50 protein-coding genes, 1 rRNA gene and 1 pseudogene (1 of these 52 running past the window's edge) are annotated in these 57,671 nt (G+C 42.7%); 19 read left to right on the top strand and 33 right to left on the bottom strand.

Annotation, left to right across the window (positions count from 1 at the left end; genetic code table 11):
- On the bottom strand, positions 1-162 hold the start of the coding sequence (phoB, locus tag IPZ60_RS13485; protein ID WP_194198244.1) for a phosphate regulon transcriptional regulator PhoB. The gene continues 543 nt to the left of window position 1, outside the view; the window shows 162 of its 705 coding nt (coding positions 1-162); it begins with the start codon at positions 160-162; its stop codon lies off the left edge, out of view.
- Between the two features lie 146 nt (positions 163-308).
- The gene (gene dtd / locus IPZ60_RS13480) at positions 309-764 is read right to left on the bottom strand and encodes a D-aminoacyl-tRNA deacylase (protein ID WP_194198243.1); all 456 of its coding nucleotides are present in this window, start codon (positions 762-764) and stop codon (positions 309-311) included.
- Between the two features lie 112 nt (positions 765-876).
- Between dtd and asd the strand changes: the two genes are divergently transcribed.
- The gene (asd, locus tag IPZ60_RS13475; protein ID WP_194198242.1) at positions 877-1,713 is read left to right on the top strand and encodes an archaetidylserine decarboxylase; all 837 of its coding nucleotides are present in this window, start codon (positions 877-879) and stop codon (positions 1,711-1,713) included.
- A 162-nt stretch (positions 1,714-1,875) separates the two neighbouring features.
- Here the strand turns inward: asd and IPZ60_RS13470 are convergent, their stop codons facing one another.
- From IPZ60_RS13470 to fadB, 5 genes are all read right to left on the bottom strand, one after another.
- Positions 1,876-2,481, bottom strand: coding sequence for a DUF1287 domain-containing protein (locus tag IPZ60_RS13470; RefSeq protein ID WP_265087468.1), 606 nt, complete (start codon positions 2,479-2,481; stop codon positions 1,876-1,878).
- Between the two features lie 95 nt (positions 2,482-2,576).
- Positions 2,577-3,224 (bottom strand): HD family hydrolase, encoded by a 648-nt coding sequence (locus IPZ60_RS13465; RefSeq protein WP_194198241.1) that lies wholly within the window; start codon positions 3,222-3,224, stop codon positions 2,577-2,579.
- A 160-nt stretch (positions 3,225-3,384) separates the two neighbouring features.
- Positions 3,385-3,960 carry an isochorismatase family protein gene (locus IPZ60_RS13460; RefSeq protein WP_110924173.1) on the bottom strand — a complete coding sequence of 192 codons (576 nt, stop codon included), beginning with the start codon at positions 3,958-3,960 and terminating at the stop codon, positions 3,385-3,387.
- A 279-nt stretch (positions 3,961-4,239) separates the two neighbouring features.
- Positions 4,240-5,412: an acetyl-CoA C-acyltransferase FadA gene (gene fadA / locus IPZ60_RS13455; RefSeq protein WP_194198240.1), complete on the bottom strand. Its 1,173-nt coding sequence runs from the start codon at positions 5,410-5,412 to the stop codon at positions 4,240-4,242.
- Positions 5,413-5,561: 149 nt separating this feature from the next.
- Positions 5,562-7,721: a fatty acid oxidation complex subunit alpha FadB gene (fadB, locus tag IPZ60_RS13450; protein WP_194198239.1), complete on the bottom strand. Its 2,160-nt coding sequence runs from the start codon at positions 7,719-7,721 to the stop codon at positions 5,562-5,564.
- Between the two features lie 811 nt (positions 7,722-8,532).
- Here fadB and IPZ60_RS13445 point away from each other — a divergent pair.
- The 5 genes from IPZ60_RS13445 to IPZ60_RS13425 all read left to right on the top strand — a co-directional run bounded on the left by IPZ60_RS13445 (position 8,533) and on the right by IPZ60_RS13425 (position 13,931).
- On the top strand, positions 8,533-9,630 hold the full coding sequence (locus tag IPZ60_RS13445; RefSeq protein WP_194198238.1) for a polyprenyl synthetase family protein: 1,098 nt from the start codon (positions 8,533-8,535) through the stop codon (positions 9,628-9,630).
- Between the two features lie 71 nt (positions 9,631-9,701).
- Positions 9,702-10,520, top strand: a complete 819-nt coding sequence (locus tag IPZ60_RS13440) for a DUF72 domain-containing protein (protein WP_194198237.1) — start codon at positions 9,702-9,704, stop codon at positions 10,518-10,520.
- A 95-nt stretch (positions 10,521-10,615) separates the two neighbouring features.
- On the top strand, positions 10,616-11,785 hold the full coding sequence (locus IPZ60_RS13435) for a metal-dependent hydrolase (protein WP_194198236.1): 1,170 nt from the start codon (positions 10,616-10,618) through the stop codon (positions 11,783-11,785).
- A 195-nt stretch (positions 11,786-11,980) separates the two neighbouring features.
- Complete coding sequence (locus IPZ60_RS13430) at positions 11,981-12,946, top strand: hypothetical protein (protein ID WP_194198235.1); 966 nt, start codon at positions 11,981-11,983, stop codon at positions 12,944-12,946.
- Between the two features lie 244 nt (positions 12,947-13,190).
- Positions 13,191-13,931, top strand: coding sequence for an SDR family oxidoreductase (locus IPZ60_RS13425; protein ID WP_194198234.1), 741 nt, complete (start codon positions 13,191-13,193; stop codon positions 13,929-13,931).
- Between the two features lie 88 nt (positions 13,932-14,019).
- Here IPZ60_RS13425 and IPZ60_RS13420 read toward each other — a convergent pair whose 3' ends face one another.
- Positions 14,020-14,649 (bottom strand): superoxide dismutase, encoded by a 630-nt coding sequence (locus IPZ60_RS13420; RefSeq protein ID WP_194198233.1) that lies wholly within the window; start codon positions 14,647-14,649, stop codon positions 14,020-14,022.
- Positions 14,650-15,199: 550 nt separating this feature from the next.
- Between IPZ60_RS13420 and rdgB the strand changes: the two genes are divergently transcribed.
- Positions 15,200-15,862 carry an RdgB/HAM1 family non-canonical purine NTP pyrophosphatase gene (rdgB, locus tag IPZ60_RS13415; RefSeq protein WP_227669372.1) on the top strand — a complete coding sequence of 221 codons (663 nt, stop codon included), beginning with the start codon at positions 15,200-15,202 and terminating at the stop codon, positions 15,860-15,862.
- A 519-nt stretch (positions 15,863-16,381) separates the two neighbouring features.
- Positions 16,382-17,725 (top strand): trigger factor, encoded by a 1,344-nt coding sequence (tig, locus tag IPZ60_RS13410; RefSeq protein WP_194198232.1) that lies wholly within the window; start codon positions 16,382-16,384, stop codon positions 17,723-17,725.
- A gap of 140 nt (positions 17,726-17,865) precedes the next feature.
- Here the strand turns inward: tig and IPZ60_RS13405 are convergent, their stop codons facing one another.
- From IPZ60_RS13405 to IPZ60_RS13375, 7 genes and pseudogenes are all read right to left on the bottom strand, one after another.
- Entirely contained in the window at positions 17,866-18,621 is a 756-nt protein-coding gene (locus tag IPZ60_RS13405) for a HupE/UreJ family protein (RefSeq protein WP_194198231.1), read from the bottom strand.
- Between the two features lie 71 nt (positions 18,622-18,692).
- Positions 18,693-19,382: an urease accessory protein UreG gene (gene ureG / locus IPZ60_RS13400; RefSeq protein ID WP_110924160.1), complete on the bottom strand. Its 690-nt coding sequence runs from the start codon at positions 19,380-19,382 to the stop codon at positions 18,693-18,695.
- A gap of 57 nt (positions 19,383-19,439) precedes the next feature.
- Positions 19,440-20,213 carry an urease accessory protein UreF gene (locus IPZ60_RS13395; RefSeq protein ID WP_370463047.1) on the bottom strand — a complete coding sequence of 258 codons (774 nt, stop codon included), beginning with the start codon at positions 20,211-20,213 and terminating at the stop codon, positions 19,440-19,442.
- Positions 20,214-20,323: 110 nt separating this feature from the next.
- Positions 20,324-20,875: pseudogene (ureE, locus tag IPZ60_RS13390) on the bottom strand (urease accessory protein UreE); the annotation flags it as partial.
- Between the two features lie 105 nt (positions 20,876-20,980).
- A complete protein-coding gene (ureC, locus tag IPZ60_RS13385; RefSeq protein WP_194198229.1) occupies positions 20,981-23,170 on the bottom strand; it encodes an urease subunit alpha in 2,190 nt (729 codons plus the stop codon).
- 46 nt (positions 23,171-23,216) lie between these two features.
- Entirely contained in the window at positions 23,217-23,519 is a 303-nt protein-coding gene (ureA, locus tag IPZ60_RS13380) for an urease subunit gamma (RefSeq protein WP_194198228.1), read from the bottom strand.
- A gap of 139 nt (positions 23,520-23,658) precedes the next feature.
- Positions 23,659-24,750, bottom strand: coding sequence for an urease accessory protein UreD (locus IPZ60_RS13375; RefSeq protein ID WP_194198227.1), 1,092 nt, complete (start codon positions 24,748-24,750; stop codon positions 23,659-23,661).
- Positions 24,751-25,656: 906 nt separating this feature from the next.
- Between IPZ60_RS13375 and clpP the strand changes: the two genes are divergently transcribed.
- On the top strand, positions 25,657-26,343 hold the full coding sequence (clpP, locus tag IPZ60_RS13370) for an ATP-dependent Clp endopeptidase proteolytic subunit ClpP (protein WP_370463046.1): 687 nt from the start codon (positions 25,657-25,659) through the stop codon (positions 26,341-26,343).
- 110 nt (positions 26,344-26,453) lie between these two features.
- Entirely contained in the window at positions 26,454-27,728 is a 1,275-nt protein-coding gene (gene clpX / locus IPZ60_RS13365; RefSeq protein ID WP_194198226.1) for an ATP-dependent protease ATP-binding subunit ClpX, read from the top strand.
- Between the two features lie 210 nt (positions 27,729-27,938).
- Here clpX and IPZ60_RS13360 read toward each other — a convergent pair whose 3' ends face one another.
- From IPZ60_RS13360 to argS, 3 genes are all read right to left on the bottom strand, one after another.
- Positions 27,939-29,033 (bottom strand): PTS transporter subunit IIC, encoded by a 1,095-nt coding sequence (locus tag IPZ60_RS13360; protein ID WP_194198225.1) that lies wholly within the window; start codon positions 29,031-29,033, stop codon positions 27,939-27,941.
- 142 nt (positions 29,034-29,175) lie between these two features.
- A complete protein-coding gene (locus IPZ60_RS13355; RefSeq protein ID WP_194198224.1) occupies positions 29,176-29,979 on the bottom strand; it encodes an SPOR domain-containing protein in 804 nt (267 codons plus the stop codon).
- Between the two features lie 126 nt (positions 29,980-30,105).
- Positions 30,106-31,935 (bottom strand): arginine--tRNA ligase, encoded by a 1,830-nt coding sequence (gene argS / locus IPZ60_RS13350; protein WP_194198223.1) that lies wholly within the window; start codon positions 31,933-31,935, stop codon positions 30,106-30,108.
- A gap of 449 nt (positions 31,936-32,384) precedes the next feature.
- Here argS and IPZ60_RS13345 point away from each other — a divergent pair, with 449 nt between their 5' ends.
- Positions 32,385-32,603, top strand: a complete 219-nt coding sequence (locus IPZ60_RS13345) for a DUF2788 domain-containing protein (protein WP_194198222.1) — start codon at positions 32,385-32,387, stop codon at positions 32,601-32,603.
- Between the two features lie 6 nt (positions 32,604-32,609).
- Here IPZ60_RS13345 and IPZ60_RS13340 read toward each other — a convergent pair whose 3' ends face one another.
- The 4 genes from IPZ60_RS13340 to cmoA all read right to left on the bottom strand — a co-directional run bounded on the left by IPZ60_RS13340 (position 32,610) and on the right by cmoA (position 36,334).
- Positions 32,610-33,722 carry a DUF1176 domain-containing protein gene (locus tag IPZ60_RS13340; RefSeq protein WP_194198221.1) on the bottom strand — a complete coding sequence of 371 codons (1,113 nt, stop codon included), beginning with the start codon at positions 33,720-33,722 and terminating at the stop codon, positions 32,610-32,612.
- Between the two features lie 77 nt (positions 33,723-33,799).
- Complete coding sequence (gene cmoB / locus IPZ60_RS13335) at positions 33,800-34,876, bottom strand: tRNA 5-methoxyuridine(34)/uridine 5-oxyacetic acid(34) synthase CmoB (protein WP_194198220.1); 1,077 nt, start codon at positions 34,874-34,876, stop codon at positions 33,800-33,802.
- Between the two features lie 101 nt (positions 34,877-34,977).
- Complete coding sequence (locus IPZ60_RS13330; RefSeq protein ID WP_194198219.1) at positions 34,978-35,529, bottom strand: hypothetical protein; 552 nt, start codon at positions 35,527-35,529, stop codon at positions 34,978-34,980.
- Between the two features lie 31 nt (positions 35,530-35,560).
- Positions 35,561-36,334 (bottom strand): carboxy-S-adenosyl-L-methionine synthase CmoA, encoded by a 774-nt coding sequence (gene cmoA, locus IPZ60_RS13325; RefSeq protein WP_194198218.1) that lies wholly within the window; start codon positions 36,332-36,334, stop codon positions 35,561-35,563.
- Positions 36,335-36,696: 362 nt separating this feature from the next.
- Here cmoA and msrA point away from each other — a divergent pair, with 362 nt between their 5' ends.
- The 4 genes from msrA (at position 36,697) to IPZ60_RS13305 (ending at position 40,482) form a co-directional block, all read left to right on the top strand.
- On the top strand, positions 36,697-37,218 hold the full coding sequence (msrA, locus tag IPZ60_RS13320; RefSeq protein ID WP_194198217.1) for a peptide-methionine (S)-S-oxide reductase MsrA: 522 nt from the start codon (positions 36,697-36,699) through the stop codon (positions 37,216-37,218).
- Positions 37,219-37,339: 121 nt separating this feature from the next.
- Positions 37,340-38,014 (top strand): thiopurine S-methyltransferase, encoded by a 675-nt coding sequence (gene tmpT, locus IPZ60_RS13315; protein ID WP_194198216.1) that lies wholly within the window; start codon positions 37,340-37,342, stop codon positions 38,012-38,014.
- A 50-nt stretch (positions 38,015-38,064) separates the two neighbouring features.
- Positions 38,065-38,778 (top strand): DUF1499 domain-containing protein, encoded by a 714-nt coding sequence (locus tag IPZ60_RS13310; RefSeq protein ID WP_194198215.1) that lies wholly within the window; start codon positions 38,065-38,067, stop codon positions 38,776-38,778.
- Between the two features lie 243 nt (positions 38,779-39,021).
- Positions 39,022-40,482: a lytic murein transglycosylase gene (locus IPZ60_RS13305; protein WP_194198214.1), complete on the top strand. Its 1,461-nt coding sequence runs from the start codon at positions 39,022-39,024 to the stop codon at positions 40,480-40,482.
- Between the two features lie 106 nt (positions 40,483-40,588).
- Here the strand turns inward: IPZ60_RS13305 and IPZ60_RS13300 are convergent, their stop codons facing one another.
- The 4 genes from IPZ60_RS13300 to IPZ60_RS13285 form a co-directional block, all read right to left on the bottom strand.
- Positions 40,589-40,888: a hypothetical protein gene (locus tag IPZ60_RS13300; RefSeq protein ID WP_194198213.1), complete on the bottom strand. Its 300-nt coding sequence runs from the start codon at positions 40,886-40,888 to the stop codon at positions 40,589-40,591.
- A gap of 277 nt (positions 40,889-41,165) precedes the next feature.
- On the bottom strand, positions 41,166-42,164 hold the full coding sequence (locus IPZ60_RS13295) for a DUF4062 domain-containing protein (protein WP_194198212.1): 999 nt from the start codon (positions 42,162-42,164) through the stop codon (positions 41,166-41,168).
- A 178-nt stretch (positions 42,165-42,342) separates the two neighbouring features.
- Entirely contained in the window at positions 42,343-43,329 is a 987-nt protein-coding gene (murI, locus tag IPZ60_RS13290; RefSeq protein WP_194198211.1) for a glutamate racemase, read from the bottom strand.
- A 253-nt stretch (positions 43,330-43,582) separates the two neighbouring features.
- Positions 43,583-44,311 (bottom strand): DUF1285 domain-containing protein, encoded by a 729-nt coding sequence (locus IPZ60_RS13285; RefSeq protein ID WP_194198210.1) that lies wholly within the window; start codon positions 44,309-44,311, stop codon positions 43,583-43,585.
- Positions 44,312-44,966: 655 nt separating this feature from the next.
- Between IPZ60_RS13285 and IPZ60_RS13280 the strand changes: the two genes are divergently transcribed.
- Positions 44,967-46,604 (top strand): electron transfer flavoprotein-ubiquinone oxidoreductase, encoded by a 1,638-nt coding sequence (locus IPZ60_RS13280; protein WP_194198272.1) that lies wholly within the window; start codon positions 44,967-44,969, stop codon positions 46,602-46,604.
- Positions 46,605-46,826: 222 nt separating this feature from the next.
- Here the strand turns inward: IPZ60_RS13280 and IPZ60_RS13275 are convergent, their stop codons facing one another.
- Positions 46,827-48,323, bottom strand: a complete 1,497-nt coding sequence (locus IPZ60_RS13275) for a sodium:alanine symporter family protein (protein WP_194198209.1) — start codon at positions 48,321-48,323, stop codon at positions 46,827-46,829.
- Positions 48,324-49,208: 885 nt separating this feature from the next.
- Here IPZ60_RS13275 and IPZ60_RS13270 point away from each other — a divergent pair.
- From IPZ60_RS13270 to IPZ60_RS13260, 3 genes are all read left to right on the top strand, one after another.
- Positions 49,209-49,469 carry a DUF4212 domain-containing protein gene (locus IPZ60_RS13270; protein ID WP_110924137.1) on the top strand — a complete coding sequence of 87 codons (261 nt, stop codon included), beginning with the start codon at positions 49,209-49,211 and terminating at the stop codon, positions 49,467-49,469.
- Positions 49,470-49,473: 4 nt separating this feature from the next.
- Positions 49,474-51,342 (top strand): sodium:solute symporter family protein, encoded by a 1,869-nt coding sequence (locus IPZ60_RS13265; protein ID WP_194198208.1) that lies wholly within the window; start codon positions 49,474-49,476, stop codon positions 51,340-51,342.
- 154 nt (positions 51,343-51,496) lie between these two features.
- On the top strand, positions 51,497-52,039 hold the full coding sequence (locus IPZ60_RS13260; RefSeq protein WP_194198207.1) for a hypothetical protein: 543 nt from the start codon (positions 51,497-51,499) through the stop codon (positions 52,037-52,039).
- A gap of 130 nt (positions 52,040-52,169) precedes the next feature.
- Here IPZ60_RS13260 and IPZ60_RS13255 read toward each other — a convergent pair whose 3' ends face one another.
- The 6 genes from IPZ60_RS13255 to rrf form a co-directional block, all read right to left on the bottom strand.
- Positions 52,170-52,772 (bottom strand): rhomboid family intramembrane serine protease, encoded by a 603-nt coding sequence (locus IPZ60_RS13255; RefSeq protein WP_194198206.1) that lies wholly within the window; start codon positions 52,770-52,772, stop codon positions 52,170-52,172.
- 40 nt (positions 52,773-52,812) lie between these two features.
- On the bottom strand, positions 52,813-53,862 hold the full coding sequence (locus IPZ60_RS13250) for a 5'-nucleotidase (RefSeq protein ID WP_194198205.1): 1,050 nt from the start codon (positions 53,860-53,862) through the stop codon (positions 52,813-52,815).
- Between the two features lie 322 nt (positions 53,863-54,184).
- Positions 54,185-55,474 (bottom strand): TRAP transporter large permease, encoded by a 1,290-nt coding sequence (locus IPZ60_RS13245; protein ID WP_110924132.1) that lies wholly within the window; start codon positions 55,472-55,474, stop codon positions 54,185-54,187.
- The gene (locus IPZ60_RS13240; RefSeq protein ID WP_194198204.1) at positions 55,471-55,998 is read right to left on the bottom strand and encodes a TRAP transporter small permease; all 528 of its coding nucleotides are present in this window, start codon (positions 55,996-55,998) and stop codon (positions 55,471-55,473) included. The genes IPZ60_RS13245 and IPZ60_RS13240 overlap by 4 nt, the downstream gene beginning before the upstream one ends.
- Before the next feature lie 17 nt (positions 55,999-56,015).
- The gene (locus IPZ60_RS13235; RefSeq protein WP_194198203.1) at positions 56,016-57,074 is read right to left on the bottom strand and encodes a TRAP transporter substrate-binding protein; all 1,059 of its coding nucleotides are present in this window, start codon (positions 57,072-57,074) and stop codon (positions 56,016-56,018) included.
- Between the two features lie 487 nt (positions 57,075-57,561).
- A 5S ribosomal RNA gene (gene rrf / locus IPZ60_RS13230) occupies positions 57,562-57,671 on the bottom strand; the annotation flags it as partial.

Raw genomic sequence — 57,671 nt, 5'->3', positions numbered from 1 at the left:
ATCTAACAAAATAAGCGCAGGCCTATGGTCGACGACTTGCTGATGCGCCTCTGATACATCAGCTGCCTGCAAGCTATCAAACCCAGCCATTTCTAGTGTCATTACGATCATCTCACGAATCGCAGGTTCATCTTCAACAATCAAAATTTGCTCACTATACATACGGTATTCTCAGCGTTAGATGACGAAACTCAACTTATAAACAAGGCGATAGGCGCTCGCTATATTTTATCTATTAAACGGATTAATTATGACAGCTTAATGACATTTGTTTGAAATGCCTTATCTCTAATATTGAATCCGATTGTTTACTTTACCTCTAATAAAAAATTCAGCGGCCCATCATTGATGCTCGATACCTGCATATCAGCGCCAAACTGTCCAGTGGCCACATTTGTATGCTGAGTTTTGGCATAATCAACCAATTGTGCGAACAACGCCTGTGCCATATCGGGTGCCATTGCACCACCAAAGTCAGGGCGACGACCTTTATCAGTTTTTGCCATTAAAGTAAATTGTGATACCAATAGCAATCCACCGGCTACTTGCTGGACGTTTTTATCTAATTTACCATATTTGGCAGGGTCATCATCATTTTCAAAGATGCGATAAGTCAGAATTTTATCGACCATTCTCTGCGCGCTGTGTAGCGTATCATCGTGGCCTAAGCCAATATATGCCAACACACCTTGCTCGATGGTACCGACACAATGTTCATCGATGGTAACACTCGCACCCTTCACTCGTTGTATAAGTGCTTTCATTTACTGACTCCTTACAGATTATGCTCATACAATAACATGCTGTCCATGATAAAATACTGCCACTAACTTGCCCATTAATTATTACATCAAACTCTATTTTGGTAACCTCATTATGAATTTATTCACCACTTTGCAACAGCTTGTCCCACAACAACAGCTAAGTAAAGTTGCTGGACGTTTGGCCGCCAGCCGACATCCTTACGTCAAACGTACTTTTATCCGTAGTTTTGCTAAGGCTTACAATGTTAGCTTGGACGAATATGAGCGCCAAAGTCTCAATGCTTATGAAAGCTTCAATGACTTTTTTACTCGTGAGCTCAGAGAAGATGCTCGCCCTATCGATACCACTGCTGACGGCATCGTCAGTCCTGCGGATGGTATTATCTCTCAACTCGGTCAGATTGACGACCATAAATTACTCCAAGCTAAAGGCCGCTACTACGATGTCGGGCAGCTACTTGCCAACAGCGAAGATGGCAGCTACTTCGCTGATGGTAGCTTTGCGACGGTCTATCTAGCACCAAGTAACTATCATCGTGTCCATATGCCATTCGCGGGAACTTTGACCAAAACCCGTTACGTACCTGGCACGCTGTTTTCAGTCAATACGACCACTGCAGCTAACATACCTGATTTGTTTGCACGCAATGAGCGTTTGGTTTGTATGTTTGATACTAAGTATGGCAAAGCAGCTGTCGTGATGGTCGGAGCGATGATTGTCGCTGGCATCGAAACGGTAGCGACAGGTAAGATTTCTCGTACTGATGATATCCAAGAAGCCAACCATGACATGAGCTTTGAGAAAGGCGATGAGCTGGGCCGTTTTTACTTAGGCTCAACCGCCATTGTAGTGCTACCAAAAGCCGCAAAAGCTGCTTGGCAAGACAGTATGGAGGCCAATAGTGTTGTACAAATGGGACAACTATTGGGCAGTACCGATACCAAATAAATGTAATACCGACTCACAAAATAAGAGCCGCGAAAAATAAAAGCCCCGTTAAGCGTTATGATTTACGCTTAACGGGGCTTTTTATTGATTACTTTTTACTAATTATTAAAAGTAACGATTCATAACGAAGGCGCTTCAGTATTAAAATATATTCAAAGCACCTTAATATCGAAAATGCTTATGAATAGGATAAGCAAACAGGATATTTTCCTCTTGCGTACCACTACCGATATTATGAATAATCATCGGTGTGCCATCATCAGCTACCTTGTCCGAGACAATGCCTATGTGCGGCAAATTATCTTTTGGCAAACGCCATGACACGATGTCTCCCGCTTGAAAGCTGTCCTTGTCCGTAATCGACAATGTCTGCCCCTGACGCTCAAAAAACACTTCGAGATTGGGCACACGGCGGTGATCGATGTTTTTATCTGTCGATTTCAGTCCCCAATTCTTTGGATAGCTTGACCAATTGGACTTCATGTCATGATTGACCAATTGCTGTAGATCAATGTTTTGCAGACGATACGCTCTGATGATGACATCGGTGCAGACACCACTTTCTATCGGCACATCACCGCGCGGAAACTCTAATTTGCGATAAGCAGGATCATAACTGGTGGTAACCCCAATTTGCTTTTTGGCATCGTGCGCCAATTTATTACCACTACTGATAGGGGTCGCGGCTTGAGCCATTTGTGCCAAGCCTAATACACTGACCAAGACCAGTGATGTACATAATGTTCTATAAATTACAGATAATCTCATTTAACAATCTCTTTTTGGTTGAACCAATCACCAGTACTGTAGCACGTGCAAATGATAGCTAAGTTGCAAAATGTTTAAAAAATCACGCTGTCCCTTTACAAATCAATCAACCACCCTTGCTGAGTTGCGTATTTAATATTTTCTGATAACCAGTCATGAATGCTAGGAAAGCTGTCTTTAATAAAACCATGCGCACCGCTTACTTGTGAGCGAGTGACACCCAGCTCAATCCATGTTTTTCCTTCAGTATTTAGATTGAGTAAAAAAGGCAATAAACGATCGACCACTTTTAGCAGCTGCGTCTCTTTACTATCGCCCGTCTCTTGCTCTTCCCAAACCTCACTTAAATTCGTAATACCATTACCACGTTCAGCTTGTAACCGAGCAATACCCTCACGCTCTTCTACGTGTGCAGTGCTACGAGTACTGGCATATAAAAACGTATCACCAGCATCAATCTCACCCAAATCATGTACGAGTGCTAGCTTTAGTAATTTTTCATGATTGACATCCAGTTTAAACTGCTCAGCGATGGACCAACATGCCATGGCTAAATGCCAAGAATGCTCAGCAGAGTTTTCTAAGCGCGTGGTAGCCGTCACATAGCTGCGGCGATTGACTCGTTTTAGGGCGTCTAACTCTAGTAAAAAATGGGTGACGTCATTTATCTCGATGTCTGCAGCGCGCGTTGAATCGGTTAATAAGATAGGTTTGGTTGATACTGCTGGATTAACTACTGACATACTGTTCTCTAATTTTTTTTATGGATTGATTTCGCTTTATCTTACTTATATTAGAAATAAAAATAGCGCTAATTCTATCAAGCGCTATTTTTATAAAAACTATTCAAACATATCAGTATATGAATGATGCCAACGGCTTAACTATACGTCATGCCAAAAGCTATTTAATCAAATTGCTAATCGTTTTAAAGGCAGGGTCTTCGCTGCTACGGCACAGTTCAAACAGAATGGTTTCGACCGTGGTAATCACACCACCTGCCCGACGGATACGGCGAATGGCTTGCTTCTTATCATAAGGAAAGCGTGAGCCAACCGCATCTCCAATGATGACCGGTTGCATACCGTTATCGAGTAAATCCAGTGCGGTTTGTAGCACACAGACATGCGCCTCTACCCCAAACAATAAAACAATGCTTCGATTCTGCTGTGCTAGATAGTGCCATGAGTCATTGTTGTCGCAGGCACTAAACGTGACTTTCTCAAAGCTTTTGGCATTAGTGCCTTCTAATATTTCGCGTATCTCCGGCAATGTATCGCCTAGACCTTTTTTATACTGCTCATTGAGCATGATGGGAACATTCAGCGCTTGCAGCCCTTTAATGAGCGTCACTGTTTTTTTGACGATATTTTCGTGGTCATAAATATGCGGGGTAAGACGCTCTTGCACATCAATAATCATGGCTTGCGTATTTTCGCGAGCGATTCTATAGGTACGATCGGTAATCATAGTAGACATAGCACACTCCTTGTACAACTGACGTTTATAATTCAAATCCGTTTTAGTTTTATCATTGTTGAACCAACTCTTATTTAGTCACAGTTTTCTAGATGCGTCAATGGAGATAATTTTTAATCATGATACATGTGCTATTTTTAACCTCGAAAATCATTAATTGGCTAAGTATTAGGTTGCCCATAAAAAAACCTCCAGCCATTATGACTAGAGGTTTTATTTATTAGCAAATAACTGCTTATTGAGTATTCAAATAATCTTGTTCACATGAGTTAGACAATATTAAACACGCTCAATGATAGTAGCAATACCTTGGCCAAGACCGATACACATCGTCGCTAGACCAATTTCAGTATCTGACTGTTCCATCGCGTTTAGCAAGGTAACCGTGATACGAGCGCCTGAACACCCTAGTGGATGACCTAGTGCAATCGCGCCACCATTGATGTTGACGATGTCTTGCTTATCCGTCAAGTTCAATGCTTTAAGTACTGACAAGCCTTGAGCAGCAAATGCTTCGTTTAGCTCGATGGTTTGCATATCATCGATGCTCATGCCGGCACGCTTAAGTGCTTTTTGAGTCGCAGGTACAGGACCGTAACCCATGATAGCGGCATCACAACCAGCTACTGCCATGCTACGGATACGAGCACGTGGTTTTAGACCCAAATCTTTGGCTTTTTGTGCGCTCATCACTAGCATTGCAGACGCACCATCAGATAATGCAGATGACGTTGCAGCCGTTACTGTACCACCTTTAGGATCAAAGGCTGGACGTAGCTTTTGCATTTGCTCCATGGTCGCATCTGGACGAATCACTTCGTCAACAGTACATAATTGCAAGCGACCAGAAGCATCATGACCTTCGATGCCGATGATTTCATTGTCAAAACGACCTTCAGTGGTCGCAGCCCATGCACGGCGATGAGACTCAAGGCCAAAGGCATCTTGCTCTTCGCGAGTGATGTTATTCATACGGCCTAGCATTTCAGCAGTCAAGCCCATCATGTTTGAGGCTTTTGCATAGTGCTTTGATGCTTCAGGGTTTAGATCAACACCATGCATCATGCCGACGTGGCCCATATGCTCAACACCACCGATGATGAAAACATCACCTTGGTTGGTCATAATTTGAGCAGCAGCAGTATGTAACGCCTGCATAGAAGAACCACACAGACGGTTGACTGTTTGGCCACCCGCTGTCTTTGGAATACCAGCTAGCAGACCGATGTTACGACCGATGTTTAGACCTTGCTCTAGTGTTTGGTTGACACAACCCCATATGATGTCTTCAACGTCACGTGGGTCAAAGTCATTACGCTCGACCAATGCACGTACCAATTCAGCAGACATGCTATCAGCGCGAACGTGGCGGAACATACCGTTTTTAGTTTTACCCATCGCTGAGCGTACGCCATCTACGATGACCACGTCTTTTGGACTTAAAATTGTCATACTATCTTCCTTTTCAATTTTTATTGTCAGTGGCAGTACCGCAATGCTCACCCATCTAATTTAGAAGGTTAAGGTTACTGATAATAAATTAATTACCAATCATCTTATCGAGCATGTGTACTGCACTTCATCCTAGTAGTGACTGCCTATTACGCTGTTGCGTAAAAGGTCTCGCCCGCTGCTGCCATATCGCGAATCTTTTGCGGGGCTTCATAAGCTTTGCCTAGATATGCGTATTTTTCACACAATACCAAGTAGTTCTCTAGACCCATTTGGTCAACATAACGGCAAGGGCCACCGCGGAATGGCGGGAAACCTACGCCCATTATCATTGCCATATCAGCTTCAGCAGGCGTGCTCACGATGTTGTCTTCTAGGCAGCGAACGGTTTCGTTGCAGAATGCAATCATGGTGCGGTCAATGATGGCTTGATCGTCAAATTCTTGCTTTTCGCTATCAGTCGTGGTTTTTAGCAGCTCATAAGTGGCTTCGTCAGCGACTTTCTTTGGCTTGCCGCGTTTGTCCATCTCATACTTATAAAAACCAACACCGTTCTTCTGACCTAGGCGTTTGTTTTCATATAAAAGCTCAATAGCACCTTTATAATCAGGCTTCATGCGATCAGGGAAACCCTCTGCCATGACTTCTGCACCATGAACACCAGTATCTAGACCGACGACGTCGATTAGATACGCAGGACCCATTGGCCAGCCGAATTTTTCCATGACTTTATCGACATGAGCAAAGTCAGCACCTTGCTTAAGTAGCAAGTCAAATGCACCAAAGTATGGGAACAGAACACGGTTTACGAGGAAGCCTGGGCAATCGTTAACCACAACTGGCACTTTACCCATTTTAGATGCTAATGCAACGGTGGTCGCAACCGCTTCTTCAGATGATTTTGCGCCGCGGATAACTTCAACCAATGGCATACGATGTACTGGGTTAAAGAAATGCATACCGACGAAGTTTTCTGGACGCTCAAGGGCTTCAGCCAAGAAAGTAATAGAGATGGTTGAGGTGTTTGACGCTAGGATACAATCGTCTTTCACCAAGCCTTCTACTTCTTTTAGTACCGCACGCTTCACGTTTGGATTTTCTACAACTGCTTCGATAACGATGTCAGTTTCAGCAAAATCACCATAGTTGAGCGTTGGACGGATACGGCTTAAGGTTTCGCCCATTTTTGCTGGGGTCATTTTGCCGCGATCGACCATTTTGCCTAGTAGCTTGCTGGCTTCACCCATACCAAGGTCTAATTGCTCAGACTTGATGTCTTTCATGATGATTGGCAAGCCTTTGCTAGCTGCTTGATAGGCAATACCGCCACCCATGATACCAGCGCCTAGTACAGCGGCTTCATTGATTTCATGTGCTTTTTTGCTGTGTTGCTTCGCTAACTTCTTAACCAATTGATCGTTTAAGAACAGACCAACCAAGCTCTCTGCTTGTGGGGTTTTAGCCGCTTTTGCAAAACCAGCTGCTTCTACTTCGATTGCTTTGTCACGTGGTAAATTCACGTGCTTCTCAATCGCTGCGATCGCTAGCGCTGGTGCTGGGTACTGCTTAGGATTTGCTTTAGCAAAGATCATACCTTTGGCACTGTTGAATGCCATGGCTTGCTCAAGCTGATTTAGCTTAACAGGAACCAGTTTTTCTTCACGTTTTGCTTTCCAATCAAGCTCACCTGAGATACATTTTTTGACCAAGTCAATCGCTGCATCTTGCAAGTCGTCGGCAGGGACCGTCGCATCAACCAAGCCTAGCTTTAATGCTGCCAATGCTTTTTTAGGAGCGCCAGTCGCGATAAGCTCAAGTGCATTATCGATACCGATAATACGCGTACTACGAACCGTACCACCAAAACCTGGGAAGATACCCAATTGAGTTTCTGGTAGACCGATAATCGCTTTGTCGCTCATGACACGGTATTCACACACCAAGGTCATTTCACAACCACCGCCCATGGCAGCACCATTAATAGCAGCTACTTTTGGAAACGGTAAATCTTCAAAACGATTGAAAGCGTCATTGACATGAACGACCCAGTCTTTGATCTCACTTTCTGACTTCTTAAAAGAACCAACGAATTCTGTGATGTCAGCACCAGCGATAAACACGCCTTTGGCTGAAGTAACGATAAGACCTTTTACGTCGTCCGCTTTTTCTAGCGCGCTAACCGCTTCACCAAACTGCTTATTGGTCTCAGCATCAAATTTGTTCACGCTCTCATTTTCGGCGTTGTACTGCATATTGGCGATGCCATCCTCTAGCATTGTCACCGTGATGCGATTTCCTTGGTATACCATGTGGAACTCCTTTCTATTGTAATAAAAACGATGTAATAAAATTTATGACTTATAAAGTTTATAACTTATAAAGCTACTTTTTAGACTGTAAAAAATAGCCGGTTATTGTTAGTAAAGTAAGTAATAGCACTGATTGTTCTGTACTCTCATCATGACAAATAAAAATAACGTCATCATGACAAAAAGCATGGCAGATTAACCAGTGAAGATGTCTTTATTATCTAGCGCTTATCATTATGTATTTATGGCTATGTGCTCATTATTGTTTCTTTAACACAAATAAATACGGCGCTTCATTTATATAATTTCTTTCAAGGTACTGCTGTTGCAAGTGTTGGTGTTATAAATACTGACTGATATTTGGTTTTATATGAGTTATCCACTTAGTTTAGATACCGACATAAAAACCATGTTTTCATCATCAGACTATCTCTACGCCAATTAGTGTAGGGGATTATGACCCTCACTGTCACAAGCTAATACCATACTCGCAAGTCACTCTTAAGTCGATAGTAACCCTTTACCTAGTGACAAACGTGATTTAAGTGAGTAAATGTACACTGAAATTTATACTGTGAGTGAACTTATTGGTACTTGTCGCTCACTCCTGACCATCTTTCACTCTTATAACAACACATTCACCTTCGAAGTTAAATCGCCTATACGTAACGAGGACTTGTTGCATTATTTCCAAACTTTCAATATTAAAACGTAAAAAAATGGGCATTAATCAGACCCACAACATAAGCACTATAATCGTTCATGCTACACTAACGATAATTTTATTACTCCTCTGATAAATGGTTGGATTATGACTGTTTCTTCTACGCCAAGCGTTATGCCTACTAGCTTTAAGTCTTTTAATTTCTCTGACAACAGCACCGATAGCAATACCGATAACAGCACCCAGAAATTCCATAGTGCTGTGCGTGCCCAATTGGCCAAAGATATCGATGTACTGTTTGCTTATGCCGAGCTACCAAGCCCATTGTTGGATGCCTGCCGTTATGTGATGACTGGCCAAGGTAAATTGGTACGTCCACTGCTGGTCGCCAGCGCTTTCGCTAACGTGAATGATCATAGTGATAAGAATATTGACAATAAGTTTGATAAAGACACTGCAGTCAGCGATGATTTAGCATCACTATTAGAAAGTGACTCAGATTATGATATGGCGCGCCGTGCAGCGTTGGCAGTAGAGCTACTGCATACTTATTCGTTGGTGCATGATGACTTGCCGTGTATGGACGATGATGACCTGCGCCGTGGTCAGCCGACGGCTCATATCGTCTTTGATGAAGCGACGGCACTGCTAGCAGGAGATGTGTTACAGACGCTCGCCTTTGAAGTATTGACCGCAGAGCTGCCTACCTTTGCGCCATTCGATACAGCTATCGCCAGCCAGCTGCTCGCTATATTTGCACCGCGTGCCAGACGTATGGTCTCTGGTCAAATGCTGGATCTCAATGCCGAAGCCAGTGATAGCATTTCACAAACCGATTTAGAAGCCATTCACCGTGACAAAACAGGCGCATTGATCGAAGCGGCCATGCTCATGGGCGGCATCTGTGCTGGAGCAACCGCTCCTCAACGCATGGCATTACAAGAATGTGCCCAACACATTGGTCTGGCTTTTCAAGTTCAGGACGATATTTTAGATGTCACCACTAGTACGGATACGCTCGGCAAGCCTGCTGGTAGCGACGAAAAACTGGACAAGTCTACCTATGTAAAACTAATGGGTGTGGATCAGGCGACCGACTATGCACAATCCCTGTTTAATGATGGGCGTGCAGCCATCATTCGCGAAATGACTAATGGTGATTTGAACAGTAGCACCGACAACATTGACACAGACAACGACGCGCTATTGGCACTAATTGAGTGGCTCTGGTCGCGTAAAAAGTAGCTTGGCAAATAACCGAAGACAAAAGATATCGTAGCAAACTTTATTACCCAAAACGGCAGTGAGTGGTCAACATGGACAGTAACCCTACCCCACGTATTTATCTTGGCACTGGCGGCTATAGCGATACTGATTTGCTCGGCACGCTGTATCCTACAGGCACCAAAAAGACCGACTTTTTACGTGAATACGCAAAGCAATACGGTGCAGTAGAGATAAACAGCACCTTTTATGCACCCATTGGGCAAAAAGCCTTTGCAGGTATGGTTGATAAAGCTTATGTACAAGCCGACAGTCAGCTAAGGTTCGCCGTCAAACTGCATCAAGACTTTACTCATGCACGCAAAGGCACTGCCGAACACGCACAAGCATTTCTAAATGCCTTATCTCCACTTATCGAAGCAAATGCTTTAGCGCCTTTACTATTACAGTTTCCGCATGGCTTTGACCGTACTCGTGAGCATCGCCTCTATCTGGCAGAGCTTGTCAGTTGGTTTCAAGACTACCCACTCACCATTGAGTTTCGTCATAACGCTTGGCACACGCCGCAAGTGGTCGATAGCTTTCGGCAGCAAGGTCTCATTTGGTGTAGCGTTGATTACCCGAAGGTGAATGGCCTGCCACCGTCACGACTGATATTTACCGAACGCACTGGCTATCTGCGTATGCATGGCAATAATCTAAACTGGTGGGAGGCGATGAGCGCGGCTGATCGTCATGATTATCGCTATAGCGAAGCTGAAATGCAGGACTGGGCTCAAGCGATTGCCAATCAGCGTCAGCACTTTGATACGCTCTATATCTTCTTTCAAAACACCGTCAATGCACATGCTTATTATAATATTGCGATGCTGCGTGAGGCATTATCCGCTCACCATTTTGAGGTTATTTAAACCAGAAACTGCCTTGTGTGACAGTCAGTCATTACTCACACTCACATAAGAAAGCAAATAAGCAATCAAATAAAAAACCATATAAGTAGACAACCATGGATTCACTCAGTCAGATTGTTTTAGGCGCTAGTGTACAAGGTGCGGTACTGGGTAAATACCAAGGACGCAAAGCCTATCTATACGGAGCCATGCTGGGTACTTTGCCCGATTTGGATGTCTTAATACACTATCCTGACCCCATCAGCAATATGACCTATCACCGTGGTTTTAGTCATTCATTAATTGTCCTGACGGCAGTCGGCATCGTAGGCGCGTGGCTGATTAGCCGCTATCATGCATGGCGCAACATGCCACTGCCTTACTCTACTGTGCGCTTGGCAACAGCCATGACGCTGGCGCTCACGACCCATCCAATTTTAGACAGCTTTACGGTCTATGGCACGCAATTACTGTGGCCGCTACAAGAGTCATTAGCGCTGACGCCTTTTAGTATTGCCTCGATGTTCATCATCGATCCGCTATATACGTTGCCATTGCTCATCGCCATGATTATAGGGCTGATAAAAGGCAGCAAACTTGGTATCTTTAAAAAAGGCTTATTAACCCATTGCCAACGGCTTGCCATTTGGATGCTGGTTATCAGTAGTGGATATTTGATGCTGTCATTAGGGCTAAAATATTACGCGCAAGACAAAGCTGAGCAAACATTAGCAGCTGCTAAAATAGACAATATAGCCCGTATCAAAACCATGCCTGTGCTGCCTACTATCCTAATGTGGCGTACGGTCGCTGAAGACGATCAAAATAGATTGATTGAAATACGCGGTAGCGTTTTAGACAGTCGCCTACCTGAGTATCGCTATCTGACGCAGTATGACAACTCGCAGACGCTACGCACAAACTTACCAATAGCGAGTCAGCCCTATGCACACAGGCTGGATTGGTTCTCTGGTGATTGGACAGGCTACCGAACGCAAACGATGCTTGATGACGCTGTCGAGCCTAACAAACAAGACGCCCAATTGGTCGTTGATGACCTACGTATGATGGCAGGCGACACGGCATTCTTTAGTTTTGTATTGGCAAATAAAACAGGACAAGAGTCGCCATGGCAATCTATTACGCCTATAGACGCGCCTATTGTCAAAGTTGACGGTGAACCTGAAGTATCGCGTATTGAATTGGTGAAACAAGGATTTGTGAGAGTATTCGATGAGTCGGTTGTGAATATAGATAGCGGTTGGATTTTGGTTGATGAGGATTAGTGCTGACTAAGATTAAAAATGTCTATAGCGTGTAAGATGCAAACGATTGTCAATCAGAGCTATAGCTTTGAGACTTTACATAATTTTTTCTAAAACATCATTAAAGCATATGCTTATTATAAGATTGCGATGTTAAGAGAAGCGCTGAGTGAGTTTGAGATTTTGTATTTTTGACAAATTAAAAAAGGATTACACATGTCAAATTGGTTACTAGATAGATTATTCGATGCTGGAAATCAAGCTGAACCAAGGTTTGCATTTCAAGGAACAGTAAATTGGATGAGAGCACTCTCTACAATTATTAATAATGGTGCTTGTGATTCAGATGAACTTAAATCTATATATCAAAAAGTTCAAAGACGGTCTGTTAATAGAGAAGCCGATACTTTGGTTTTTGAAAATATGCATATGGCATACCATAATTTGGCTTCATTGAAAGCAATGAATAATGATGCCTTAGATAAATATGATATCTGTCGTTCTGCAATCGTTTCTTGGTACTACTCTATATATTTTGCTGCTAGTGCAATGGTCGCAGCTTCTTCAGGCTCAACTCAAGAAACACATGCTCTGACTTCTAAAGTATGGCAAGCTGATATAGTAGAAAAAAAACTAATACCTTACCCTTTCAGTCTTTACTTAAGTAGTTTAGTCACAAGTAAAGCTGAAGAAGAAATCGCAGTTTATCGTGGAGATAATAATTATAATTTAAATGACTACGCTAATGACACTGAAATGGCTCACGGCGCGATTGTATCTTACTTGAAAGGAACTCATGGTTATAAAAAATGGGAAGCTGAAGAAAAAATTAAAAGTTCAAAAGAATTTAAGGCTCTAAATGTTGAAAACTTTCGTAAGAAAGTTACTCAAGAACTCAGAGATAGAACATTGGATAAAGGGCAGGTGAATTTCTTGATACAAGCTTTTAGGTATCGAGGAAAAGCTAACTATAGAGATTCTATCTTTTTATCCTATGGCGATAATAACCAGAATACTATTGAAAATTTTATTAACGATTTGAATATCGTTTCAGCTGGATTCATACGTGCAGCATCTCATTATTGCTCAGTCAGAGTAGAGAAAGGAACTTGGGAATTATTTATCGATGATATCAAAAACAATACTCGCTTATCTTTAGATGTTGAAGCTATCACCGTATAAACACTTAATCAAAAAAGGATACCTCACTGTGTCCTTTTTTCTTATCCAAACCCTTATCAGCTCAAAAGCACGCTCTCAAACCTACAGAAACCCAGCTCATACATTTATCTAAATATAAGCCTACAGAACCTCTCTACTTATTGCCTTTGCACACTGCTAATGTTTATATCGTTAGTTAAAAATTATCAGTCAAAGCACCATATAGGTGTGCTGATATTCATCTACAATAATAGAGAGAATAATAATGACAACACTAAAAAATAAAATCGCGATTGTAACCGGTTCATCAAAAGGTATCGGCGCACAGATAGCTATATTACTTGCGGCAGCAGGGGCCAAAACAATTATTAACTATGCAAACGATGACGCAGCAGCAAATGATATCGTAAACCAAATTAAATCGGCAGGCGGTGAAGCTATCGCTGTGCAAGCAGATGTCAGTAATACTGAACAAGTCGCGACGCTGTTCGACACCACTATCAGTGAATTTGGCAAACCAGACATTTTGGTCAATAGCGCAGGTATGATGATTAATAAACCCATTGCAGAAACTACCGATGAGGATTTTGATCGTACGTTTGCCGTGAATGTAAAAGGCACGTTTAATACGCTACGTGAGGCGGCGACCAAACTCAATGATGGCGGCCGTATTGTTAACCTTTCAAGCACCACCACTCGTATGATGCTGCCTGCCTATGGCACATATTGTGCGACCAAAGGCGCAGTAGAGCAGCTGACCAGAGTCTTTTCTAAAGAAGTTGGCACGCGAGGAATTACGGTCAATGCAGTGTCACCCGGTCCTACCGATACTGAACTGTTTCATGAAGGTAAAGCAGATGATACGGTAGAAAGACTCGCTAGCATGTCACCGTTTAACCCTATCGGTGAGCCAGTCGATATCGCCCGTGTGGTGGCATTTTTGGTGAGTGAAGAAGCCGCTTGGGTCACAGGGCAGAATATTGGTGCTAACGGCGGTATCGCGTAATATCGTTGTTCTATTAAGGATTACCAAGCCAAAAAAAGGACACCTCGCGGTGTCCTTTTTTATCAATCAAATACTTAGTCGTTAAAGATTACTCTTCAACGCCAGCATCTTGACCTTTATATTTTGCATTTGCGTAGTCCCAGTTCACTAGCTTGTCTAGGAACGTGTCTACATAGTCAGGACGACGGTTGCGGTAATCGATATAATACGCGTGTTCCCATACATCACAAGTCAATACAGCGATTTGGTCATGTGCAAGTGGGGTATCAGCGTTAGCAGTTTTAGCGATAGACAGTTTGCCACCGACTTTATCAGCGACTAACCATGCCCAACCTGAACCGAACTGAGTCAATGCTGCGTTTTTGAACTCTTCACGGAACTTGTCATAGCTACCGAAATCTTCTTCGATTTTAGCTTTTAGATCGCCAGTAGGTTCGCCGCCGCCGTTCGTTGGCGTCATGCAGTTCCAGTAGAACGTGTGGTTCCATACTTGGGCTGCTTGGTTGAACATACCTTGCTTGCTGTCATCGTTAACAGTCGCTAGGATGATTTCTGGCAATGTTTTGTCTTCTAGACCAGAACCTGGTAGCAAATCGTTAAGCTTGGTCACGTATGCATTATGATGCTTATCGTGATGAAACTCTAGCGTCTCGGCACTGATATGTGGCTCTAGTGCGTCTTTTGCGTATGGTAGTTCTGGCAATGTAATGTTTGACATAATTATTTTATCCTTGCTGTTTAGCCGTTAGTTTATAAAACTGATTATAGAAACTGAATTTTACGCTATTTTTACACCGCAAAAAACACTATAAAATAGCGGACTAAATTGGCTGAGTTTATTGTTTGAAACGAATATTATTGCTTGATACACGGTACTGCTCAATACAATATCACGTATTATTATGAATCCAAAATGAACCTAGCGGTTACTGCTTGCTATTATTCTTTGCTTAAAAGCCAAGTGTTTGACTTCATAAGCATTTATTAATTTAATATTCAAAAGTTACAGGATATAACTCGCTGTAGCTTGCTAAGTATTATAGCAACAATGACCAAAAGTATCAGTTACCAAATGTTATAGACCGTACAATCAGCATAGCCATTGGCTATGTATTAGCGGATAGCCCAGCCGACAGCCCAAGCTAGCTCACAGACATCAATGACTACTGCAAATATGACTGGCAAATGGGTATAGAGCAATATTAAAAACACCAAAAATAGAAGCTAGATTAACCAGACTCTACGTAATCATTTAACGGAAAGACACTATGACCAACACAAGCACCATCGACACTCCCCTACACGCGACACAGTCAGCACCAAGTACCCAATGGGTACTCGCCAGTAATAACAAAGGCAAACTGGCTGAGTTTAAACGGTTATTCGCTGAGGCAAATCTAGAGGTGACAGTTATCCCGCAAGGTCAGCTCGATATCGAAGATGCCATCGAAGACGGCTTGAGCTTTGTAGAAAATGCCATTATCAAAGCGCGTCATGCCAGCCGTATCAGCGGATTGCCTGCTATCGCTGATGATTCCGGACTGTGTGTGCCCGCACTCGGTAACGCACCGGGTATCTACTCTGCTCGCTATGCTGGTGAGCATGGTAACGATAGTAAAAACAATGCCAAGCTCATCGCTGACTTGCAGCCTATCCGCGCAGCGAAGCCAGATGCTCCTGTTAAAGGTATGTTTGTGTGCATACTGGCAATGGTGCGTCATGCTGACGATCCATTGCCGATTATCGCTCAAGGATTATGGCATGGCGAGATTTCAGAGACAGCGCATGGTGATGGTGGCTTCGGCTATGATCCATTATTTTGGTTACCTGACTTGCAAGCCAGTGCGGCCAGCTTGAGCGCTGCTGATAAAAACAGCATCAGTCATCGCGGTCAGGCCATTCAGCAGCTATTAGCACAGCTGCCTTTATAAGCAACTATAGTCAAGTCTATATAAATCGGCTTGTATCATATTTGCTCTACTTCAAACCAATACGGCTAGACTCTATATCGTTAAGTTCAGCACCGCATCAATCACATAAGTATGAATGGTAAGTGAAGTGCAACTAACGCAGCAATTTTTGAGTGAACAAACGGCAAACAGATAATTTTTACTTTAATAATCAGATAGATTATACTGTTCTACTTTTAAAAATTTTGTCGAAAACCGTTATATGTCTGTATAATTCACCAAAAAGCGTTATTATGCGGTGCATTAACGGTTTATTATTGATATTTGATAGCATTTACAACCTCAGCAGTTTTATATTTTGTGCTGGCAGCGATTGCTACTGACACTGATATGGACGTTGCGGGCTATCATTGTCCCCTATTTATTCCAACGGCAATCCGTTGTACACGCCCGTATTTTGAGGCTCGGTTTGTCTATTACCATTTAATCCTAAGTACTGCTTAATTTTAAGTACTATCTAATCCTAAAGGTGTAATTAACATGGCTACAGATTTACAAGTCACAACCAACAAGCTATCTAACAAAGAAACCCAATTGACAGTTAAAGTACCTGTCGAAAAAATTCAAAACAAAGTCGAAGGCCGTATTCGCCAAGTTGCGAAAACTGCCAAGATTGACGGTTTCCGTAAAGGTAACGTCCCTATGTCACACATCCGCTCTCAGTACGGTGCTGGCATTCAACAAGAAGTTATCAACGATGTGATCCGTGATACCGTTTTTGAAGCGATCAAATCTGAAGACATCCGCGCTGTTGGCATGCCTAACATCGACGACGTAAAACTTGAAGATGATTTCTTGGTTTATCAAGCAACTGTTGAAATCTTCCCAGAAGTAGACGTACAAGGTATCGATGAAATCGAAGTTGAGCGTCATACTGCCAAGGTTGATGAAGCTGACGTTGACACCATGATCGAAAACCTACAAAAGCAACGTGAAGAATTCGTTGAGAAAAAGGGCATGGCTGCGAAAGACAACCAAGTGACTTTTGACTTTGAAGGTTCTATCGACGGCGAAAAATTCGAAGGTGGCTCTGCTGAAGACTTCAAACTAGTTATCGGTAGCAACCAAATGATTCCTGGCTTTGAAGCAGGTATCAAAGGCATGAAAGCTGGTGAAGAAAAAATCATCGAAGTAACTTTCCCAGAAGATTACCAAGCTGAAAACTTAGCGGGTAAAGAAGCTCAGTTCAAAATCAACGTAAAATTGGTTGAAAAATCTAAGCTACCTGAAATCGATGATGCGTTCCTTGAGCTATTCGGCGTAAAAGAAGGCGGCGTTGAAAAACTAAAAGACGACGTACGCAAAAACATGGAACGCGAAATCAAAAACGCTGCGCGTAGCCAAGTTAAGCAAGCGACTTTTGACGCATTGCTAGAAAAGAATGAGTTTGACGTACCAAACGCTATGCTAGAACAAGAAATCGAGCGTCAACGCAACATGATGATGCAACGTTTTTCTCAGCAGTTCGGTGCCAATGCTGATAGCTTCGACAAAGACATGCTGCCAAATGAGCTATTTGAAGAGCAAGCGCTACGTGCTGCCCGTCTTGGCATCATCGTTGCTCGTGTTATCGATACCAAAGGCTTAGAAGTAGATCAAGCACGCGTTGAGACATTCATCAAAGAAGCGGCTGAAAACTACGAAGATCCAGCAGAAGTGATCGAGTACTACACCACTGATAAGCAACAGCGCGCTAACATTGAGTCTGTTGTACTAGAAGACCAAGTGGTTGATTATCTAATCGAGCAAGGTAAAGTAACTGACAAAGAAGTTAGCTACCAAGACTTGCTAGCTGCTCAGCAACAACAGCAGCAAGCCATGTAGTCTAGACTGAGCGCTATCTATTTTAATTAGATAGCACTCATGTTCTTAGCTCATAAAAATACGGCCCCGATCATCGATTGGGGCCGTATTTTTTATGAGTAAACATAAATAGCAGTTTAGGTCAAAATAGTAATAAAATCCTAAGTCAAAACAGGAATGAATACTACCCCTAAACCTAGCATAACCAACCCACGTTGGAACCAAAAATGACCGCCGAGACGCTGTTGCAACTGCTGATTGATCACCATACCAACCGCGTATAGACCCAACATAGAAACCATCATACCAGCATAAAAACCTAACTGACCTGATACGCCGATCTGTGCTGGCAATTCCATCGCATGTGCCATACCGTGAAATACTGCCAAGCCGCCAAAAGTCATGCTCAGTAATGGTACGTAATTTGTATTTGGCGTGCTCGCTACTGATGTATTCAATGATGCAGCTTTTCCGCGCCATTGTCCCATTAAAACAAATGCCAATACTGCAACTGACAATAGTATCGCCATCTCGACCATGCCAGCGGCCGAACCAAACGCAGCCCCACCCACCAAAGCACCGACTGTGGCTAAGACCGCTCCCAGTGATAGTCCTCCTGCCAATGACATCATGCCCAAGCGCTGCTTTTGCAGTCCATAAAACAACATACCCATACCAACTGCCAAAAACAAATGATCAAAGCCAGTCATCGGATGCATCAACCCTGCTTGCAAGGCTCCTAACAGCGATGACGTGTGTGCAGTCGTTGTATGGATATGTCCTGCATGTGCCTGCGCCAATGACGGTAGCATCAATGAGGTCATCATCACCGTTGAGCCAGCCACTATATTACGAGAGGATAGTACCTGTGAAAAATGCGTTTTTGTTATAGTTTTTGTCATGGTAGAGGCTGTCATGGGAGTGCTCCTTAATATTCATAATTTGGTTGTTCATAGCTTGTAAGTCATAGTTCGCAAGCTTCTATTAACTAAGCAAGCATGCCCTGCTCTTTGATAAAGGCGATAATTTCATTCAGTCCATCCCCTGTTTTCATGTTGCTAAAGATAAAAGGTTTGTCACCGCGCATTTTTTTGGCATCTCTTGCCATGACTTCTAACGAAGCCCCTACCATAGGCGCAAGGTCAGTCTTATTAATAATCAATAAATCAGACTTGGTAATTCCCGGCCCACCTTTACGAGGTATCTTGTCTCCTGCTGAGACATCAATAACATACAAGGTCAAATCAGACAGTTCTGGGCTAAACGTCGCCGCCAAATTATCACCACCTGATTCGATGATAATCATCTCTAAATCTTCGAAAGTTGCTTGTAGTTCGGCAATAGCCGTCAGATTAATAGAGGCATCTTCGCGGATAGCCGTGTGCGGGCAGCCACCTGTTTCTACGCCACGAATACGCTCAGCAGGCATAGCATCATTACGAGTCAAAAACTCTGAATCTTCTTTGGTATAGATATCGTTGGTCACGACTGCCATATTGACCGTGTCGCGCATATTTTGGCACAAACGTAACGTCAACGCGGTCTTACCACTACCAACAGGCCCACCAATACCAAGGCGTAGGCATGACAATCCAGATGGCTGATTTTGGCGGTCATTATCAGTCTGTAAGTCTGATATAGATTGAGAGTTTTTTGGCTTGAGCGGGGTTAGAGACATATTGAATTCCTAAAACAGTTTGTATATTAATAAGTATAAATAGAAATAAGGGTGCAGTTATGAGCGAAACAATCGGCTGTATTGCTCCTCATGCATACTTGAGAGGATAGCCAAATTGGGCAAGTTATTAGATATATTAAGCGTCTCATAGAAGTCTTGGCACAGCTGTTGACAGCCTTGCTCTTCAAGCGAATCTGGTGATGTCATCAACTCATTGAAGGTACGTCGTACATTATCGCTAACAGCATCAATCTGTGCTGCCAGATCGCTCTGCAATTGCCATAGGATACGCTGACCCGCCATTTGTCCTAACGGTACCGTCTTGACCGCAGCCAATACCATATTCTCTAGTTGGGCGAAGCCATACGTGGTCATTGATTGCGTTAATGGTAGCTGCCAATGCTGTGCAATATGAGCAAAAAGTGGCAAGTATCCATCTTCAGGTATCTCAGCAGGTATACCGAGGCTAAGTACTTCATTGAGCCAAGACACCATTGCCTGAGCCAGTTGTTGAGACTCAAGTACAAACTCTTTACTCTCTAAGCTCGCATGATAATCGTGTGCCAGATTTGCAGCTAGCGCGTCATCACCTTGACCAAGTGCCAGCATTATTAGCCCTAATACTGGCAACTCATAGCCGATAACAGCAAGCGCTAGATAATCCTGCATAAATACCAGCGTACTGGCTTCATCAGAGATTACGCCTGACTCAATCGCTGACTCAACACCTTGCGAATACGTATAGCTACCAATGGGTAAGTTGCTCGATGCCAGCATCAGCAGCTGACCAAGTTGGTCTGGCTGAGTAGACTGAGCACTGATATCAATCATCACTCTGACTGCCCTACAGTCTCATCATGATGACTATGGTCGTGGCTGTGGTTATTTTCATGTTTGTGTTCATGGCTATCTGATGCGCCATGCGTATTGCCATGTATGTCGCTGTGCGAATGGCTATGTGAATCGCTACTTGAATGCGCATGTGAGTGAGAGTGACCATGCGAGTGCCCTTGCCCCGACTGATAGGCCCCTGTTTCAGGTTCAAACGGTACTGAAGCATCTTCAACACGCAGTCCAAGACGCTCTAACATTTGCGCAAGTACATGATCGTTTTCAAAATATAGCGCGTACTCTGCATCACCGTGGTTAAAACTTTGGTCAAACATCAGTGGCACATGTCGATTGCCTAAATGATACGCTCCTTTCATCAACGTAAACACATCATCAGCGGTAACTTTGGTGACGACCTGCGGCTTGGCAATGACTTGTATTAGCTCACCTGCCTCATTGATTAGCACATCATCACCTTTGAGAGTACCTGTGCGAGGCAAGTCAACACCAACGCTCTCACCTGACACAGTGGTGGCCTTAAATCGAGAATGCTGGCGAGTATCAAAATCTAGCAGTAGATAGTCATCGGTTTGATGCTGTTTTGCTAATTGTATTTTTTGAGCATCATTTGGGGCATTTAAACGGGTATTGAATATCTTCATCATTATTATACTCTGGCTGTTGTTGCTCAAACTATTAGGACGTAAAACTCAAAATCTTAGAATAATAAAATCTTGGAATAACAAAGTGTTTAGCATAAAAAATACTTAGAATAAAAAGTAACGCTGCGCCATGGGCAATACATCGACAGGCTCGCAGGTTAGCATCTCGCCATCGGCACGCACTTCATAAGTCTCAGGATTGATATCCATATCAGGACAGTAGCTATTGAAGCGCATATCACTTTTGCGGATATGACGAATGCCATGTACTGGCTCGATAACTTTGGTCAATCCGAGCTGCTTATCCACTTGTTTATCGATAGCAGCCTGCGACATAAAGGTAATGCTGGTTTGAGCAATTGATTTTGGATACGTGGCAAACATAGGACGATAATGCACGGGCTGCGGAGTAGGAATAGAGGCATTAATATCGCCCATCGGCACAGCAGCGATGAGTCCGCCTTTGATAATACATTCAGGCTTTACGCCAAAAAATTTGGGCGACCACAACACCATATCTGCCCATTTACCTATTTCAATTGAACCAACCATATCGCTGATACCATGGGTAATCGCAGGATTGATGGTGTATTTTGCGATATAACGTTTGATACGGAAATTATCATTATCCTCACTATTATCGTAGTCGGTCAGCGTAATGTACTGTTGCTCATCTTCTATGGTCGCTGTTGCATCTGGTGCAAGATGGCCGCGTTGGACTTTCATTTTATGCGCAGTCTGCCACGTGCGAATAACCACTTCACCTACCCGACCCATCGCTTGCGAGTCACTACTCATCATCGAAATCGCGCCCAAATCATGCAAGATATCTTCTGCAGCAATGGTTTCTTGGCGAATACGACTTTCAGCGAAGGCCACATCTTCAGCGATAGCAGGGCTCAAATGATGACAGACCATCAGCATATCGAGATGCTCATCAATGGTGTTAACGGTATATGGGCGCGTTGGATTGGTAGATGATGGTAAAACATGCGACTCGCCAATAGCCTTAAGAATATCAGGGGCATGTCCACCACCTGCCCCTTCAGTATGAAAAGTATGGATACAGCGATTCTTGAACGCTGCTAACGTACTTTCAAGATAACCACTTTCATTTAAGGTATCGGTATGGATCGCCACTTGCACATCATACTCTTCAGCAACACTCAAACAGTTATCAATGGCTTGCGGGGTTGTGCCCCAATCTTCATGTAGCTTTAGCCCTACAGCACCCGCTTCGATTTGTTCAGCAATGGGAGCTGGTACACTCACATTTCCTTTGCCCAGTAATCCGATATTCATGGGAATACTATCGGTAGACTTTAGCATTGAGGCAATATGATATGCCCCTGGTGTACAGGTAGTCGCGAGCGTTCCTTGTGCAGGCCCTGTACCGCCACCAAGCATCGTGGTCACGCCTGACATAAGCGCCGTCTCACACTGCTGGGGTGCGATAAAGTGAATATGACTATCGACCCCGCCTGCCGTCAGGATTTTGCCTTCGCCAGAAATGATTTCGGTAGCACCACCAATCGCAATATTGATGGCAGGTTGTATATCAGGGTTGCCCGCTTTACCAATGCCACTAATGCGACCGTCTTTGATACCGATATCTGCTTTGTAGATGCCCGTATAATCCATGACTAGGGCATTGGTAATGACTGTATCGGCAACGTCGGCACCCAGTAGTTGCCCTTGACCCATACCATCACGGATGACTTTACCGCCACCAAACTTAACTTCTTCACCTTTTATCTCGGTAGGTTTGCTAGCACGCGCACCATTCTCTAATGTCTCTACTTGATCGGTATCAGTACTCAATTGGCTCGTTAAGTCAGCCTCAACCTGTAGCCACAATTCAGTGTCGGCTAGGCGAACCTTGTCACCTGTCGTCGGGCCAAAATGCTCAGCATAAATATGCCGACTGACTTTCTTCTGCGAGGTAACTGGCGGATTTTTATTATCAGTATTGTCTAATGCTGTGTCTGAGCTAGCGGCACCCATCACTCGCCCTGCAAAACCATAGACTTCCTGCTTGCCAGCATAAGCGACCAGTTCCACTTCACGTGATTGTCCTGGCTCAAAGCGTACCGCCGTACCAGGGATAATATTCAGGCGATAACCACGCGTCTGCTCTCTCTCGAAACTCAAGGCATCGTTGACTTCGTAAAAGTGATAATGCGAGCCGATTTGAATAGGTCTATCACCAGTATTGCTAACACTAATGGTCTGTACCTGTCGTCCTTGGTTTAAGATGATATCGCCATCTTGAATATGGTATTCGCCTGCTTGCATAAGAGTCGCCTTATTTTATAGTTATCATTTCAGTGCTATAACAGTGTTAAACGATTGGATTATGCACCGTGACTAGTTTGGTACCATCAGGGAACGTCGCCTCGATTTGCACTTCATCTACCATCTCTGCCACACCATCCATCACATCATCAGTCGACAGATAGGTGGCACCTTCACTCATTAATTCGGCCACTCTTTTGCCATCTCTCGCGCCTTCCATCAGTAGCATGCTGATATAAGCAATGGCTTCGGGATAGTTAAGCTTAACACCTCGGTTTTTACGGCGTTCAGCCACCATGCCAGCCGTGAATAGCATGAGCTTGTCTTTTTCTGTCGGGGTCAAATGCATGGAGCTTCCTTATTGTATTTATAATGTTCTGTGTCACAGATTAGTGTAGTTCAAACGTTTAACACCTTAACCAAAATAGCGGTTGTGTCTTTTTTATCAGATTAATGTCATAACAAATTAAGTAGTATCTAATCAAAAATCACGTGTCCCAAATCCGTGGACGACATGGCTCAAGTTGCCACCAGTGCTCACGCAATACTTCTCTAAGCTGATAAAACGCCTCAAAACAGCCACGCACATCTGAGCCAATATAGCGGATATTAATCGCTTGATAATTATGAGTGCAATAGACTGGTAGATCCGCCTCAGCGATTGCTTGCCGTAAAGTCAGTATCGTACTGTCCAAATAACGGGTTAATGCTTGCTTGGTCGTCGCTTGCGCCGTCTCCGTCGTTTCTCGTGCTTTTGACGATGATAATAAAGGCTTTTGATGTACGTCACTTAAATTTGGCACTGCCCAAAACGACCCGTAGATATGCTGCCCTGCTAGCCCTAAATGCGATGTAAACCAGCGGCTTTGTGCTGACTGTGCCACACGTTCGGCAACGATGACATTACCTTCTCGGTAGATATTCAGCCCTGTATGGTAATACCCTTGCAAAAACTGCTCATCATAGGCCTGCCGCCCAAAGACACCAATCTCCCATGTCATGAGACTGGACGAATCTTTTAGTTCAAAACGACTCGTCGCATGCATATTGGCTTCGTTATAAATAATGCTCTCTTGCGGCAACCATTCTAGGCGAGCATCTGTATCTAATGTGGCGTATACCTTTTGGCTAGCGTATTCAGCCATGTCGTTTGGTACCACAATTTCTTGGTCAGTATCATCACTACGCACGCTGCCCTGACCTCCTGGCATGGTTTTATCAAAAGCGCTCTGCGTGGGCGACTGTCGATGCGAGGTTTTGCTTTTTTGGCTGACACTGTCTTTGCCATACCATTTACCTGCCCCTGGTGTCGTAATAACAGCGTGACTCTCACTATCTAAACGCAGATCCATAGTCAATGTATCACCACCAGCAATACCTGCTGGCGGATATAGCATCAATATATGACAAATACCCTGCTGCACACGCGGCTCAGGGTATAAAGGACGCTGTACCATCAAAGCGCCCGTATGCTTACGATGATAAAGCCGAGTTTTTGACTCAGCCGTGGCTATACCTTTGATAGTATTCGTGCGTTTTACGGCGTCAAAATCTAAAGCTAAAGAAGAGGCCCAGCTCATTTCATATACTCATCTACTAGTTAGGGCGTATTGAACGTTAAATATAACACACCATTGTGATACTGAGAGGTCAAGCATTAAGCCGATCATACAAAACCCGGTGGTATAGTCATTCCACTATAAAGTGTTACTGCGTTAACCTCGATTGAAGTATTAGATATACATCTACACTCGGTTGCGCTGTACTACTTTTAAATTAAATCGACTATATAGGTAATTTATATAAAGAATTAGAGAAAGTGACGATGTCAAAAGTGACAATGAAAAAACTTATGCAGCTGACTACATCAAACAACGTCATCCTATATATACAATCATTATGCCAACTTACTGACACTGGCTATCAGAGTAAGCTATCCATACTATGCAAATGAATGATATTGCTTGATTTTTGATCACTGAATTTTTTAGTCATATCGGCCACCTCGTTTTCACGACGCGTCAACACGACGCGTCAAATAGATATCAACTATTTTTATTTTCTTAGCATGCGCTAATTTGCACCAAAATTGTACAATTTGCTATCACAAATGCACCACTTTTTATCATCATATTTCTTTTTAATGTAGCACCATATTCATAAATAATGAGTCACCTGTACTCCATACAGAGGTAGCCTGTCTGCTATCTTTATGGAGGGTTTATAGGCAAGCCCCTTGATAAATGTATACAAACACCTTATTAATAGGGAGTCATTTATTATTTTTCACATTAAAAAGTTACTATTGCCCCGATAAAAAAGTTACCATTAGCTCAATTATTTTTAGCGACATCTAGATCGTAGCATTGCATCTAGTTAGTGTTAACAACAAGCGGTAGTATTTATCATGATAAGCACCCATAAAATCTTAACCGTTCGCTAATCCCAATCCCTTTATTTTATGTACTTATAAACAGGACATCTTTATGACAGATTATGATCGCATCACTGCCAACCCGCATTTTGATATGCTGATGAGTGCGCACAACGACATGCAATATACCCAAAGTGCACCTCAAGCTGCATTAGTGCCTATGGTGGTTGAACAATCATCACGCGGTGAACGCTCGTTTGATATTTTTTCACGTCTATTACGTGAGCGCGTTATCTTTTTGACTGGTCAAGTCGAAGACAATATGGCCAATCTCATCGTCGCACAGTTACTATTCTTAGAAGCTGAAAACCCTGACAAAGATATCCATCTATATATCAACTCACCAGGCGGTTCAGTGAGTGCTGGTTTGGCTATTTTTGACACGATGAATTTCATCAAGCCTGAAGTATCAACCATCTGTATGGGCGGTGCTTACAGCATGGGTTCATTCTTGTTGGCAGCTGGCCAAAAAGGCAAGCGTTATTCACTTGCGAATGCTCGTGTGATGATTCACCAGCCTTCAGGTGGTGCGCAAGGTCAAGCAACAGATATCGAAATTAATGCTCGTGAAATCTTAAAAACTCGTGCACGTTTGAACAAGATATTAGCTGAGCGTACTGGTCAACCAGTAGAAAAAATCGAAAAAGATGTTGAGCGTGATTATTGGTTGGATGCAGACGAAGCAAAAGAATACGGTTTGGTTGACGAAGTATTAGAGCGCCGCCCTACTTCTTTATAATTAGCATATAACAGCCTTGATAAGCATCAACTGCCTGAGCGCGATGCATTTTGGCATTGATGCAAACAATCAAAATATTTGTAAGTTTTGAAATTTTAGGAGCGCCTTTTATGGCAGAAGACAATACCCCGCAGTGCTCGTTTTGTGGCAAAGCCAAAAGCGATGTGCAGCAGCTGATTGCCGCTGATGATGCCAATATCTGTAATGAATGCATTGAGCTATGTACCGATCTAATCGCTGACAGTGCCGAAGATGGCGATGATGACAGCGAAATCGATACCTCTTGGGTCAATAAAAAGCTACCAACGCCTAAAGAGTTACGTGCCAAGCTTGATGAATATGTCATCGGTCAAGACGCTGCTAAGAAAGCATTGGCAGTTGCCGTTTATAACCATTATAAGCGTCTAAAAGTTAGCCAAACACTGGCCAATGACAGCAAAAAATCTAAGATTGGTGCTGATGATGCCATGGTTGAACTGGCGAAAAGTAACATCTTGCTCATAGGCCCAACAGGCTCAGGTAAGACATTACTGGCGCAAACCTTAGCACGTCTGCTTGATGTGCCTTTTGCTATGGCTGATGCCACTACTTTGACTGAAGCAGGTTATGTCGGCGAAGACGTTGAAAACATCGTACAAAAGCTACTTCAAGCGTCTGACTATGATGTGGCAAAAGCTGAGCAAGGTATCATCTATATTGATGAAATCGATAAAATCAGTAAAAAAGGCGACAACCCATCTATCACTCGTGATGTATCAGGTGAAGGCGTACAGCAAGCGTTGCTTAAGCTAATCGAAGGTACTGTGGCTGCTATCCCTCCACACGGTGGTCGTAAGCATCCACAACAAGAACTGATTCAAGTCGATACCAGCAATATTCTTATCATCGTTGGTGGTGCATTTGCTGGTCTTGATGCGGTCATTCAGCAGCGTACTGAAAAGGGCGGTATTGGTTTCAACGCCGATGTCAGCTCAAAAGACGATAGTCGTCGTAGCTCAGATTTGTTACAGCAAGTTGAGCCAGAAGATTTGATCAAATTTGGTCTTATCCCTGAGCTGATTGGTCGTCTACCTGTACTTGCTGCACTACAAGAGCTTGATGAAGAAGCATTGGTACAAATCCTAACTGAACCTAAGAACGCACTGGTAAAACAGTACAAGTACTTGTTCGATATGGAAGGTGCTGAGATTAACTTTACGCAAGAAGCACTAGATGCCATCGCCAAAAAAGCCATGGAGCGTAAAACTGGTGCCCGTGGTCTACGTTCTATCGTAGAGAACGCATTGCTTGAAACCATGTATGAGCTACCTTCTATGGAAAATGCAAAGACCGTCATGGTTGATGCAGACGTCATCAATGAAGGTAAAACGCCTGAAATCTCTTAAGGTGTCATTGAGTTAACATCACTAATTATGATTAATAAGTGATTACAACAAAAAAGCGTCTGGCAAATTTTGCGAGACGCTTTTTTTATGTTTACTACAACGCAATATACTTCGAAATGAGGGTGGCATTTATCAAACTTAATCAGTAGCAGCTCTAATCACATTTCTAAACGGTTTTAACGTGGCTAATCTTAACTTCTAAAAATACCATTACGGCAATTTCATATCACCATCTAACAACCAACCCATACGGCGCATCATGTAAGCAACCATGCCAGCAATGACAGCAGGTAATACAAACATCAATAAAATAATTGCTGTCCACAATTGACCCGTACTCATGATTTCTTGTGATGCTTCAATGACGCCAAACACACCAACCAAACCTGCTGTGCCCATACCTGCCCCTGTAGCAGTACAGGCAAGCCCGAACCCGACGGTTGCGATAGGGCCAACGATAGCGCTCGCGATAACAGCAGGCAGTAGAATCAACGGCTTTTTTAGGACATTAGGGATTTGTAGCATACTAGTGCCCAACCCCTGAGATATCACGCCACTTACACCGTTGTCTTTGTAACTGGCAACCGCAAAGCCAATCATATGTGCTGCACAGCCAACTACTGCCGCACCGCCAGCCACACCGCCAAGCCCAATAGCAATACAAATAGCTGCACTTGAAGTGGGCATTGTCAGCAAGATACCGACCACGACGGCGATGACAACGCCCATTAATAGAGGCTGCAACTCAGTGGCTGCTTGGATGCCTTGACCAATCGCAGCGACCGCAGCAACGATAGGTGGATTCAGTAGCGCACAAACGGCTAATGCGACGGCACAGACCAATAAAGGGATTAACAAAATATCGAGCTTGGTCTTGCCAGCGACCCAAGTACCAGCGCGATAAGCGAATACCGACGTCAAATATGCTCCTATCGGATTGCCAGGTAACGCTACAAATGTCGCAGGTCCGCCTTCTTGCGGGGTAAAAAGCGCGCCTGCCATCAAAGCTTCAGAATGTGCGCCTAGCATACCTGCTACCAAGCAACTTAGCATGACAAGCGTTGGCGCTTTAAGATAGTAGGCAATGCCTACGCCGATACCCGCCCCCATCAATATTGATGCTAGCTTACCGACGGCAACTAATGCAGGTAAATCTAACCAGCCACCAATTTGTGAAATGATAAGACCCGCTATCAATGTGACAAAGAGACCTAGAGCCATACCAGTAAAAGCATCGATAAAATACTTCTGAAAAAAAGGTTTAATGACGCCAGTAGATGCAGGTGTTGAGTCAGATACAGTCATAGCCATACTCGTTGAGGAAGTAATGATAAGATATAATAAAAACACAAGGTAAAATAGCGTTACTAAAAATAAGAGACAAAAAAAGCGTCATTACGACGCTTTTTTTATCAATAAACCATTAAAACTAATACAGCAACTCAATCTAACGGCGCTGCTCAACGATGATGGAGTCAATACCATTATTCTGTAAGCGCTGCTGAGCAGTCGTCACTGCCTGACGATTACTCATCGGCCGTGAGATTACTTGATAGATAGGCTCACCATTACCCGTTGTATTTTTGGCAACTCTAGCATCGACACCAGCCATCAATACCTGTGCACGGCGACGATCTGCTTCATCTGCATCACCAAAACTGTTTATCTGCAAAATATAAGTCGCAGCAGGCTTGGCAGCCTGAACACTGGCAGTACCTGCTCCACTTGCGCGATTGTTTGCACTACTGGTGCTATTGGTCGGTGCTGAGCCATCATAGGTCGCATCTTCTTCAACGATCACGATATCATCACTCGCAGCGTTGCCGCGGCTAGGTTCGATCACGGTGTTTTCAGTAATGCCAAAATTGCCTGTATCTTCGTTGCTAGTCGCTGAAGCATCATTTGGCTGAGTGACCACGATATCAGGCTCAAAGGCCTCGATACCACCGATGCGATCATTGTTTATTTCACCAAAATCTTCATCAGGGATGGTCGCCATCTCTTGATTGGGTAAAATATCATAAAACTCATAATCGCCATTATCGGTATCAGTCTCGACTCGCGGCTGCACCTGACGATCAGGATCATTGTCGGCACTGCTATCAGCAGGACTGAAGTTAAATAATGGTGAGAGGTATATAAATACCCCGATCATCAATGTCAGCACTGCTCCGACAAACATCCATAACAAGCCTGATACGCTACTTGTTTTGCGCTTTTCAGTCGCACCTTTAGGTTTTTTGGCTAGCATGGATCTGGTTCTCCCTACTGAATCTATCTATCATTATCAAATTATTGCTATCAATCGTCTATACTCATAATACTACATATTATAGAGTTACTGCATGTTAGAAGCTGACTACTTATTAGCAAGCGACTACATGCTAGACGGTGCAGACAATCCTAACAAACCAAGCCCATTGGACAATACCTGTCGCACTGCTTTAGATAAACGCAGACGTGCTTGCATCAAATCCATCTCTTCTTGACTAGGTGTCTCACCTGAGGTCAAGCTCACTGGCAAAATACGGTTGCTGTCATACCAACCATGAAACAGCGCTGCCAACTCTTTTAGGTAGTTGGTCAATACATGCGGCTCATAACCTGTCGCTGCACGTAATAGTGTCGCTGGATATCCTGCTAGTAGTTTAATCAGCTCGTCTTCATTAGGTGCGCTGAGCAGATTCTGATGCGCTAAGCCAACAGCATCATCTACAGTTAAATCATAGGTTGCCAGTTTTTCTAGTACACGGCATACACGCGCATGCGCATATTGAATGTAATATACTTGATTGTCTTTGCTTTGCGACTTGGCAAGCTCTAAATCAAAATCAACATGCACTTCAGGCTTACGCGCGACATAGTAAAAGCGTGCTGCGTCATTGCCGACTTCTGCACGCAGCTCGCGCAACGTGACGAACTGACCTGAACGCGATGACATTTGTACTTTTTCACTGCCACGCCATAATGCGACAAACTGTACGAGTACCACGTCTAAACGTTCTGCATCGATACCAAGTGCTGTTAACGCTGCTTTTACACGCGGTACATAACCATGGTGGTCGGCGCCCCAAACGTTAATGACTTTGTCAAAACCACGATCGAATTTGTTTTTATGATACGCAATATCAGAAGCAAAATAAGTTGACTGACCATTAGCACGGCGTACCACACGGTCTTTTTCATCACCAAAATCAGTCGATTTAAACCAGATATTGCCATCTTTTTCGTACAAGTAACCTTTGTCATCTAATATCTGTAGAACTGGCTCAATCTCGCTATCGATAGAGCGCTCACTGAACCAGCACTCATAGCTAACACCAAAGTCATTTAAATCGTCTTTGATATCAGCCAAAATACTGCTTAATGCTGCATTTAAAAACAGCTCATAGCCTTCACCAAGCAATGCTTTGCTATTGGCAATCAAACCATCAATATGCGCTTCTTTATCACCTGATAATAGAACTTTTTCGCCGTCTGCATTTATCTCAAACTGAGCATCGGCAGGCACGTCTTTGGCAATGTCTGCAAAGCTATGCACATAGTTATCAGCATGTTGCGTCTTTAAAGTCTGGGCAATATCACTGACATAGTCGCCTTGGTAGGCATTGACGGGAAACGTCACTTGCTCGCCATTGGTTTCTAAATAACGCAAATACGTACTGGTCGCTAGAATGTCCATTTGACGACCAGCGTCGTTGACATAATATTCACGCGTGACGTCATAACCAATCGCTTCTAGTAGGTTTGACACGCTCATGCCAAATGCAGCACCGCGCCCGTGACCGACATGCAAACTAGACGTTGGATTGGCAGAGACAAACTCAACTTGGATTTTTTGCCCTTCGAACTGATCACTTAAACCAAAACGGTCTTGTAAGCTAAAGATATCGTCCAATACCGCAAATTTGGCTTCAGCGTTTAAAAAGACATTGATAAACCCTGGCCCTGCGATTTCTACTTGGCGGATATCTTGATTTTCAGGTAGCGCATTGACGATTTGTTCGGCAAGCTGGCGTGGATTGGCCTTAGCAGCTTTGGCAGCAGTAAGCGCGATGTTACTGGCAAAATCACCATGACTAAGGTCTTTAGTACGGGTGATTTGGCTGTTATTCTGCCAGTCAGCAGGTAGTGTACCGTCGGCTTGTAAGGTATGAATAGCATCGTTGAATAGTGATGCAAGTGTATCAATTTGGGCTTGTGACATAGGGATTTGAACTCAATTAAATAAACAACAAAAACGATGTGAAAATGTGACGAGTGCAAGCAGCCGATAACTGCTTATTATAATAGCGACCGACATTGCAGGGGATAAAATAATACAAAAAGATAAGTAACCTGTAAATATAACAATCTTTACGCTTTATTGCACCATTTGCGCCGAAATTAGTACTAAAATCTTACGGTTAAGACAGTCAACTCTAATAGTTGAGATAGATGGAAGGCTTATTTTACGTACTTACTGCCTATAACTCATGATAAAAGTGGCTACTTAAAGCAGCTATTCAATAGACATTAGCCCTATTGATTGTAGCGTTACTGTTGCTCGATACTGGGCAGTCGTTTATACCTGCCTGCTTCCACGTTATAATAATGGTTTGTACGACTCTTCTCAGATATAGAAGACGCGTTACTATTTTCTTATAGGATCATGCCATGTTTGCTATTGCTGCCAGTACCGTCACCAGTTGGGGACTGTACGTATTATTGCCGATATTCATCGCTTTCTTGTTTTTTATTATGTGGGATATCTCTAAAACGTCTGAAGCTGGACGCGCTGGTACATTCTGGATATTTTTAGCATTGGGCGCAGGTTCGATTGGCTTTATCCTTAAGATACTAATGGAAGTTGCCTTTAAAAAGTGGTTAATCTAATCAACGTTAATCACTTTCTATGACTTCACTGACGTAGCTTGGTAAATCCCATGCACCACCCGCAAAGCCTCGACACATTCCTGTGGTGAACTGTCCAGACCTTACAAACTTTTTACCATCCCAAGACCAAGATTCAGAACTCCAGCAATCACCAATGCCTCGGTCTTTGTGAGTGGCAGATATTTCACCTTCAAAATAATTATTACCTGCTGTCGTAATCAGTCGGGGATGGTGAGGACGTTTGTGATCTATGAGCCAATAACCATAGCCTGCATTGTAAGCGCCGCGCCAGCACACGTGACTGGCAAGCGTATGATTGGCATCAATAGGAGTAAAATCCCAATTAGATAACTCAGCATCGTATTTGGCAAAGTTAATGGCCGCGTCACTATTAGGATCAATAAGCTCACACTCCTCCATCACATCTTGTGAGCCTATTAACTTCTCAGAGCCAACACCTACCCACTGACTAATATTCTTTTGAAAATAAGCTAACCTTGAAGCATTTAACTGTTTATTGTCTTTGTCTGAATAAGCGAATGCTTTTTTAATCACAGGTTTTGGCTTATCAGCTTTAGGTGCCTGAGACCTGGGCGCATTTTTACTCACCAATGCTATTGGCGTGCCCACTCTTCCTTGTACCTCATCCAGCTTCAGCAGCACAGCGCCCATGCCTTTATCACTGACCGTCCAACTTTCGTCACCCGCTTTTATCTCTATTTTAGTATTCAGGCGAGCACTGTTGATCAAGCTATTAGTTTGCTTAGCTGTTAAATCATATAGACCGCCATCCGAACTTGGTTGCAGGCGGCCATAGTTTTTACCATTCAGCCACAGCGCAACGTTATTTTGGCTTTTTTCTGAGACCTCTGGTAAAAACTGAACCAGTCCTGTAGGCAAAGCCTCTTTTGGTATCGCAGTTAATAAAATAGAGATAGGTCTGTCCCACTGGTCATCATCTGCATAACCCGCAGCGCGGCAAGTTAAGGTATTATCGCAAACCACTTGCCAATCATCTTTAACAAAGCCCCAGCCTTCAAATGGATCGCCATAAGCATCTGATGCCACAGCGGGTAGTGAAAACAAACCAATCGTCATCAAAGCCATTACTGTTTTCATAATCTCTCATCCTTGTGTTAGGGTCTGTTATAGCGACTATTTATATTGACTGACGGTGGCCCTGCTACCCTAAAAAACTATCTTTTGGCAATTAATGTCGCGCGCATCGGGGCAGAATATCCTTCCATGGTTTTGGTCGAGTCATTAGGATCCAAGAAGTCTGCTAACGAATGATAAGTCATCCATTCTGTTTTGCGCTGCTCTTCTGTTGAAGTCACTGCCACATCGACGCAGCGTACGTCTGAGAATCCCGCTTTTTCTAACCAGCCAACTAATGCTGCCACTGACGGTAAGAAGTACACGTTATTCATTTGCGCATAACGGTCATGCGGTACGAGTACGGTATTGGCATCACCTTCGATGACCAATGTCTCAAGCACCAACTCACCGCCTTTGACCAACTGTCCTCTGAGCTGCTGTAAATGCTCAAAAGGTGACTGGCGATGATAAAGCACACCCATGCTAAATACGGTATCAAACAACTGACTGTGCGCAGGTAGCGCTTCTAGCGGTACGGGGATGTAATGTGTACGGTAGCGGCCCCTGTCCTTAGCATGAGCATAAGTATGAGCATCTGACGCACCAACGAAATGACGAATCGCCATAAACTGATGATAAAATAAGCATGACGGATCAATGATAATGACCGTATCCGCCCCTGCCCCTGCCATACGCCAACCGTGATAACCAGAGCCACCACCCACATCTAATACTCGGCGACCTTTTAACTCACCCAAATGAGGCGCAACTCGCTGCCACTTCCAGTCACTGTGCCACTCAGTATCAATCTTAATACCTGACTCATCATTACCGATCTGACTGCCGATTTGACCGCCAATCTGAAATGGCCCTTTACGCCATGGCATCAGCTGCTTTAACAGTGCCATTGCTTGTTTACGCTCAGACTCATTAAGACTCGCGTCAATCGTCAATGTGTCACTGTTTAGATCGACATTATTGACAGTTAATGTTGGCAAACGAGCGACTGACGCTTGGTAAGCAGGCGCGTGCGCATAATTGGCTTTGTCTTTGATAGCATTTAGCCATGTTGGTAATTGCTTAAGCCACTCATAAGCGATCGGCTGCTGCTGTGCCAGCTCTAGCAAGGTTAAATACAATTCGCGTTCAGCATTGATGATAGTGTCGTTGAGCATAAAAGCAGGTTACCGTGTTGATTGTTATTTAAATGAATAAAATTAAAAGGGTTGAAAGAAGAGGATGAGTCTAGATATATAAGTTTTTTGAAAGTCGTGAACTACGCATTTCCTTGCAAAATTTCCGTTTCACTACGAAGGTCTTCATATTCAAAAACCCCATAGCCATTGTCCTGACTCTTGAAAACAATTTTACCCTCTTCTAACCAATTTAAGACATTTTTAGCATCATCAATAATCTCGGGATACAACTTATCTAAGATATTATCTATATTATGGTTTGATTCCGAAGTTTCGTAGTCTACTAGGCAGAGCCCGTATATAATTCCTAGCTTGCCGAGAAACCCATAACCGTCACAATATAACTCGTACATCACCCAAATCGCATTACCACAACTTTCATCTTTATTGATAATTGAGTGTAGATATTCTGTTATTCGGTCAGCTTCAAATTTATAAAAATGGACGTATTTCGCAAAACTATCATAAAAACTATTTTCAGAACTATAATCAAATGAAATTAGTTCAAGATACAAATCAGGGTTGCTAGACTCTAATACACCATCTTCATACAACCATTGCTCAAATGATTGTATGCTCATTTTTTGTGTTAATACTTGATGAATATTTTGTTCAGCTATAGATGGAATCATATTGGTACCTTGTTAGCTCTCAAAATAAATCCTATTTAAACGCCACAATAGACACAAAGTTCAAAAACTGAAACCATGTCAGATGACGCTTAAAACCAACATCGCTTAACCGTGCATGATGCTCATCCAAAGTATCGGTGATAAGGACGTTCTCTAACGCATTGCGCTTGCCGCTAATTTCCATTTCGGTATAACCGTTGGCGCGCTTAAAGTCGTAATAACGCTCAACTAACCACGCATCATACTGCTCATCAAATGCATGGGTCTTTTCAGTCAGTACCAATATGCCGCCTTCACTTAATGCCGCATAAATCTTCTCTAATACTGCCACTCTATCGGCAGCTGGCAAAAACTGTAGCGTTAAATTCAAAATCACCATATCGCATGGCTCAAGCGTCACGTCACGAATGTCTGCAGTAATCACTTCGATATCGTGCTCAGGATAGTTCTCATTCAGTAACGTGGTCGCCTCTGTCGTCATCGCCGGTGAGATATCAATCGCCTTAATCTGTAAATCTTGTGGCTCGAACTCACCTGCCAATGTCATGCTCGCAGCACCCAGTGAGCAACCTAAATCATAAATACGGCTGACGCGTTGTCCATTCTCGCTTTGCTGACGATACTTACAATGTCGACGGGCAAAGATAGGTAGCATCGCGAGCACCTGACCATAACCGGGCACACTGCGACGTATCATATCGGGGAAACAAGCCACCACCTGCTCATCAAAAGAAAAGCGCGCCGCTTTATCCAGCGGTGTGGTAAATAGGGTGTCATGTTTGATAGTAGGCTGGGATTGGCTCATGATGCGACTCGTTTTTGGATAATAGAACTTACATTAGGAAATATTTGGCGATGTTGCTCGTCATTATGAAGCGAGACAAAGCAACGTATAGCTCATTCAATTTAACAAAGGTACAAAGCAACCGAGTGCAGATGTATCGGCAATATTGCATGCGAGGTTAACGCTGTCACTTGTTTATGGTGAATGTCCTATAGCAAAAACCCATTATAACATTACTGTTTGTTACTTATCGCGTTTGGCTCGCCTGCTAAGCTGATTAAGTAGCGCTAAAGGCTGTGAGACATTAAAAAGAAACATTGAAAAATGAAATCATCACAACCAAATACAGCACTTAACTCATATCTATAATAATAGGAAAAACTATGCAAACCATCATATTAGGCGGCGGTTGCTTTTGGTGCACCGAATCCGTATTTTTATCAGTGAAAGGCGTGCAATCTGTCGTATCAGGCTATATGGGCGGTGATGCCGTATCTGCAAATTACGAAGATGTTTGTAGCGGCACCACAGGACACGTTGAAGTGATTAAGGTCGAGTTTGATGACACTATCGTGCCATTAGAGGTCATCTTAGATGCTTTCTTTGCGACTCATGATCCCACTACGATGGATCGTCAAGGTAATGATGTCGGTAGCCAATACCGCAGTGTGGTGTTTTACACTGACGCAGATCAAAAACCAACCGTCGATCGTACCATTAATAAATTGCGCGATATGGGCGTCAGCGTGGTCACAGAAGTACATCCTGCCGTTGATTTCTATAAAGCTGAAGAGGCACATCAGGACTTCTTTAATAGAAACCCAGGACAAGGCTATTGCAACTTTGCAATTCCGCCAAAGCTTGCGAAATTACGTAAAGAATTCAGCCAGTATATGGTGAGTTAAACACTGAAAGTCGTCCTATTTACTTTAGAAGCCAAGGGTTTATACGCTTGGCTTTTTTATTGCATTTAGCGGTATGATAGTGACCAATGATATATGACAGTGATATCTTAGGAATAACCATATGAACCATGAATTTTGGCAAACACGCTGGCAAGAAAAACGCATCGGTTTTAATCAGTCTGCAGTGAATCCATTATTAGTAAAATACATGAGCCATTTAAACGTACCAGCAGGCGGTTGTATTTTTGTACCTTTATGCGGCAAGTCGATAGATATGGTATGGCTAGCAGCGCAAGGCTATGATGTGGTGGGTGTTGAATTAGTAGAAACAGCCGTACAAGAATTCTTTGCTGAACAAAATATCGTGCCCACCGTGCATAAGTATACAAATAGCCCTACTCTCAAATATTATCGAGGTCAGTTGTCGGGACAAACCATTACTTTATGGGTTGCTGATATTTTTGCACTGACAGCTAAAGACATTGGCCACATCGATGCCGTATATGACAAGGCTGCATTGATTGCCCTGCCAGCCGATATGCGTGCGAAGTATAGCGAGCAAGTTCGGCAGCTTAGCGATACTGCTGGTAAAGGATGTGCACCGCAATTATTAATCACGCTCAATTATGATCAGAGTCAAAGAAACGGGCCGCCCTTCTCAATTAACGATGAACAAGTACAACAGTATTATGGCCAGCATTATCAAATCACCGAACTGACTGGCGAACCTACTTCTATAGGATCGACACCTGATTTAACGGTGAAAGAGCATGTCTGGCTGTTAAATAACAAATAAAATGCTAAGCACAGCGATTGAGCAGCTATTAAAAATAACGGAGCGTTCTCATGAAAGTTTTAGTCAGTATCATAAGTTTAATCGCATTTTTGCTGGTTGCACTGCCAGCACCGCTTTATAGATTTGGGGTTGTAGAGTTAGGCACTGCCTTTACAGGATTTAAATTTGGCCTGGTTGTTGGTATCGCGGCGCTCGTACTCTTGGTAATCCAAGTTATATTTAAACGTAAGACAGTTAGCATAGCTAGCGCAGCAATAGCCGTTATATTTTCTACGATTGCTATCGCTCTTCCACTCGGCATGATGACTACTGCCAAAAACGTACCACCGATTCACGACATTTCAACTGATTTAATGAATCCACCTGAGTTTGTCGCGATTGCGCCACTACGTGCAGATGCACCCAATCCAGTAGAGTACGCAGGTACAGAAGCGGCTGAACAACAACGCACGGCCTATCCTGATCTACAGACATTGACCTACTCTCAATCTGAGTCTGAATTGGTTGAAGCATCCAGACAAGCCGTTGAGAATTTAGGTTGGGAGCTTGTTAATACTGATGCAGATAAAGGCATCGTTGAAGCGACAGAGACGACTGCTTGGTTTGGCTTTAAAGATGATGTCATCATTCGTGTGACTGACAACGATAGCGAACGCTTGGTTGATATCCGCAGTAAATCACGAATTGGCAAAAGTGACCTAGGTAAAAATGCGGCACGTATTCATAGCTTTATTGAAGAGCTGGATAAGGTTTTGGGGAATTAGCTAGGTTTGAATAGAGTATGAATGACTGAAGCAGTACTGACTTTATCACTTTATTCATCTCAAAATTTTTATCAGAAACCCTCTTCTAATCTTGCGCCACCGTCAATTTATAGTAACCATTCACAATCTTAGTCCTTCGATACCTTTTCTTTACTGTTTAGATTGGTTACTCTAGGTCAATACTGCTTTTATCTACTTTGTTTTACTTCTCAACGACCGTTTCGATATTTACAGGATATTTTCATGCGTTTGACTCCGTTTTCTACTTTATCGCTGCTTAGCATCGCTGTTGGGCTGAGTTTTGCTAGCACTGCCCAAGCTGCCAGACCAGATGCACCTAATTTATCCAATGCTGAATTCCAACAATGTTTAGATGGTCTAAAAAACTCTAGCAAATTCCGCGACGTGGACAGTTTCACCTTTAACAACTACCGTCCTACTCAGCCTGATCCTAGTGTGATTCAGTCTCTTAACTATCAGCCTGAATTTCAAAAAGACGTGTGGGATTATCTCTCAGCGCTAGTAGACAAAGAGCGCGTAGAAGATGGTATCCGTGCCAAACGCCAATGGAGCGATACACTACGTCAAATAGAGTCACGTTATGGCGTAAAAGCTGAGCATGTACTTGGCGTTTGGGGCGTAGAATCAAACTTTGGTCAGACGTTAGGTAAGAAGCCCTTATTTGAGTCTTTAGCGACACTGTCATGCTTTGATCGTCGCCAGAGCTACTTTCAAGGCGAGTATGCCAACGCTCTAAAAATCGTCCAAAATGGCGATATTGCACCGAGTGATATGACCGGCTCTTGGGCAGGTGCTTTTGGGCAGACACAGTTTATGCCAAGCACGTTCTTAGAGTTGGCCGTTGATTTTGATGGTGACGGACGCCGTGACTTAGTTAACAATGTTCCTGACGCACTAGCCTCCACTGCCAACTTTTTGAGTAAGCGCGGCTACCGCTCAGGCGAGCCTTGGGGTTATGAAGTCAAACTGCCTGATGGCTATTGGGCAGCGTCTGACCGTAAAAACAAAAAGTCTATTAGTCACTGGCGTGGTCAAGGTCTAACACTCGCGAATGGTGGCTCTCTACCGTCTGATTTAAGCAGCGCAGGATTATTATTACCTGCTGGTATTGAAGGTCCTGCATTTTTAGTTGGTAAAAACTTCGACACATTTTATTCATACAATGCATCAGAAAACTACGCATTGGCGATCGCTCATTTAGCAGACCTCATCACCCGCGAAGACAGTAGCAAAACCGACTTTGCCACAGCTTGGCCAACGGATGACCCAGGTATCAGCCGCCAACAAGCAAAAGACATTCAACAAGCACTATTAAATGCTGGTTATGATATTGGTGGTGTTGATGGCATCATCGGAGACAATACCCGTACCGCTATTCAACAGTATCAGACGAGCAAAGGTATTTTTCCAGCAGATGGTCGTGCAGGGCAAAAATTCTATCGCGCAATCGTTGGTAATGCAGCGCCCAATCAAACTCAGTATGGCCAACCTTCAAATAGCAGACCTTTAAACCCTGCCCCTGCTGATCGTATGGGACAGCTGATTCAACAGCAAACAACGACGCCTAATACCTACTCAACGCAGCCTACTACTCAACCATCAACATCTGGCAACACACGCTATCGCCGCGTTACTGATGTTAATGGTGTCGTAAAGCTCGTCCGTGTTGACGAAGGTTCGTAGGGTTAAATAATCTTATCTTGAGCACACAAAAAGGCCACGCTATTATTAGCGTGGCCTTTTTATGTTTTTTCAAAAAGTCATATTTTTTGAAGACTAGAATAACAACTTAAACGATAGGTGGTGGATTCGGCTTGCCGTTATCACCATCCCAGTTTTCACGCGCTTTGTCATCTAAATCAGCAGGCGTTTTTGTTTCCCACTTGCCATTCTCTTTCCAAGTTGCATCGCCCCAATCTTCGTCTTGTTCTTTTCTATCCAAATCTTTATAAGCTTGGCTTGGATCGATACCACGGCGTTTCATATCTGCTACCTGCTCTTCTAATGTATGAAACTGTTCAGAGTCATGCATCGTTTTTTCTAAACCATCTAATTCATTTCTTAGTTCATCACGTTTATCGTTACTCATTATATGCTCTCCTTAATGGGTCAATATTATTGTACGTTTTATATGTTTTTAATTTTAATATAAGCGATGTGTTCATCATAAACATCTAACTAGTCTTATTATCACCAGTCTTGAACGGATTCACAACCATTGGCTCGTATGCTTTGTATTACAAAACGTATTCATAGAATCACACACATTACTGACAATATCTATCATGATGAATATTTTAGAATCGAGGAGATATGGATACTACTAAGAAGTACTAATAATAATTGCTACTAAAAAGGTATATTTATCATTGCGGCTGAGAATTCGAGTTTTTCCACAGATTCTTTGCATAAAAGGTCAATTTCCAAAGCTCTTGCGAAGCTCGAGTACCGTATGTGGTTAGCTGTATCCAGTTGGCACCAACCAGTTGACGCTGCAATTTATTTAAATCATCTTGAGAAATTTGGCAGCGCGAAACAGCATGAACATTGGGCATATCTTGTTTGACATCTTGCTCAGCCTTTGATGCTATGAGGCGATTCATGGTGTTTTGCAGGCCATAGCTCGAAAAAGTCGATGGAATCTTCATCAATGAAACTAGTATCTCCTCCCATTTTAATTCAAGCGGTCTGGTCACATCTGTTAAATTACCACCCTCATAAGCTTGGGCGCTATACTGAACCTCTATTGCTTCTGTCAATACAATCGGTTGGCTCACGCTATCCGCCGCAAAGGCTTCATCGACAGGACTGTCTTTCTTAACAGTTTTATTGATAGATAATATATCCGCAAATCTTTCAGCCACTGATTGATTGCTGAATTTGATGGTTTCCTCATTAGCTCTTACCCAGCCACCAGTCACCTTATGATCGACCATGATATTGTCGTAAGCTTCTGCGATCAGTTTTTCGATATCAGCTTCTGTATCATAATAATATAATTGATTGTCTTGCCTAGTCACCAACTTAATGAACTCTTGTAGTTGGCGGCTGATAAGCGCATCTTGAGAATGGTTTTTGACTAACACAAATAAGGGTTTGCTTTTGGCTTTAGCATTCAAATAGCTCAAATGCATTTGACTGACACCGGTTCTTTGTACCGTACCGTAGCTGTCTCCAATGATCATCGCCACATAGTCACAGGAATCGATACATTGTCGACCATATAAAGAGGCTGTCGGCAATTGGCTCGACACATCATAGGTCAAAAATGCAAACGGCTGAAAAAATATCGCTAAGCTGTCTAAGACCAGTAACTGGTCATTATCAGCGCATATGATATGAATATGGTAGCGACGGTTTGGCACAATCACCTCTAAAATCAGGTCATGATATAAAAGAATATGATATAAAAGAATATGATATAAAAGAGAGCACAAATAATTTGTTTTGCACAGCCTAGCACAGTCTTATAAAAATTGGGCTCAATTTATTTTAGCGATATAAGTATGATTATGGGCCTTATATAAGCAGTATCAGTCGCCCTTACTTAGCATAATATTGTAATACGACTTCGCTGCCAAGCAACCGCGTGATCAAAACATCCAGTTTGTCATCATATTTGGTCGCATAAAAAACTAATGGCGACCGCAGATTAATATCTGAGCCACCAATGGCAGCTAGACCATTTGACTTACTCTCAGTTGACGCCGACAGCTGGTTTATGACCAATAGCTGTTTGACGCGCTCGGCGATTGCTTGTCCAGAGTCAACCACCTGCATCGATAACTGCTGCTGAGCAATCTCATCTAATAAGAATGCTTTAAAAAACGGATAATGCGTACAGCCTAGTACCAATTGGTCAATACCATCATTTGCAAACACTTGTAGCTGCTGGCGTAAACCTACTGCGGTATCACTCTCTTCTGGCATCCCAGCCTCTACCCAAGGCACCAATTGTGGATCAAAATACTTGGTCACTATCGCACGGTTAGGTTTTGCGACGTTATTGATAACGTCATTCAGCAATGTACCATTCAAAGTCGCTTTGGTCGCCAATACTGCAACGCGACCACTTTTACTCGCGAGCACTGCTGGCTTCAATGCAGGGACTAAACCGACGATAGGTAACTGTGGATAATAACGTCGTGCTGTCTCCAATGCATAGGCTGAGGCACTGTTGCACGCGATGACGATAAGCTTACAGCCTTGCTGATACAACCACTCTACTGCCGTCAACGTTAGCGCTTCGATATCTGCACTGTCACGATTACCATAAGGAACATTCAGCGTATCAGCATAATAAACATAACGCTCAGTAGGTAATTGCTTCGCTAAATGTAGATAGACAGACAGTCCCCCGAGACCAGAATCAAACAGTCCAATTGGCGCGTTTCGACTTCTATTATGCACAGTGGTATTAATGCCAGTTTTAATAACAGTAGCATTAGATATACATTCAGAGCCGTTACTATTAAGGCCATCTGAGCGTACATTGATTATATTTGGGGTATTACTTGCGGCAATATCCATGATTACGTTACTGCCATTTTTATACACATATCGTCATCTTTATACTACTTATTCAATCGCGGATTGACTTAAATATAGTCATTCCACTATAAAAGTATTACTGCGTTAATCTCAATTGAAGTATTAAATATACATCTACACTCAGTTGCCTTGTACTACTTTTAAATTGAATCGACTATATCATACCGCTATCAGTGCTTTAGTTGATAAAAATCATTCTATCTATTAAGTGTAACGTAATTCACCAGTGTTGTTAATCGGCTGGCATCGATAGTTGATATGAGTTGCCACCACTTTGTAAGGTTAATATTACCTTACCATCTTGCTCTCTCAGTTCACCAATTTCTGTCAAATGATAGAAAGTGTTACGACCGATCAGTGCGGTCAAACCATTCCTAACGGGCATATAAGGACGTATTTGCGTTTCGGATGTTTTCCCCTGATAACTATCAGCATCTACATCAGCCGTTGCATGGTCGATTGCATTATGACCTTTAGTATTATACGCCTTTAATATGATTGGATGCTCATCATCTAAACGCACCACATCGCCTGTTGTGGTCGTAAACTCTAACCAACTTTTATTGTCTTCATTAACGATACCGACATCGTTGATTAGGAGGGGTGCATCCTCCACTTGAATGCGGATTTTTTGCACAGGTGTCTTCAAAAAGTACTCGGTGACACCCTCACTTTCTTCTTTCCATAATATAGTCGCAAACAAGCTGACTAATGACTCTCTAGTCATTTCCCCACCTTCATGCCACCACTCGCCATTTGCCTTTATGACCAAATCCATATCGGCCACATTTTCAGGATGCCAGTTCTCTAGTGGTGGTATCGCGCGTCCCTTACGTGACCCCGCAGTAGACTTCAAATATAGGCTAAGCGCATCCATATTATTTAGGTCGGGTGACACGTCGTTATTGACTTCAGCGCTATTTTTACGATTACTAGCAGCACTATTATTATCGTTATTCATTGTATAATCCTTTACCTAGTATTCAAAGTTTGGCAAATCTATTATTACTATAAATTTTAGTTTCGGGTATGATGAGACCATGTCATCATAAACCACTCATTAACTCGATATTACCTTAACACCTATACTCATAAATGCGTATCGTGTTTATAGGACTTTTCTTTTATAATGAGTAACGATTTTTTATTTTTATAAAAACGATCAAGTGGCTATTGTGTTAATGACACATTTTACGTTATGTGTTGATATCTTTAAATAAATTGATCTCAATAGCAGCGTGATCAATTGATGCCGCAAAGACAGTTTTTATCGGGCAGCCATATGTCTGAGTAACGTTAGCGCCGCAACTCTATTATTCAATTGTTAAGCTAATGATGCCCTGAGATAAGCCACTAAAAGTTTAGGAGTAGGTATGCAAGAGCCAAACAATCAAGAAGCAGTCATCGACGGTAATACTGTGAACACTGATAAGCCAGAAACAGCAAATCTGAACAAAGCAGAGCCAGAAGTTGCAACACAAGAAGTGGCAGTCGAAGAAGTGCCAATCGGAGAAGTCGCGGTGGAAGAGCAACTTGCTGAAGAAGTTGTTATCGAAAAAGCACCAGAGCCAGTCGTAGAACCTGTGGCGGCAGAGCCTGAAATCGAACGTGAATCAATGGAGTTCGATGTCATCATCGTTGGTGGCGGACCTGCTGGTCTCTCTGCTGCTATTCGTCTACGCCAACTTGCTATTGCAGCTGGTAATGATGAGTTTATGGTTTGTGTGGTCGAAAAAGGCTCTGAATTTGGCGCGCATACCTTATCTGGTGCTGTCATCGAACCACGTGCTTTGAACGAGCTAATTCCAGACTGGAAAGAAAAAGGCGCACCGCTTAACGTGCCAGCGACCGAAGATCGCTTCTACTATCTAAACTCAGCCACACGCTCTACTAAAGTGCCTGACTCTCTGATTCCAGGGCCGATGCACAATGACGGCAACTATATTGTCTCCTTGGGTAATGTGGTTCGTTGGTTAGCCGTACAAGCAGAAGAGCTAGAAGTTATGATGTTCCCAGGCTTCCCTGCCGATGACATCTTATATAATGACGATGGCTCTGTACGCGGTGTCTTAACGGGTGATATGGGCGTGGCTGCTAATGGCGAAGCCAAGCCAAGCTTTGAGCCTGGTTACGAGCTGCTTGCCAAATATACTATCTTTGCTGAAGGTAGCCGCGGTCACCTAGGCAAACGCTTGATCAGCCGTTTTGATCTTGATAAAGACTCAGATCCTCAGCATTACGGTCTTGGCTTAAAAGAGCTGTGGGACGTTGTGCCTGAAAAACATGAGCAAGGTGTAGTGATGCACGGTCTTGGTTGGCCATTAACCGAAACGGGTTCTACTGGTGGCTGGTGGTTGTACTTTGATGAAAACAACCAAGTCAGCTTTGGTCTTGTCGCTGATTTGTCTTATCACAACCCATATATGTCGCCATTTGATGAGATGCAGCGTTTGAAAACGCATCCAGTCATTAAAAACGTACTAGAAGGCGGCAAACGCATCTCTTACGGCGCACGTGCATTGACTAAAGGCGGTCTAAACTCACTACCGAAATTCACCTTCCCAGGTGGTGTTTTGGTCGGTGATGATGCTGGCTTCTTGAACCCTGCCAAAATCAAGGGTACTCATACTTCGATGAAGTCAGGTATGTTGGCTGCTGAAGCTATCTTTGAAGCCTTACAAGCTGACCGTCAGCATGATGAAGTCGTTGCTTATGCAACAATGTATAAAGAGTCATGGTTGTATCAAGACAACTACGAGTCACGTAACTTCTCGCCTGCGATACATCGCATGGGTCTATTTATGGGCGGTGCTTTCACCTTTATTGAGCACAATCTATTAAAAGGTAAAATGCCATTTACCTTACATGACAACCTACCAGATTACGATCAGCTAGAGCGTGCTAGTCAGGCTTATCAGCCAACTTACCTCAAGCCTGATGGCAAACTGGTCTTTGATAAATTGTCATCGGTATTTATCTCTAATACCAACCATGCTGAAGATCAGCCGACGCATTTAAAACTGACCGATCCAACGGTTCCTGTCTCAATTAACTTACCTTTATACGCAGAGCCTGCGCGTTTATATTGCCCAGCCGGTGTTTATGAAGTGGTTAAAAATGCTGAAGGTGCTAAGTTTGTTATCAATGCACAAAACTGTGTACATTGTAAAACGTGTGATATCAAAGATCCTTCGCAAAACATCACTTGGGTAACGCCAGAAGGTGGCGGTGGTCCTAACTACCCAAATATGTAATCTATGATTGGCGCAGTTATTGCTCCTATATAGTCATTCCACTATAAAAATATGACAGCGTTAACCTCGCTTGAAGTATCACATATACATCTACACTCGGTTGCCTTGTACTACTTTTAAATTGAATCGACTATAACGTAATAGTAGCTCAATAAAAAACCGCCCTTTCTCATATAGAAAGGGCGGTTTTTTGTACTTATAGATTTCATTTAATCATCAAAATTAATCTGTCCAGGCATCACGATTGGCTTCATCTTTCAGCTTCACGAAATCATCAGGGTTAAATTTGATTTGATCCCCTGTTTTGCCCTCTTTTATTTGACGTTCATAATCACGTAAAATTCTAAGTGCAACTGGAGATAGCATGACAATAGCTACCAAGTTGACCAATGCCATCAGACCCATTGATAAATCAGCGAAATTCCAGATAGCAGGTAAGCTGGCAACCGCACCAATGAACACCATGCCCAATACCATAAAGCGGAAAACCATGATCATCACCTTGGCATTTTTGGCACCAGAGATAAACTCAAGATTCGACTCACCATAGCTATAGTTGGCGATGATAGAAGTGAACGAAAAGAAGAAAATAGCGATGGCAACGAACACCACACCTAAGTCACCCACATACTGTGATAGTGCTAGCTGAGTCAGCTGAATACCTTCTTGTTCAACATTTGGATCGACTACACCAGACAATATAATAATCGACGCTGTTGCTGTACAGATAATGAGCGTATCCATAAATACACCCAGCATTTGCATGAAGCCTTGCACTGCGGGATGATCAGGATGGCTTTTTGCAGTTGCCGCCGCATTAGGCGCTGAACCCATACCTGCTTCGTTAGAGAATAAGCCACGTTTGATACCATTAATCATTGCCTGAGCAATACCATAACCAATCACACCACCTGCTGCTTGCTCAAAACCAAATGCTGATTTTACAATCAAAGCAATCGCTGCTGGGAACTGGCTAAAGTTGGTAACGATAATATATAAGGCTAACAATACATACAAAATAGCCATGACTGGTACGATTTTACCCGCGATACGAGCAACCGAACGCAAGCCACCGAATACGACTGGCGCCACTAAGACTACTAATATCAAGCCTGTCATCCACGTTGGAATACCGAAGGCTTCATGCGTTGCCTGTGCGATGGTATTTGACTGCACGCCGTTGAACGCCAAGCCGAAAGCAACAAGCAAACATAATGAGAAAAATATCGCCAACCAACGCTTACCCAAACCTTTTTCAATATAGTAAGCCGGTCCACCACGATAGACATTGTCAGTGTGCGGTACTTTATATGCTTGAGCCAGCGTTGATTCGATGAAGCTCGTTGACATACCGACGATTGCAGTCATCCACATCCAAAACACAGCACCTGGACCACCAAGGTAAATGGCAATGGCTACCCCTGCCAAGTTACCTGTGCCGACACGGGCTGCTAATGATGTCATCAATGCTTCAAACGAGCTAATACCGCCATCTTTACGCCCTTGATTAGAAACGCGTAATAGCTTCCACATATGGCCAAAATGACGAAACTGAATAAAGCGTGTAATAATGGTAAAGTAAAGACCTGCGCCAATCAGTACGAACACTAACAATCCATACCAAGGGTTACTGGCAATCAGCCAATCATTGTTACCCCAAATAATACTGACACCATAGTTTACGATGCTATTAAACCAACCTGCTATTCCGTCATTCATACGGACTCCTCATTAACGATTAATACTTTATAGACTTTTTCTAAGAGTTGTATCGATATCATATTTTGACTGATGCAAGACTTTAGAAATCTTGTTCAAAATATTCGATACCAAAATATCATGTGCATGATATAGTATTGAGTGATTAACAATTATCACATTTGGTTATTAATTCTGATAATATATTTATTAAATAAATGTTACTTACACTTGATATAATATAGAATGTATTGAGTAACAATTTAACAGCACTTATTAACTATTGTTTTATTTTCCTGCGATTTTGACCGTTAACAGGATATATAATAGTATTAGATGCTATACAGATAGCTGGAATGCACACTCAATTATTGTCATTACTTCTATTTAGTATAGGCAAAATGCATTTTAGACATTTATGTTGATGTAATATTTATTGAACGATATGAATTTTTGGAACGTTAAAAATGTTCAGGCCCTTGTCAGGAAGACAAGATTGCAAAAAAGACAGTGGATTGTCCTACCCCCTTTCTCTTCCTCGATAAGTCCTATTATTCCTATACAACATTTTTAATAAAAGTGACCAATGCAATACTGAAGCATTCGTTTATCACTTTTGGCAATCAGCTTTCAGTAAAAATATGCTGTTACGTATTGCGTTTCCCACTGTTTGACACAGTACGTATCTATTTTTTATGCCTATTTGAGTTATAAAAAATAGCCAAAACCTTTCTCACGTTGTTGGTACTTTTTAGTAACACTATTAAGTCATTTTGGATTTGCAGTCTATCAAGCAAATTGTTGCCATAGATATAATATCGCGGTAATCGATAAATGTGAAACCATTATGATTTAGTAAGACTAGACCGACAATAACATTTTAGGTAAGACAAAAGGAGTTGTCCTATGGAGAACCACAGCGATTCATCTGGATATTGGAAAGCCAATATTCGTCTCATTCAAGGTTGCCTTGTCGTTTGGGTACTATGCTCGTACGGCTTTGGTATCTTGTTTCGTCCATTGTTAGCTGGTATCAAAATCGGTGGTACTGATCTGGGCTTTTGGTTTGCTCAGCAAGGATCTATTGGTATTTTTATCATCCTAATTTTCTTTTACGCTTGGCGTATGAATAAGTTAGATAAACAATATGGCGTAGACGAGGAATAGCCCCATGAGTCAATTTGTAATTAATCTTATTTTTGTGGGTCTATCTTTCGCACTGTACTTCGGTATCGCGATTTGGGCTCGTGCTGGTTCGACCAGTGAATTTTATGTTGCTGGCGGTGGTGTCCATCCGGTTGTTAACGGTATGGCAACCGCTGCTGACTGGATGAGTGCGGCGTCATTTATCTCAATGGCAGGTCTGATTGCTGCTGGTGGTTATGGCGCTTCTACCTATTTGATGGGTTGGACAGGCGGTTACGTTCTATTAGCGATGCTTTTAGCGCCTTACTTGCGTAAATTTGGTAAGTTCACGGTTCCGGACTTTATCGGCGATCGTTTTTACTCAAAAACGGCTGCTATGATTGCTGTGGTCTGTTTGATTACTGCATCGACCACTTACGTTATCGGTCAGATGACAGGTGCTGGTGTCGCATTCTCACGCTTCTTAGAAGTTGAGAGCAGTACTGGCCTTATTATCGCTGCTATTGTTGTCTTCTTTTATGCTGTACTTGGTGGTATGAAAGGGATTACCTATACGCAGGTTGCACAGTATGTGGTTCTGATGATTGCCTATACTATTCCTGCCGTCTTTATTTCACTTGAGTTAACAGGTAATCCGATTCCAGGTTTAGGTTTGTTCTCAAACCATGTTGAATCAGGTGTCCCTATTTTAACCAAGCTGAATCAAGTCGTTACTGACTTAGGTTTTTCTTCGTATACTGCTGACGTACCTAACAAGCTCAATATGGTACTGTTTACCTTGACGCTTATGATCGGTACAGCAGGTCTACCACACGTTATCATTCGCTTTTTCACTGTACCTAAAGTCGCTGATGCTCGTTGGACTGCTGGTTGGACGTTAGTATTTATCTCACTATTGTACTTCACTGCTCCAGCAGTAGGTGCTATGGCGCGCTTAAACTTAGTAGATACTATCTACCCACAAGGTGTTGAAAACCAACCTATTCTTAATGACGATCGTCCTGATTGGATGAAAACTTGGGAAGAGACAGGTCTTATCAAGTATAACGATCTGAATAATGATGGTCGTATCCAGTTATATAGCGACAGTGGACTTGGTGCCGCTCAGATCGCCCTTAATACTGCTCAAGCTGACGGTGGCGATGTTGCTGCAGCAACTGCAGCAGTAGAAACCGCTCGTATTGCACATGATGCAGAGCTTGATGGTCGTTTTGCTGACGCTGGATGGGCAGGTAACGAGCTTGATGTTAACGCTGATATCTTAGTTCTAGCGAATCCAGAGATTGCACAGCTTCCACCATGGGTTATTGGTCTTATCGCTGCAGGTGGTTTGGCAGCAGCACTATCAACAGCTGCAGGTCTACTGCTCGCAATTTCATCAGCCATCAGTCATGACTTGATTAAAGGTAACTTAAACCCAAATATTACTGATGCACAAGAATTGAAGTATGCTCGTATCACTATGGGTGTAGCGATTGTAGTAGCGACTTACTTAGGTATGAATCCACCAGGATTTGCCGCACAGGTTGTAGCACTGGCCTTCGGTATTGCTGCCTCTTCATTGTTCCCTGTATTAATGATGGGTATTTTCTCTAAACGCATCAACAATCTTGGTGCTATTGCAGGTATGTTGACTGGTTTAATAGTCGTTCTTGTCTATATCTTTATGTTCAAAGGTTGGTTCTTCATCAGCGGTACCGCTAACTTCCCTGATACTGAAGAGTACTGGTTATTTGGTATCTCACCATTATCATTTGGTGCAGTTGGTGCATTGCTTAACTTCATCGTAGCATTCGCTGTATCTTATGCTACTGCGCCACCACCAGCACATATCCAAGAATTGGTTGAGAGCGTACGTTCTCCACGTGGCGCTGGCGGTGCAGTCGACCACTAAGCTCACAACTGAGGATATATCTTCTGTTACTATATATCACTCACAGGCAGTAATTGCTTGTGGGTGATTTTTTTATCCTATAGCTATAATAACTAGATTTTTAATTTATCCAATAGGTTCAATTAAACACATCTAACGCATTAAGGAATATTTTATGCTTTTTGAGTTTATCGCTACCATCGCTGCCGCATTTGGTATGGCTGGAATAGCACTTATCATAACTCACCTCAGCAAACTGGCAGGCAAACGCGCCCCTAAATGGCTGATTCCCTTATTTGCTGCTATTGGTATGTTTGCATTTCAGATAAACCAGGAGTACAGCTGGTATGGTCAACAAGTTGAAAAGCTACCAGAAGGCGTAGAAGTCGTCAAAACAGCAGAAAGCACGGAGTGGTTCCGTCCATGGTCTTACGCTAAGCCGCAAATATTACGGTTTATCGCTGCCGATATTGGAAACGCTAGTGTACAAATAGATAACCCAGATATACATTTATTCAATTTGTATTTATTTGAAAGACGAAGAAGTATAGAGAAAGTCCCTCAAGTTATCGATTGCAGTATTCCTGCACGTGCAGACTACGTTATACCTGAGAAAGGCAACACCCTATCGATTGACGAACATGTAAAGCAAACGACTGCATGGCGAGATTTAGCCAAAGATGATCCATTGTTTATCAGAATTTGCACTGATAAATAGAGCTAACGAATTAAAAGAGAGTTAAGACAGAAAATCCATTAGCATTAAACTTTTCAAAAAGATATATGATGATAAGGCGGTATTTTAGATGAATAAAAAATCTAAATTACCGCCTTATTTACTTTGCTTTTCATTGACGAGACGTTGGCGCATAAGTATGCTTAGAATTAGCTCCTAGCAGCAGCCCCGCACATAAACCACCGAAATGTGCGGCAAAAGAGATACCTTCTTGCGGCATCAAACCTTCTTTGATAGTGAGCCAATACCCCGCCCCCATAACAATGCAAGCAATCAAATAACCCCAGCGCCGTGCAAATACAGCCCCTCCTATCATGTAACCGAGCATCGCAAAGCATAACCCTGATGCACCAATATGGATGGAGGATGGCGAACCGATAACCCAAGTAACTAACCCAGAAGCCACTATCAATTTAAGTATGGTTCGATAGGCGTTTTTTTCAAACAACCCGAATAAAAATAAAATTTGTAATAACGTTACCGTGTTGCCAAGTAAATGTGAATAATTACCATGCATCGTCCATGACGCAAAAACGCCTATCATGCTGCCCACATCTAGGGCACGTGGTACAATACCAAAAATATTCCACAGTCCAAATAATGCCACTTCATTCAGAAAAAACATCCCCCACATAGGTATTAGTACAAAAGCATATAAACCAAAAACTTGCTTAATTCGGGCTACGAACAAGGTAAATAATTGCCGCCAGTTCATATTATTTTTTATCCTTTGGGTTAATTAATTCAAGCATTTCTTACGGATTTATAGCAAATAGTGGGTGCTCTACTGGTTTAAATGACAACAATGCAGCATCTTTATCAGCCGTTAAGTAGCTATCACCATGTAATAGTGATGTCGAGTGGTAAGGAACCAAAGCAGTAGGAATGAAGCTACGTGCCGCATCGATATGCTTGATTGAATCATCAAAAAAGATATGTGGTGCAAACGTTCTCAGGACTGCAGTCTTCTCCAATCCTCCTAAGAAGAACGCCATATCAACGTTTACGCCCCACTCTCGTAGCGTCTTGATAGCACGCAGATCAGCAGGTGCATTACGAGCAGTGACTAAAGCAATCTTTATTGGAGACAGTTTCAGACCAGCTGGCAGACGCTCTTGCAAGCTCGATAGCTTGATTAATAGCTCAGCATAAGGCCCTTTTTCAATCGGCAAGTCACGCATCTGTGCTTCACGATCATGAAAAGCACGCAGGCCTTTTTGTTTATAGAGCAACTCTCCTGAATCATCAAACAACACTGCATCACCATCGAAGGCAATACGTAATTGCTCAGTATCTAACTCATAAGTATTAACAGGGGTCGCATCCAGTATCGCACAAGCACAAATATTGGCATCGGCAACTTGCTGCGCATCATCACGATTAGTGGTCAGAAATAAATCGACATTGAAATCTTTTATGTAAGGCGCAACAGGGCTACCTGAAATAAATGCTGAGCGTGAAATATTAATACCATCTGCAAGAATGGCGTTGAGTACCTGAATACCGGTGTCTGGACTACTTTTTGAGACAATGACCACTTCTACTAAAGGAGCATCGTTCTCTATATCTTGCATTTTATTATTACAATAATGGTTGAGATTCAGCAATGCTTTGATTAGTGGATATCCAGCGCCAATATCTAAGGGATCATTTTCACGCTCGGTCATGTAGTCACGAAACTCTTTGATAGCGCTTGTCGGGCGCTGCTCTAATAATTCTAATAAATAATTTTCTGATTCCGTTAAATCAAAAAGCGCGGTTGCAGAAATCGCAACTATAAGTGTGTTACTAAAATCGATGGCCATTATTTTCTCTACTTATAAAACTATCTATTCAGAAGTGCCCACCAGTTTACTACATTCACAAGCCCTTGGAATGATAAGAAAAATTATCCCCGTACAATCTATACTAATAGAAAATTCAAATTTTAAGTAATCAAAATGACCACTCAGAAAGCGTCTCTTAGTGTGGCTTTATGTGGAATTATTTGACCATATCATTATTACGCTAACTTTTTCTTTGATCATAAAAAAGCCATATTGCTATGAAAACAATATGGCCTTATTAGTAAAACATGCAGATGAACTATAAACTGTATTTTTTAAAGCTTACTTTTATAACTATAGCTTACGTTAGCAGCACTAAAGATATCGCTGGAAAAGCGACCAAGATAACCAATCGAATCAGATCAGAGACAATGAACGGCGCGACTCCTCGAAACATATCAGATAGCTTAATATGCGGTGCCATTGCCTTAATCACAAAGATATTCATCCCCATCGGTGGCGTAATCAGTCCAAGCTCTACTGTCAATACAGCGATGATACCAAACCACACTGGATCAAACCCTAACGCCACAATAATTGGATATACCACTGGAATGGTAATGACCAGCATTGCTAAAGCATCCATGAACAACCCTAAGAGGAAGTACATGATTAAGATACAGATCAGTACGATCATTGGGCTGACATCTAGCGTGCCAATCCAAGTTGCTAGTGTATAGGACAAGCGTGAGACAGAAATAAAGTAACCCAAAGCCTCTGCACCCAGTAGCATAAAAAACACCACTGCTGACAATGCGAGCGTCTCAATCAATGATTGCTTTAAACCATCTAAACGCATACCTTTGACAAAAGCATAAGCCCAAGAGACAAATGCCCCGACGGCTGCTCCTTCTGTTGGGGTAAATAACCCAAAGAAAATACCAGCGATAATCACAATAAAAATAAAGCTAAATGGAATGAGTCCCGTTAGCGAGAGCAACTTGGCTTTCAACGAAGTAGGCTCGCCGCGACGCGCTAAATGCGGCTTCCAGCGTACCATAACCATGACAGTGATTGAGTACATCACCATCCCTAACATACCCGGTAAAAAGCCAGCAATAAACATGTCACCGACAGACTGCTGAGTTAAGATCGCATAGACCAGTAACGCAATGCTGGGTGGAATCATGATACCTAATGTGCCACCCGCTGCTAAAATACCACAAGCAAAACCAGGCTGATAACCGTATTTTTCCATTTGTGGCAATGCGACTTTAGTCATGGTAGACGCGGTCGCCAATGATGACCCTGAGATTGAAGCAAAGATACCGGACGAGCCGATACCAGCAATACCTAGACTACCCCTCACACCACCAAATATTGTGCGAGTCGCATCAAACAACTTTCCTGCCATGCCCGAATGAGAAGCAAAAACACCCATAAGTATGAATAAAGGAATGGCACTAAAATCATATTTTGCTAAAACATCGACCGGTAAATCCTTAAGCATTTGCACGGCACCAATCGGTGCTGTCACCGCACCGAAGCCAACCAAACCAACACCTAACATAGCGAGCGCAACAGGAACACGCAGCATGACCATCGCAATCATACATAACAAACCAATGGCACCAATAATTTCTGGACTCATGCCCCTGTCTCCTCAGCGTCAAAGAATTCGCCTGTTTTAAAGATATTTATGGATTCGATTAATGATCGAATGGCAAGTAGTATGCTTAAAAAGGCACTGATAGCGTAAATGGGCATCATAGATATTCGAAGGTCTTGAGTGACTTTGCCATACTCTATCGCATCAAAAGCACTCTCATAAAGTCCCCATGTGAACACTATACCGATGATGAAGAAACCCATCATAAAAGTGCCCATCATGTAGCCTTTAACAGCTTTTGACATCTTTTGAGTGAAGACATCGACAATGATTTGTGAACGTTCCACAAAAGCAGCAAAGGCAGCAAGCAAAGCAAATAGCATGAAATAAGACACAATTTCCACGCTACCTTTGACCGTAAATCCAAACTCACCACCAGTGAGCTTGAAAATATAACGAGCTGTCACATCCAACATAGTTACAAGAACAAGAATGATAAGACTAATGCCACCGATGAACTGGCATAGCCTAGAAATAAAGGTGCTGATTTTGACTAAAAATGCCATGTGATACCTCCAATGAATTAGACCTTACAGGCTGCACTGGCGGCTTTTGCTTTTTCGTAGACACCATCAGCATCTAGACCCAAAGCTTTAACATCACTTAGATATTTTTGCGTTCCTTTTTCGAGCGGTCCTTTCCAGTCCGGATCACTTAGTGGATCAGGAATTTCGATGATTTCATCACCTTTGTCTTTAGCAGCTTGAATGGCCATCTGATCGTGCTTATCGAATACTTCACCAACTTTACTAGCAAGCGCCATTCCTGAGTTTTCATCCAAAACTTTCTTCAAGTCATCAGGCAAAGTGTCGTACTTGTCCTTATTCATAGTCACCATCAGCGCCGAACTATAAAAAGGAATATTGGTATGATATTTGGTAATCTCGTCAATCTTAAATGCCGTTACTGCTTCCCATGGGAAACTCAAACCATCAACGACACCGCGCTGTAGAGAGGTATACATATCGTTCGCAGGTAAACCTACTGGTGAAGCGCCAGCGCTTTCAATGATGTCACCTGCCACCGCAGAAGGACGGCGGATACGCATACCTTTCATGTCTGCAGGCGTTCGAATCAACTTGTCTGTTGTATGAAGCGCACCAGGCCCTCCACCGTACATAAACAGTAAATGAGTATCTTCGTACTCACTAACAAGCGTACCATCGTCATAAAGGGTCTGTAGCATACAGCCCATTTGACTTGCTGAATTAGATAAGCCTGGGAGCTCAGTAATTTGAGTTAATGGGAAACGACCGTTAGTATAGCCGTGCGCTTGTGAACCAATATCTATCGTGCCTTTAGCAGCAGACTCATAGGTAACATCTGCTTTGGCAAGACCAGCAGAAGGATATAACTCTATTTTTAGACGACCATCAGAATCTGCCTCTATTTTTTTAGCCCAAGGTTCAAAGACCTCTGTGCTAATAGATGAGGTTGCTGGCCAAAAGTGTGAGAAGCGTAGTACAGTGGTTTCTTGAGAGGTGGCTGATGAGCCATCAGTTGTGTCAGCAGATTGGTTAGAACAGCCTAAAAGACTGGCAGCCGCCAAGGCACCAATTGAAAAAAGAGGAGCTAATTTCATTATCAATTCCTTTTGATAATTATAAGAGTAGGAGTAAATCTTATATTCAGTACTTCAAATTAAAAAAATAACGAGTTATCTACAAAGTTAAAACGTTATTTTTATAAATCTGTAATAAATATACCATTTAAAATTAGCAGCTATAATGATATAAGTCAAATCATTTTAGATTATCAAAACATACAATATATTTAATAACCGTGCATATATCTATCTAGGCTGAAATTTATAAAAACAGGACGTATCTCCATGATAAAAATGAAATAAACTGTATTAATAAGGGAAAAATAGTACAAATAATATGGAGATACTCATCAGATATTTGATAAAATTTAGCAGTTTTGACTATACTCAAATGGATGTTTATTGAGGTGTGAATAAGGTTAGTCTCTAAATTAAAGATTAGCCCCAACACCTGTAGCTATTTATCCCACGCAAAGAAAAACCCCCGGCTAGATAACTAGTCGGGGGATATTTCAGTATAGAGAGCTGACGATGACCTACTCTCACATGGACGAATCCACACTACCATTGGCGCTACGATGTTTCACTTCTGAGTTCGGGAAGGGATCAGGTGGGGCCATCGCGCTATTGTCG

It is taken from the genome of Psychrobacter sp. NG25 (genome assembly GCF_015234355.1).
GTDB lineage: Bacteria > Pseudomonadota > Gammaproteobacteria > Pseudomonadales > Moraxellaceae > Psychrobacter.
This window is presented reverse-complemented; position numbering and strand designations above follow the sequence as displayed.

Coding starts and splice junctions, on each gene's coding strand:
- dtd (WP_194198243.1), bottom strand. CDS start 764: ATGAAAGCACTTATACAACGAGTGAAGGGTGCGAGTGTTACCATCGAT.
- asd (WP_194198242.1), top strand. CDS start 877: ATGAATTTATTCACCACTTTGCAACAGCTTGTCCCACAACAACAGCTA.
- IPZ60_RS13470 (WP_265087468.1), bottom strand. CDS start 2,481: ATGAGATTATCTGTAATTTATAGAACATTATGTACATCACTGGTCTTG.
- IPZ60_RS13465 (WP_194198241.1), bottom strand. CDS start 3,224: ATGTCAGTAGTTAATCCAGCAGTATCAACCAAACCTATCTTATTAACC.
- IPZ60_RS13460 (WP_110924173.1), bottom strand. CDS start 3,960: ATGTCTACTATGATTACCGATCGTACCTATAGAATCGCTCGCGAAAAT.
- fadA (WP_194198240.1), bottom strand. CDS start 5,412: ATGACAATTTTAAGTCCAAAAGACGTGGTCATCGTAGATGGCGTACGC.
- fadB (WP_194198239.1), bottom strand. CDS start 7,721: ATGGTATACCAAGGAAATCGCATCACGGTGACAATGCTAGAGGATGGC.
- IPZ60_RS13445 (WP_194198238.1), top strand. CDS start 8,533: ATGACTGTTTCTTCTACGCCAAGCGTTATGCCTACTAGCTTTAAGTCT.
- IPZ60_RS13440 (WP_194198237.1), top strand. CDS start 9,702: ATGGACAGTAACCCTACCCCACGTATTTATCTTGGCACTGGCGGCTAT.
- IPZ60_RS13435 (WP_194198236.1), top strand. CDS start 10,616: ATGGATTCACTCAGTCAGATTGTTTTAGGCGCTAGTGTACAAGGTGCG.
- IPZ60_RS13430 (WP_194198235.1), top strand. CDS start 11,981: ATGTCAAATTGGTTACTAGATAGATTATTCGATGCTGGAAATCAAGCT.
- IPZ60_RS13425 (WP_194198234.1), top strand. CDS start 13,191: ATGACAACACTAAAAAATAAAATCGCGATTGTAACCGGTTCATCAAAA.
- IPZ60_RS13420 (WP_194198233.1), bottom strand. CDS start 14,649: ATGTCAAACATTACATTGCCAGAACTACCATACGCAAAAGACGCACTA.
- rdgB (WP_227669372.1), top strand. CDS start 15,200: ATGACCAACACAAGCACCATCGACACTCCCCTACACGCGACACAGTCA.
- tig (WP_194198232.1), top strand. CDS start 16,382: ATGGCTACAGATTTACAAGTCACAACCAACAAGCTATCTAACAAAGAA.
- IPZ60_RS13405 (WP_194198231.1), bottom strand. CDS start 18,621: ATGACAGCCTCTACCATGACAAAAACTATAACAAAAACGCATTTTTCA.
- ureG (WP_110924160.1), bottom strand. CDS start 19,382: ATGTCTCTAACCCCGCTCAAGCCAAAAAACTCTCAATCTATATCAGAC.
- IPZ60_RS13395 (WP_370463047.1), bottom strand. CDS start 20,213: ATGATTGATATCAGTGCTCAGTCTACTCAGCCAGACCAACTTGGTCAG.
- ureC (WP_194198229.1), bottom strand. CDS start 23,170: ATGCAAGCAGGCGAATACCATATTCAAGATGGCGATATCATCTTAAAC.
- ureA (WP_194198228.1), bottom strand. CDS start 23,519: ATGCATTTGACCCCGACAGAAAAAGACAAGCTCATGCTATTCACGGCT.
- IPZ60_RS13375 (WP_194198227.1), bottom strand. CDS start 24,750: ATGAGCTGGGCCTCTTCTTTAGCTTTAGATTTTGACGCCGTAAAACGC.
- clpP (WP_370463046.1), top strand. CDS start 25,657: ATGACAGATTATGATCGCATCACTGCCAACCCGCATTTTGATATGCTG.
- clpX (WP_194198226.1), top strand. CDS start 26,454: ATGGCAGAAGACAATACCCCGCAGTGCTCGTTTTGTGGCAAAGCCAAA.
- IPZ60_RS13360 (WP_194198225.1), bottom strand. CDS start 29,033: ATGACTGTATCTGACTCAACACCTGCATCTACTGGCGTCATTAAACCT.
- IPZ60_RS13355 (WP_194198224.1), bottom strand. CDS start 29,979: ATGCTAGCCAAAAAACCTAAAGGTGCGACTGAAAAGCGCAAAACAAGT.
- argS (WP_194198223.1), bottom strand. CDS start 31,935: ATGTCACAAGCCCAAATTGATACACTTGCATCACTATTCAACGATGCT.
- IPZ60_RS13345 (WP_194198222.1), top strand. CDS start 32,385: ATGTTTGCTATTGCTGCCAGTACCGTCACCAGTTGGGGACTGTACGTA.
- IPZ60_RS13340 (WP_194198221.1), bottom strand. CDS start 33,722: ATGAAAACAGTAATGGCTTTGATGACGATTGGTTTGTTTTCACTACCC.
- cmoB (WP_194198220.1), bottom strand. CDS start 34,876: ATGCTCAACGACACTATCATCAATGCTGAACGCGAATTGTATTTAACC.
- IPZ60_RS13330 (WP_194198219.1), bottom strand. CDS start 35,529: ATGATTCCATCTATAGCTGAACAAAATATTCATCAAGTATTAACACAA.
- cmoA (WP_194198218.1), bottom strand. CDS start 36,334: ATGAGCCAATCCCAGCCTACTATCAAACATGACACCCTATTTACCACA.
- msrA (WP_194198217.1), top strand. CDS start 36,697: ATGCAAACCATCATATTAGGCGGCGGTTGCTTTTGGTGCACCGAATCC.
- tmpT (WP_194198216.1), top strand. CDS start 37,340: ATGAACCATGAATTTTGGCAAACACGCTGGCAAGAAAAACGCATCGGT.
- IPZ60_RS13310 (WP_194198215.1), top strand. CDS start 38,065: ATGAAAGTTTTAGTCAGTATCATAAGTTTAATCGCATTTTTGCTGGTT.
- IPZ60_RS13305 (WP_194198214.1), top strand. CDS start 39,022: ATGCGTTTGACTCCGTTTTCTACTTTATCGCTGCTTAGCATCGCTGTT.
- IPZ60_RS13300 (WP_194198213.1), bottom strand. CDS start 40,888: ATGAGTAACGATAAACGTGATGAACTAAGAAATGAATTAGATGGTTTA.
- murI (WP_194198211.1), bottom strand. CDS start 43,329: ATGGATATTGCCGCAAGTAATACCCCAAATATAATCAATGTACGCTCA.
- IPZ60_RS13285 (WP_194198210.1), bottom strand. CDS start 44,311: ATGAATAACGATAATAATAGTGCTGCTAGTAATCGTAAAAATAGCGCT.
- IPZ60_RS13280 (WP_194198272.1), top strand. CDS start 44,967: ATGGAGTTCGATGTCATCATCGTTGGTGGCGGACCTGCTGGTCTCTCT.
- IPZ60_RS13275 (WP_194198209.1), bottom strand. CDS start 48,323: ATGAATGACGGAATAGCAGGTTGGTTTAATAGCATCGTAAACTATGGT.
- IPZ60_RS13270 (WP_110924137.1), top strand. CDS start 49,209: ATGGAGAACCACAGCGATTCATCTGGATATTGGAAAGCCAATATTCGT.
- IPZ60_RS13265 (WP_194198208.1), top strand. CDS start 49,474: ATGAGTCAATTTGTAATTAATCTTATTTTTGTGGGTCTATCTTTCGCA.
- IPZ60_RS13260 (WP_194198207.1), top strand. CDS start 51,497: ATGCTTTTTGAGTTTATCGCTACCATCGCTGCCGCATTTGGTATGGCT.
- IPZ60_RS13255 (WP_194198206.1), bottom strand. CDS start 52,772: ATGAACTGGCGGCAATTATTTACCTTGTTCGTAGCCCGAATTAAGCAA.
- IPZ60_RS13250 (WP_194198205.1), bottom strand. CDS start 53,862: ATGGCCATCGATTTTAGTAACACACTTATAGTTGCGATTTCTGCAACC.
- IPZ60_RS13245 (WP_110924132.1), bottom strand. CDS start 55,474: ATGAGTCCAGAAATTATTGGTGCCATTGGTTTGTTATGTATGATTGCG.
- IPZ60_RS13240 (WP_194198204.1), bottom strand. CDS start 55,998: ATGGCATTTTTAGTCAAAATCAGCACCTTTATTTCTAGGCTATGCCAG.
- IPZ60_RS13235 (WP_194198203.1), bottom strand. CDS start 57,074: ATGAAATTAGCTCCTCTTTTTTCAATTGGTGCCTTGGCGGCTGCCAGT.